Below are 57,671 nucleotides of genomic sequence, written 5' to 3'. Positions count from 1 at the left end.
CCGCCTCGGAGCGGCAGGGTCTGCCGGTTGGCAGGGGTGGACAGTCCGGTGCCGCGCTGGTCCAGAAGCAGCACCCGGAACTCCTTCACCGCCCGTCCCAGCCACGCCTCCGCACCGGTGAAGCGCCGGGCGCCGAAGCCGGGGCCGCCCTCCAGGTACACCAGCCACGGCAGCTCCTCACCGGCCCTGGAGCCGGCAACCACCTCACGGCCGAAGACCTCGATCTGCTCACCGCCCGGGTCGGTGTGATCGAGAGGTACCGAGAAGTAACGGTCGGTGAGGACGAGGCCGGGCAGGCGATAGCTGTTCAAGGGGGCTCCTGGATCGATGGTTCACGGACAGTTCAGCACATGGCCGTGCCCCGGACGGTCCCGGCCCATGTGCGACGGACATGTCCGGCTCCTACCGTGCAGTCATGATCCGGTTCGAGCAGGTCGGCAAGGTCTACCCGGACGGGACGATCGCCGTCGACGAGCTGTCCTTCGAGGTCACCGAGGGGGAACTGGTCACGCTGGTCGGCCCCTCGGGCTGCGGCAAGACCACCACGATGATGATGGTGAACCGGCTGATCGAACCGACCTCGGGCCGGATCCTGGTCGACGGCGAGGACATCTCGAAGACCGACCCGGTGAGACTGCGCCGCCGCATCGGCTACGTCATCCAGCAGGTGGGGCTCTTCCCGCATCGGACCGTCCTCGACAACACGGCGACGGTCCCGGCCCTGATCGGCTGGAAGCGGTCCAGGGCCCGGGAACGCGCGGCCGAGCTCCTCGATCTGGTGGGCCTGGACCCCGGGACGTACGGCTCGCGGTATCCCGCCCAGCTCTCCGGCGGCCAGCGCCAACGGGTCGGGGTGGCCCGGGCCCTGGCGGCGGACCCGCCGGTGCTGCTGATGGATGAACCGTTCGGTGCGGTGGACCCGGTGGTGCGGGAACACCTGCAGAACGAGTTCCTGAGCTTGCAGGCCACGGTCAGGAAGACGGTCCTGATGGTCACCCATGACATCGAGGAGGCGGTGCGGATGGGTGACCGGATCGCGGTGTACGGGGAGGGGCGGATCGAGCAGTTCGACAGCCCGGGTGCGGTACTCGGCTCGCCGGCGACTCCGTACGTGGCACGGTTCGTCGGCGCCGACCGCGGGTTGAAGCGGCTGTCGGTCACCACGATCGAACCGCACGACCTGGAGGAGCCGCCGGTCGCCCGGCTGGACGAGCGGGCTTCGGTGGCGGCGGCCCGGCTCGGCGCATCGGGCTCGCGGTGGGCGGTGGTGCTGAACGGAGCCGGTGAGCTGCACGGCTGGGTGTCGGCGGACGCGCTGCGGGGCGCCGGGGGAAACGGGCAGCACGGGACGGTGGCCGAACTGGCTCGTCGGATGGACGCGTGGGTGCCGGTGGGCGCCCCGCTCAAGCAGGCGTTCAGCGAGATGCTCCAGCACGATGCCGGGTGGGTGGCGGTACTGGACGGGGCGCGCTTCCTCGGCGTGCTGACTCCGGCCAAACTCCATGAGGCCCTGCGGCGTTCGGTGGACGCGGACGCACGGGGCGTGGGACGCGACGAGGTGCAGTTCGACTCGGTGGCGGATGCCTGACGGGGGCTCCCGGGCGTACGGGATTCACCCGGCTGGCGACGTGACACCGGAAGTCCCGCATGGTCAGGTGCACTTCGACTCCGAGACGGATGCCTCACGCGGACTCCTGGGCGTACGGGATTCACCCGCCGGCAGCGTGACGCCAGAAGTCCCGCATGGTCAGGGGATGTCGGGGGCCGGCCATCTCGACCTGACTGAGCATGATCGCGACCGTTCCGGTGGCCGGGACGATGTGCGCCGTGGTGCCGGTGCCGCCGACCCAGCCGTAGCGGCCCGGTACGTTCCAGGTGTCGGTCCTCTCGACGTCCACCGAGCCTCCGAACCCCCAGCCCTGCCCTTCGGTGAACAGTCCGCTCGCCTTGCGCTGTGCGGGTGTCAGGTGGTCGGTCGTCATCTGCCGCACCGATTCGGACGTCAGCAGAGGGCGGTCGCCCACGGTGCCGCCGGCGAGCAGCATCCGGCCGAAGGCGTGCCAGTCGCCGGCGGTCGACACCAGGCCGCCGGCCGCGGACGGGAAGTCCGGCATGCTGCTCCACTGTCCGTCGGGGGCGTCGACGAGTTCGAGGGCCCCTGCCTCACCGGCCCGGTAGTAGCTGGTGAACCGGTCCAGCTTCTGCGCGGGAACCTCGAACCCGGTGTCGGTCATACCGAGCGGTTCGAACAGTCGCTCGGCCAGGAAGTCCGGCAACGACTGCCCCGAGACCCGGGCGATCAGGACGCCCAGGATGTCCGAGCAGGTGTTGTACAGCCACGCCTCCCCAGGCTGGTGCAGCAGCGGGATCCGCGACAGTGCCGCCATCCAGGCGTCCGGTGCGGCGACGGCCTGCGGCTGCGGCGGGCCCTGCTTCAGCTCGCTGAACAAGGGCGCGACGGCGGGCAGCGAGAAGTCGGACGGGAATCCGAATCCGGCCCGGAAGGTCAGCAGGTCCAGCACGGTGATGGACCGGGCGGCCGGGACCACGTCGTCGACCGGACTCTCGGGGGTACGCACGGCCACGGGTGAGGCCAGTTCGGGGAGCCACGGCGCGACCGGGGCGTCCAGCTCGATCCGGCCGTCCTCGATCAGCATCATGGCCGCCGCCGCGGTGATCGGTTTGGTGAGAGAGGCGATCCGGAAGATGGAGTCAGGGGCCATCGGCCTGCCATCGCCGGTGCCGGCCCCGCCGACCGACCGCACTTCCTCCCGGTCTCCACGGGCCACAAGGCCCACGGCTCCCGGCACCGATCCGTCACGTACGTGCGTCTCGAGTACTTCGCGCAGGGTGCTCATCGCTCTCCGCCTTCTCGCATGGGGGTCACCATGCTGACTCCCGCACCGGTGCGAACTCATCGCACCGCGCCGGGCGGTCCGCCGCCCCATCCCGGCGATGCGGGCGGCGGACCGTCGTCCGGGTCAGGAGGACGGGAGGAGAAGGCGGACGGCGAGCACCGTGATGAGGGTGCTGGAGGCGAGCGCGGTGACGAGTCTCCCCCGGCTCCCGGTCAGTGCCCGGCCCAGTAGCGCCCCGCCGCCCGCGACGAGCAGCTGCCAGCTGGCGGACGCGACGAAGGCCGCGAGGACGAAGACGGCCCGGTGCGCGGGGGCCGCGGCAGCGACCGCCCCGCTGCCCAGGACCAGGGCCGCGAAGTAGACGACCGTCATCGGGTTCATGAGGGTGATCGCCAGCAGTGCCACGTAGGCCCGTGCGGGGGTGAGGGGGGCGCGGTCGGCGGGGCTGGCCGCGGCGCCGCTGCGATATGCGCCGAGCGCGCCGGCGCCACCGCGGACGGCGAGAGCGACAAGGACAGCGGCAGACGCCCAGCGGAAGGGAAGCATGACGGGTTCGATGAACGGGGTGAGCGCCGATCCCCCGACGACGGCGATCAGCGCGTAGAGCCCGTCCGCGGTCGCCACACCGAGCGCGGCGAAGGCACCGGTCTTCAGCGAGGTACGTGTGGTGAGGGCGGCGAGGTAGGTCGCGACGGCCCCGACCGGCATGGCGATGCCGTATCCGGCGAGCAGTCCGGCGACCAGGACGGCCGTCATCCGCGTCGGCGTGGCGGATTCCTCGGGTGGCCCGGCTGCTGTCGGCCGCTCGTCACCGGTCGGTCGGTGGGAGCCGGCAGCATGAGGGCGAAGTCCGTGGTCATGGGCAGATGCTGCAACCCGCGCAGGCAGCCGGGCAACTCCTTTTCGCCTGCGCCGGCGAACAGCGGTCCAGGAGCTGTCTCTCTTGACCCACACCCTGCACAAAGCCTAGGTTTCCGCTCGGAGAAAGCGCTTGCTATCCGGTGGGCGCCTCCTCACCGTGGAGGTGTTTGTCACGCCCAGCCAGGCTTCCCCCAGCAGGCCGATCCGGGTCGCGATCGTCGGCACCGGCGCGATCGCGCGCGTCAGCCATCTACCGGCCCTGCGTGCGCTGGCCGTCGAACAGCCCCTGGAGATCGTCGCGGCGGTCGACGTCGACGCCGCGTCCGCGGAGGCGTTCTGCGCCGAAGCGGGCGCCGGGCGTCCGTACACGGACCTCGACCGGATGCTCGCCGAGGAGCGTCCCGATCTGGTCACCCTGGGGACCCCGCCCCGCTTCCATCGCGATCAGACCATCTCCGCGCTGCGGTCCGGGGCCTGGGTCTGGTGCGAGAAGCCTCCGTGCCCGTCGCTGGAGGACTTCGACGCCATCGAGGCGGCAGAGGGCCCGGACAGGGGCGGTCCGTACGCCGCGATCGTGTTCCAGCACCGGTTCGGTTCCGGCTCGGACCACGTCCGGGCGCTGCTGGCCGAACAGGCGATGGGGCGGCCCCTGGTCGCCCACTGCCAGACCACCTGGTACCGGGACGAGGCGTACTACTCCGTGCCCTGGCGCGGGCGTTGGGACATGGAGGGCGGAGGCCCCGCCATGGGCCACGGCATCCATCAGATGGATCTGCTGCTCGATCTGCTGGGTCCGTGGTCGGAGATCCGCGCGATGGCCGGACGGCTGGTGCACGACGTGGAGACGGAGGACGTCTCCACCGCGCTCGTCCGCTTCGAGAACGGCACCATGGCCACGATCGTCAACAGCGTCCTCAGCCCGGACGAGGTCAGCCGGATCCGGATCGACTGCGAGCGGGCCACGGTCGAACTCACGCATCTGTACGGCCATCGCAACGCCGACTGGCGGATCACCCCCGCCCCCGGGGTGCCCGCCGAACAGGTGGCCGGCTGGCGGGACTTCGGCGCCGATGTGCCGAGCTCCCACGAGGCACAACTGCGCGGTCTGCTCCGCGATCTGCGGGCCGGCCGCCGTCCGCGCAGCAGTGGCGCCGACGGCCGTACCAGCCTGGAACTGGTCGCCGCCCTGTACAAGGCGGCCTTCACCGGGAACACCGTCCGGGCCGGCGAGATCGGCCCCGGAGATCCGTACTACAGCGCCCTGCACGGCAATGCCCCCGGCTGGGCGCCGGAGCCGACGGAGGCGAGCACGTGACCGGCCGGCTGAACCTGGTGCACCGCCACGGCGACCACATCACCGTCTCGGTGGCGGACAGCGGGGTGGAACTGCTGCGTTACGTGTACCGGCCCGAGGCGCCCTGGGAGGCGCCGAAGCCGTACATCCATCCGCTGCGCACACTCCTCGACCGGGTGGTGACGGACTACCGGCCCAACGACCACCGCTGGCACAAGGGGCTGCAGTTGACCGCCTCGCATCTGTCGGGGCAGAACCTGTGGGGCGGTAACACCTATGTGCCGGGCGAGGGCTATCAGCCGTTGCCCGAGCGGGTGGGTTCCATGGCGCACCGCGGGTTCGACGAGGTGTCTGTGCGGGAGGACGGGGCCACGGTCGGCGAGCGGCTGAGCTGGCATCCGTACAGCGGCGAACTGTGGGCCGACGAGGTGCGCAGGGTCGAGGTGCACGACGTCGATCCGGTGTCCGGCAGCTGGGTGCTGACATGGTCGTCCGCCGTCACCAACCGCCGGGAGGAACCGCTGCGGTTCGGCAGTCCCACCACCCACGGGCGGGACGGCGCGGGCTACACGGGGCTGTTCTGGCGCGGCCCTCGCGCCTTCCGTGACGGCCAGATCCTCACCCCCGACGGCGAGGGGCCCGAGGTGATGGGGCGGCAGGCGCCCTGGCTGGCGTACAGCGGCGAGCACGACGGGGTGGACGGACATGCGACGCTCGTCTTCGCCCACGCTCCGGAGAACGACCACACGGGGGCGGGCGGTGAGCATCCCGCGCACTGGTTCGTCCGCAACGACCCCTTCGCCGCGGTCGCCCCGTCCTTCGCCTTCCATGAGGAGCTCGTGCTGGAGCCCGGGGCCACGTTGACCCGGCGCTACCGGGTGGTGGTCGCGGACGGGGCATGGGACCGCGAGCGGATCGAGGCCAGGCTCGCAGAGCTGGCCTGGTGATCCGGTACGGCCGGCGACCGCCCGAACCGGCCTCACCCACCCGCGCCTTGCCGTCTCCGTCGGCGTGCGGACCGGGGGTTGCGGTGGACGGAATCGCAGAAGTGCCTTCCTGAACGGGAACGAGAGGCTGTTGCTCGGCGTCTCCGGGGAAGGGTGGCGTCGAGCCGGCCGGGAAGGCCGGGTCCGCCGGCCGGGAAGGCCGGGTCCGAATCGTTCCGGCACACGGCCGTGCCATGCCGGCGGCGCCGTCATTTCACGCGCTGTCCGGCGAGGTCGAGCCACTGTTCCACGTCGGCCGGGGTGAAGTGTCGGATGGCCCAGTCGACCATGCGAAGGCTCATGTGAGCCCAAATCGGCCGCAGCACGTCCTCGGGGAGCGAGTCGAGGACAGCGTCGAGGCGCTGCGTCACGCTCGGGTCGGTATTCATGGCGTGTATCCCGAAGCGCAGGGTGATCAGGTCGAATCGCCGGTCACCGCGGGCGGCACCGTCCCAGTCGACGACGCCGGTGACCGAGCCGCCGGTCGCCAGGATGTTGCCGGGGTGGAAGTCCATGTGCACAGCGTCCTGCCCGGCCAGGTGCGCGGGGTACTCCGCACCGACATCGGCGATCCAGTGTTCCAGCGCGGCACTGCGACGGTCGTGCCGGCGCAAGGGCTCGTGCAGGCAGTATCCGGGCCCGTCCTCGCGCAGGAAGAGCTTCACTGCCGGGATATCGGGGTGGTCGGCAAGCCGGTCGGCCTGCGACCGGTTGAGTGCGAGCGCCTGGTCCAGGCCGCGGTGGTCGAGGCGCTCGATCTTCGTGCCCGGCAGGAGCTCTTGGACGAGGACCACCGCGTGGCCGACCTGGGCGGTCAACTCAGTGGCCGGCGCCGGATATCCGCCCAGTCGTAGCACTTCGGTGACGGCGAGCGGGCCGGCCTCCATGTCCGCCACGCGGCTGTGTGGCCGCCACTTGAGGACGGAGCGGTGATGGTCGGGCCAGCGCACATAGGCGGCACCGACCTGTCCGCCCGGGCACGGGCCGTCCAGGGTCAGGCGGACACCGGTCCGGGCGTGAAGGGCGTCGACCGTCCGGGCGGCGTCGAGCCGCTCAGCACGCGCCCAGCGCTGTGGCAGGGAGGTCACCGGGCCGATTATCGCCGGACCTGCCGCGCAATCGGCAATCCCGGCATGCACGTCGCGCGCCTTCGATGTGCCATCAACCGCTCCTCCCGCCAGGAGGTATGACGGAAAATGCGGTCATGGACCTTCCCCGCATCTTCACCATCCGCGAGAGCGGCCACCGGATCCACAACCCGCTGACCGCGGCCAAGTTCGCCGCCCTGGGCGAAGCACTCCGCCTCGCCCCCGGGACACGGGTGCTCGACCTGGCCAGCGGCTCGGGCGAGATGCTGTGCACCTGGGCACGTGACCACGGGGTCACGGGCACCGGCGTGGACATCAGCACGGCCTTCACCGAGCACGCCCGAGCCCGCGCCGTCGAACTCGGCGTCGCCGACCGGGTCGAGTTCGTCCACGGTGACGCCTCCGGCCATGTCGCGGACCAGCCGGTCGATCTGGCCGCCTGTGTCGGCGCCACGTGGATCGGGAACGGTGTCGCCGGAACGACCGAGCTGCTCGGCCGCAGTCTCCGGCCCGGAGGTCTGATGCTGGTCGGTGAGCCGTACTGGCTGCGGACACCTCCGGACGAGGAGACCGCCATGGCCTGCCACGCCACGGGCATCGCCGATTTCCTGCGACTCCCGGACCTGATCGGGCAGTTCCAGGATCTCGGGTACGACGTCGTGGAGATGATGCTGGCCGACCAGGACAGCTGGGACCGGTACGTCGCGGCCCAGTGGCTCAGCATGCGCCGCTGGCTCGACCGGAACCCGGACGACGAACTGGCCCCCGACGTACGGGAGGAACTCACCACCGAGCCCGCCCGCTACGCGCGCTCCACGCGTGAGTACCTCGGCTGGGGAGTCTTCGCCCTCATGAAGCGCTGACGCTCCCGTTCCGTGCGGGACCGGACGTCACACCGTCCGGGCCCCGCACGGGACATGTCGTCACCGCGCGATGGTTTCGGCGGCCCGGGCGAGCGACGGGCCCGAGCGTCCTCGGCCGGATCCCGTACCCCGGCTTCCTCCACCGCTCGGGGCACGCGAAGTCCGAGCTCGCCCCTCCCGACGAACCGTTCACAACACCTTGCGCCGAGAAGCTCGGTCGCACTGTTCCTCACGTGTGCACGAAGTCCCGGTGCTCTTCATCCGAAGGATCCGCTTGCCGGGCAAGGGTCATCCGCCGAGCGGCTCAGGGCCGGGAACGGACGGCAGGTGGCGTACGGCCACGGCAACGGCCTCGTCCGCTGTGCCGAATTGGCCGAGGTCCTGGCTGATGATGCCCCTGCCCACTCCGTATGTGCTGTCGCTGTTCGCGCTCAGGCACGGCCCGACGACAGTCAGGTGCGGTCGGGTGGTGGTCGAGAAACGTACCGCCCAGTGGCTCGTGAACGGATAGAGGGTACGCAGCGTCGGCTCGGCGTGCGCCGCCTCGACGAGGTTCTGGTACGTCGCCTGCCAGGCGTACTCCAGTTCGGTCGCCTCCTGGCGCATGCTCTGCCACTCGGAGTCGGTCAAACGCACGGGATCGTTGTCGGGCACCTCGAACCGGCCGGTCAGGTGGACGAAAGGAGCCGCGCGGCGTATGCCGTCCAGGGGCGTCCCGTCGTGCCACGCCCTGGCCGCCTCGGCCACCTCTGCCAGGTCGTCGGTCGTGCCGTCGATGAGGGGCAGGGTCTGGAACGGCTCCGTTCCCCGGATCGACCATCGTCGTTCGTGTGACCATGCGCTGATCTCCAGCGGTTCGCGGTGCGGCTGGGTGCTTGCGACGGTCGCACGGCGCAGGGGGTCGGAGGCCGAGGCGGTGACGGGGGTGTCGCCGAGGCGGCTGTCCTGCTCGGCCCGGAGGGCTGTGGCCAGGCTGCCGAGGCCGGCGACGTCGGGGTACAGGGCTGCGGGATCAGGAGGGGTGGACACGGCTCCCGATTCTGCCCTGTCCTCAGCCTTCTGTGCAGGCCCTGATCAGCCGGACACGGCCCCGGCCCCGTTGCACGTCAGCGGGCGGCCGCAGGTGCGACGGGTGCGGCCGCCGGCGCCAGGGCGCTCACTCGCCGGGAACGAGGTCGTGGGACCGCAAATAGGTGCGGGCCACGTCCTCGGGAAGCCTGCGCCGGCTGTCCACCTGCTCGTTCATCCGGGCCAGGTCCTCGGTCGTCAGTACGGTGTTCAGTCTGTCCAGCGCCGAGCGGACGCCTTCGCTGCCCGCCCGTGACCGGTTGACGACGGGTACCAGGTGGTCGGCATTCTGGAGGTGCTTGTCGTCCGACAACAGGACGAGGCCGAATTCGTCGAGGGTGGCATCGGTGGTGGTGGTCAGCACCATCTGGTCGCGGCCGCTCCGGACCGCCTGCTTGGCCGGGGTGGTGCCGACCCCCTTGGGATCCACGCCGGTGATGTCGATGCCGTACGTCTTCTTCAGCCCGGGGGCGCAGTAGGGACGCCGGACGCATTCGTCGCCTGCCGCCAGACGGACCGGCAGGCCCGACCTCCCCAGGTCGCTCAGGGACTTCAGGTGGTGCTTCGCCGCGTAGGCGCCGGTGACCGCGAAGGCGTTCTGGTCGACGGCTCGGCCGGGGTCGAGGACGGTGAGGCCACGGGGTGCGGCCAGGGCGCGCAGGGCCTTCATGGTGGTGCCGAGGTCGGGTGAGCCGACGGGAGCGGCGTCGGCGCCGTTCTTCTTGGCGTTCAGCCAGTCGGCGAAGGTGGCGGCGTACTCCGGGACGACGTCGATCTGCCCGCTTTCCAGAGCCGGTTCGTAGATCTCCCGGTTGGTGACGGAGATGATCTTCGTCGAGTATCCGGCCCGGTCGAGCAGCAGGGCGTACATCCGGGCGAGCAGATCGCTCTCGGTGAATCCCGCCGAGCCCATGGTGAGGTGTCTGCTGTCGCCGGGCGGGGCGGTGACGTCGCCCTGGTTCTCCAGCGCGGGTCCGCTGGTGCACGCGGAAACCGGCGCAAGAAACAGAAGCAACGCGATCACGTGCCGGGCGCTCATCCGGTGTTCCCGCCACGGGCGCGGTCGGGAGCGATTCGCTGCGCGAGCTCGAAGAGCCCTTCCACGACCAGGGCGAACACGGCGACCAGCACGGCCCCGGCGACGACCTGGGCGGTGGAGGCGAGATTGAAGCCGGCGGTGATGATGCGGCCCAGTCCCCCGCCGCCCGCCAGTGCGGCGATGGTGGCGGTGGCGACGAGCTGGACCGCGGCGATACGTACACCGGTCAGAATGAGCGGCAGGGCGAGGGGCACCTCCACCTGGGTCAGCATCTGCCGGCCCGTCATGCCCATGCCCCGGGCCGCCCGTACGACGTCCTGGTCGACCTCGCGCATGCCGACGTAGGCGTTGGTGAGCAGCGGCGGTACGGCGAACAGGACGAGCGCGACGACGGTCGGTCCCTCCCCGAACCTGCCGATCGGAGTGAGCAGCAGGAGGACGAGGACGGCGAAGGTGGGGACCGCCCGGCCGATGTTGGAGATGTTGACGGCGAGGGCACCGCCCTTGCCGAGATGCCCGAGGACCAGGGCCACGGGCAGAGCGATGAGGCAGCTGATCAGCAGGCAGACGACGGTGAGGACGAGGTGCTGGGCGAGCCGGGTCCAGATGCCGTCCTCGCCGTACCAGTGCGCCGAGGTCGTGAGCCAGGTCCAGGCGTCGGAGAGGGTGTTCACGACTGCCTCCGTGTCCAGGGGGTGAGCAGGCGCTGCGCAAGGAGGAGCAACAGGTCGGCGACGACGGCGATGACGACGCACAGGACGGAGGCGGTGAGCACCTGGGCCTTGAAGTAGGTGTTCATGCCGGAGTAGATGAGGTTGCCCAGTCCGCCGTACCCGACGATCGCGCCGATGGTGACCAGGGAGACGGCGGAGACGGTGGCGATGCGCAGGCCCGCCATCGCGGCCGGCAGGGCGAGCGGGAGTTCCACGGCGACGAGCAGCCGTACCGGGCCGTACCCCATGCCGCGCGCCGCCTGCCGGGTCTCCTCGGGCACGGCGCGCAGCCCTGCCAGGATGTTCCGCACGAGCAGGGTGAGCGAGTACAGGACGAGGCCGGCCACGACGAGCGAGGCGGAGAGTCCGTACACGGGGAGCAGCAGCGAGAACATGGCGAGCGACGGGACGGTGTAGAGGACTGTCGTGAGTCCCAGCACCGGACCTGGGGCCCAGCGCCAGCGGCGGGCCGCGAGGGCGAGCGGCAGGGCGATCACCAGTGCGACGAGTACGGCGACCGCGGTCAGCTGAAGATGCTGCACCACGGCGTCCCAGAGAATGTGCCGACGGCTGCTCAGATAGGCCCCGCAGATCCACTCGTTGCGCGCGAGGCAGTCGTCCGGGGGCGCGGTCACCTGTTCATTGCAGCCCTGGGCGGGGCGGGAGCGCGCGTCCTGTTCGACTGTTCGAGGGGCACGTGGGGTGGCGCTCCCGCGGGCGGAGTGGATCGTCGCGGAGGTTTCCTCCGCCTCCGGTACGGAGACCCAGTCGCGCCCGTCCCGCCAGCGGGGTGTGCGTCACACTGGCGCACACCGACGATCAGGGAGTGCCGATGTCCACGCCTGCCAGGCACCCGGCCGCCGGGTCGCCCGCCTTCGATGAGCAGCTGCGCACGCTGGGCTGGAGCTGGCCGGCGACATCCCTGCCGACCTCGTCCAGTACCGCGCCGCTGCGGCCGGCACCACCAGCCTCCCCGAGCAGCGCTACCTCACCGCTCGGGCCGCCCGTCTGCACCAGAGGGGGAAAGCCTGATCCCCGGCGGGCCGACGGCCGGTCCTGGTGCCGCCACACCGTTCAGATTCCCGACGAGCTCGTCCGGCCTGGAGAACATCGGCCGGTGCCCCGTGTCCATCGTCACCGGCTCCCACGTCTCACCGGTCAGCAACGCGGCCACGCCATCGGCCGGTTCGGCGCCGTCGAGAAGGCACTTGAGGTACGTCGCCAGAAAATCGCCGAGCGAGCCGTTCAGCACCGCGGGATCGCTCAGGGAGGCACCGGGGTGCGGAGTGGATCCGCTCACGATGTGAGCGGTCTGCGCGCCGGTGAGGCCCTGACCCTCGAAGTGGGCGTCAGGCACCAACGCCTCTCATGGCTCAGCCCTGTCGTCCGCTGGACGGAGCCTCGTGGCGAGCGGGGTGCGCATCCGCACGGGACGCCAGGATCTCCAGGACCCTCTCCCCCCAGCGCACGTTCTCCTCCTCGAAGGACCGTCCGCGCATCAGTGTCAGATACGGGCCGATGCGCTCCGTCTCACGTACGAACGTGTCCTCGTCGCGGCCGTCCAGCATGCGGTTCCGCAGCCGTTCGTAGCGGGCGAGTTTGGCGCGCGCCCACTCCATGCGCTCCTCGACCGAGGCGCGCACGGCGTCCCGGTCGCCGTCGTCCACGGCCTGGGTCATGACCAGGAGTTCGTCGCGGATGGCCGTGGGGCGGGGCGCGTCGGCGGTGAATCCGGCGAGCGCGCCGCGCCCGGTCTCCGTGAGGGTGAACACCCGCTTGTTAGGCCTGCGCTGCTGTTCGACCACTCGGGCCTCGATCAGGCCGCTCTCCACCAACCGGTCCAGCTCGCGGTAGAGCTGCTGCGGAGTGGCGGACCAGAAGTTCGCCACCGAGACGTCGAAGACCTTGGCCAGGTCGTAACCGGAGGCCTCGCCTTCGAGCAGCGCCGCCAGGACCGCGTACTTGAGAGACATCTGGACAGGCTAACACCTATGCGATTATTCTCATTCGCACCTATTCAACAAATTGACTATGGAGTGTGGAATGCATCCCTTCCGTAAAGCCGTCGAGGCCCACGACCTCGGCGCGGTCGAGGCGATGCTGGCCGAGGACGTCGTCTTCACCAGCCCGGTGGCATTCAAGCCCTACCCCGGGAGGCCCCTCACCGCCGCGATCCTGCGTGCGGTCACCGAGGTCTTCACGGACTTCCGATACGTGCGGGAGATGGCGAGCGACGACGGCCGCGATCACGCACTCGTGTTCGTGGCGAAGGTGGGCGACCGGGAGATCAACGGCTGCGACTTCCTGCACATGAACGAGGCGGGCGAGATCGACGACCTGATGGTCATGGTCCGGCCCCTTTCGGCCGCGCAGGCACTGGCCGCGGCCATGGGTGCCCGGTTCGAGCAGATCAGCCGTGAGGCCTCGGCAGGCTGATCACGCGCTCCACAACCCCCCTGGACGGACAGGCCGGTTGACACGGTTCGCGTACCTTCCACAGGGAACGCCGTTGATAGGGTCAGCGTCCTATGGACACCAGCACCGAGATCGAGTTGGTCGACGTTCCGCCGGGCCGGGTGACTCTGTCCGACCGTCGCACGCAGCACAGCTGGGCGGTCGATCTCGCGCCGTACCGGCTCGCGGCGTTCCCCGTCACCCAGGCCCAGTACACACAGGTCACCGGCGAGCGGCCGAGTACCGCGCAGGGCGGACTGCTGCCCGTCGAGGGGGTTTCCTGGCTGGACGCCGTCCGTTTCTGCAACGCCCTGTCCCGGCGCGAGGGTCTGGCGCCCGCCTACCGTCTGCACACCGATGCCGCGCAGGTCGAGTGGGACACGGCCGCCGGCGGGTACCGGCTGCCGGCCGAGGCCGAGTGGGAGCACGCGTGCCGGGCCGGCACGACGGCGGCACGCTACGGGCGGCTCGACGACATCGCCTGGCACCGCGGCAACTCGCAGGAGCGGCCGCACGAGGTGGGCAGCCGGCAGCCCAACGCCTGGGGCCTGTACGACACGTTGGGCAATGTGTGGGAGTGGTGCTGGGACGTCTACGACGCCGAGGTGTACGGCACCTACCGGGTGCTGCGCGGTGGCGGCTGGTTCGACGAGCGCTGGAGCTGCCGGGCCTCCGTGCGACGCCGCAGCCACCCGACGTTCCGGATCGACGACACGGGCTTCCGCGTCGCCCGCTCGGGTCCGAGCTGAGCCGCTCCCGGCTGCGCGGGCCGGCCGGCGGGTGCTCGATCCGGACCCGGAGCCGGAGCTGCGGCCGACCCGGCCGACCACCGGGGCGGAACGGTACACAGGACGGCGGCCGCCGAGCGCGGGCCGCCCGTGTACAGGCTTGAGCAGGCCGATCCGGACGGCGGTGTCCTGGACGGCGTCGTCCAGGACCGAGGCCGCTGTTACGCCCGGGCCAGTCGCGAGAAGGGCAGCATGCGCGTACGGATCACCGCCGTGCGTCGACCCGGTTCGGTTCACGGCGGCTCGGCGGCTCCCGGCGGTTGCGGGCCGGCGGGGCACGGTGTTGATTCGAAGTAGGTGTCCGGGCGGCCGCCCGATTCTCCGATCCGGGGGTGAACCCCTGTGCTGTTCGCCGACCGCGCCGACGCGGGACAACGGCTGGCCGAGGCCCTTCACCCGCTGGCGGCAAGCGATCCCGTCGTGCTGGGGCTGCCGCGTGGCGGCGTACCGGTGGCTTTCCGGGTCGCCGGGGAACTCGGCGCCTCACTCGATGTGATCGTGGTGCGCAAGCTCGGCGTCCCGTACCACCCGGAGCTGGGCTTCGGCGCCATCGGCGAGGGCGGGGTACGGGTCATCAGTGAGGACATCGTGCGGCGCGGCCGGGTGTCGGAGGCGGATATCGCCGCCGTCGAACGCGCCGAGGAGGCCGAACTGGTGCGGCGGGCAAGGACGTTCCGGGGCGACCGGCCCCGCATCCCACTGGCGGGACGCACGGTGATCGTCGTCGACGACGGGATCGCGACCGGCGCGACCGCCCTGGCCGCATGCACGGTGGCCCGTGCCCAGGGAGCGGCGCGCGTGGTGCTGGCCGTTCCCGTGGCGTCGCCGGACGCCGCCGAACGGTTGCGCGGCCAGGTCGACGAGCTGGTGTGCCTGTCGACACCGTACGGATTCTCCGCCGTGGGTGAGTGGTACCGGGACTTCGGTCAGACCCCGGACGAGGAGGTCGTCTCACTGCTGGCCGGGGCAGCGTCCGCGGAAGCCCCTCGGACACCCGTCGAGGTGGCGGTGGAGGCGGGTGACGTGATCCTGCCCGGCGAGCTCACCGAGGCCGGGGACGCCGGGGCGGTCGTCGTGTTCGCGCACGGTTCCGGCAGCAGCCGGCACAGCCCACGCAACCGCTCGGTGGCGGCCGCCCTGAACCGGGCGGGCCTCGGCACCCTGCTCTTCGATCTCCTCACCCCCGCCGAGGAGGCCGACCGCGCCAACGTCTTCGACATCACCACTCTGGCCGGACGGCTGGCCGATGTCACCGACTGGGTGCAGCGCCGTACCCCCGTCCCCGTCGGCGTGTTCGGGGCCAGCACCGGCGCCGCGGCGGCGCTGCGGGCCGCCGCGGCCGTCGGCACGCAGCGCGGCGAGGGGATCGGCGCCGTCGTCTCCCGTGGCGGCCGTCCCGACCTCGCCGGCGACTGCCTCGGCGACGTACGGGCCCCGACCCTGCTCATCGTGGGCGGCGACGACACCCGCGTGCTGGAGCTGAACCGGCAGGCACAGGCCCAACTGCACTGCGAGAACCGGCTCGACGTCGTCGCCGGTGCCACGCACCTCTTCGAGGAGCCGGGCGCGCTGGACGAGGTCGCAGAACTGGCCCGGGAATGGTTCACCGGACATCTGATCGCCCGATCCAGCTGATCACCCGATCCGGCTGACGCCGGACCGATCCGCGGCCCGTCCGCCCGCACGTCCGCACGTCCGCACGTCCGCACGTCACAGCGGGAGCGTGGGCGGTCGGAATCACTTCCGCAGGGTTTCTCCGGTCACGAAGCAACCCACCGCGCACATCCGCCATCTTGATCCACAACAAGGCGGCATGCCGCACAGGACCGACTTCCTCCCACTCCCCACGAGCGCAGGGGTCCGAGCACCGCGCACCTATACGCATGATGTATACATGGAGCGTATAGAGGTTGCCGGGCCGTCCCGTTCGCGCACGAAAGGCTCCCATGCACAGCAAAGCACTGGCGCCCGAGTACCAGGGCCCCCTCACCAAGATGTCCGTGAACGCATCCCTCACGGACGTGCTGGCCGAGGGCAAACGCCACTTGAGGGAGGCCGAACTCGCCGGCTCCCCGCAGGAAGTGGCCCGCGCCGGGCTCGCGGTGGCCGAGGCGCACCGCAGGCTGGGCCACGTGCAGGAGGCCGACCGGGCCTGGAAGGCCAGCTACCGGGCCGCCCGGTCGGCCGGTGACACGGGAGCCATGGCCTGGGCGCTGTGGAGCGGCGGGACACTCGCCCGGCAGCGCGGCGGACTACGGCTCGCCTTCCGCCTGTTGAGGCTGGCCGCGGACCTGGGGAAGGCGGGCGGGGATGTGGTCGCACGCGGCTACTCGCTCGCCGGCCTCGCCGAGACCGGACGCATCCAGGGCGACTACCGGACCGTCGCCGCCCTGCACGAGCAGCTCCTGGCCGAGGCACGAGCCCGCGGCGAGGCACGCCACACCGTCTGGGCCCTGGAGGGCATCGCCCAGATCCACCGCAACACCGGGTCCTTCGACACCGCCCTGGAGATGTTCGAGGAGGCGGCCCAGCTCGCCGGGGAAGCGGACGACCGGCGTGGGCGGGCCTGGGCGCTGCGCGGGATGGCCGACATCATCTCCGTACGGGACAACGACCCGGAGCGGGCGCTCGGCCTGCTCGCCGAGGCCGAACTGACCTGCCGCGCGATGAAGTTGTCGAGCGCCCTCGCCTACAACCACAAGATGCGCGCCAACGTGCTCTACCGCGCCCGGCGGTACGAGGAGGCCAGGGTGGTCTACGAGGAGGCGCTGGCGGAGTTCCGCGCGATGACGGAGCCCCGGGGCGAGGCGCTGGCCCGGCTCGGGCTGGTCAAGTCGCTGGCCCGGCTCGGCCGCGACCGTGGCGAGACCGCGGCGGAACTGGACGTACTGTGTGCCACGCTCGACCGGATCGGACTGCTCAACGCCCGTGCCATGGTCGACAAGGCGTACGCGGAGCTGGGCGTGACACCGGCCGAAGACGTGGCACCGGCCGACGGTGCGACGGCCCCGGCGGGCGGCCGCCGATGACACCGCCCCTGGCCCAGCGGACCGACGCGCCCCGGATACTGGCCCGATGCCGCGATCTCGTCCGTCCGGCGCTCGGCCGGGCGGTCCGGCAACTTCATCCGTGGCATGCCGAGATCACCGCGTTCTCCCTCGGCTGGGACGGGGCCGACGGCCGTGCCGCCCCCGGTGCGCAGGGCAAGGGTGTCCGGCAGACCTTGGCCGTCCTCGGTGCGGAGGCCGTCGGCGCGAAGGCGGAGAGCGCGGTGCCCGGAGCGGTTGCCGTCGAACTGATCCATACGTTCTCCCTGCTCCACGACGACATCATGGACGGCGACGAGACCCGCAGGCAGCGGGCCACCGCCTGGAAGGCCTTCGGGACCGGGCCCGCGGTCCTCGCCGGGGACGCGCTCTTCGCGCTGGCCGTTCAGACGCTGGCCGAGGCTCCCGGCGGCACGTGCGTCCCAGCGGTCCGGCTGCTGGCCGGGGCGCTCAACGACCTGGTGCGGGGACAGGCCGACGACCTGCTCTTCGAGTCGCGGCCCTGGACCGGGCCCGATGCCGTGGAACCGCACGAGTACCGGCGGATGTGCGAGCAGAAGACGGGCGCACTGCTGGGCTGCGCCGCCGGCCTGGGCGCCGTCCTCGGCGGCGCCGGGCGCTCGGAGACCGATGCGCTCACTACGGCGGGGCGCCATCTCGGTGTGGCGTTCCAGGCCGTGGACGACGTGCTCGGCATCTGGGGCGACCCGGCGGTCACCGGCAAGCCGGTGCACAGCGACCTGCGCCGCCGGAAGAAGACGTACCCCGTCCTCGCCGCCCTCGCCTCCGGTGGCCCGGCCTCTCTGCGACTGGGCGCGCTGCTGCGCACCGGGGAAACGTTGGACGACCGCACGGTCCAGCGGGCGGCCGAGCTGATCGAGGAGGCCGGCGGCCGGGCGGCGGCCCTGGCCGAGGCGGACCGGCATCTGGAGAGTGCCCGCGCCTGCGTGGAGAGCGCGGACCTGGCCCCGGATCCCCTGGCGGACCTTCTCTCCCTGCTGCCGTACTTCGTCGACCGCACCGTGTGACACACTCCGCGCGGCCGGCCGGGGCGGCGGGTCTCCGCCCGCCGGCCGCCGCGGGTGTTCCGCTCACGCCCGCGGATGCCGTTGCTCAGGGGTGCATGGACGCACCCTTGAGGATCTTGTCCACGGCGTTGCGGGGTCCGTGCACGGCCAGCCCGACCATGTCCATCCCGTCCCGCCGCACTGCGCGGACGGCGGCCCGGTTGTCCCGGTCGTTGCCCGTCGCGAAGAGGTCCGAGGTGAACACCGACAGGGGGACGCCCCGGCCGACCGCCCGGGTGTGGGCCGTCGTCAGCAGTTCCTTCGGGCCCTCGAAGACCATGACCGGCTGCCGGAACATCGGCAGGTACGGAGTGTCGTCGGCGTCGGTGTACGGCTCGCCGACCACCTCGGGCACGGCCGTGCCGAGCCCACTGACCAGGAATGCCGTCACGTTCAGCCGCTGCCAGGTCTCCAGGTCGTTCCTGAGCAGTACGGCGATCTTGGTGTCGAAGCGGACGGGAGCGAGTTCATCTGTCATGGGACCGAGCCTGCCGGGCCGTCCACCGCCCCGTCTTGTACGAACTTTGCACGGCCACCTCCCGGGCGCCCTGCCGGGTCGGCGACGCGGCCGCCGGGCGTACGATCGGATCATGGCTGCACGTCCGGACATCACCGCGTGGCGTCCGTCCGTGGCGGGAATCGAAGAGGTCTTCCACGCCCACTTCACGGACCACACCTACCCGATGCACACGCACGACGCCTGGACGCTGCTCATCGTCGACGAGGGCATGGTCCGCTACGACCTCGACCACCACGAGCACGGTGTCCTCACCGACGTGGTCACGCTGTTGCCCCCGCACGTTCCGCACAACGGCGGCGCCGCCACCGCCGCGGGGTTCCGCAAACGCGTCCTTTACCTCGACGTCGCGCAGGTCGACGAATCGCTCGTCGGCATGGCCGTGGACCGGCCCGTCCTGCACGATCCGGCCCTGCGGCGCCGGATCGACCGCCTCCACACGACGCTCGCCGGCCCGGGTGACGAACTGGAGGCGGCGAGCCGTCTCGCTCTCGTCGCGGAACGCCTCGACCAGCATCTGCGCAGCCGTCCGGAGCCCGTGCGGTACGTCCACGACCGGAGGATCGCGCACCGGCTGCGGGACCTGCTCGACGAACGGTTCGTGGAGGGCATCGCGCTCCAGGAGGCGGCGCTGCGGCTGCACGCCCATCACGCACATCTGGTGCGGGCCTTCAGCCGGGAGTTCGGCATGGCACCGCACCAGTACGTGACGGGGCGCCGCGTCGATCTCGCCCGTCGGCTGCTGCTCCAGGGGCTGCCGGCGTCGGAGGTGGCGAGCGTCGTGGGCTTCTACGACCAGTCCCACCTGACGCGCCACTTCAAGCGGGTCGTGGGGACCGGTCCGGGGCACTACGCCCGTACGCGGGGCGCGGGCTGACGCCCGGACCGGTACTCACGAACGCCACTCGTGCTCTCGTGAGCACGTGCCCCAGATTGGTCCCGGATGCAATCGCGCGGCACTGCGCAAGCTTCGGCAGTTGGACGGATGCCGAGTGGAGGGGGTGGAGACTGTTGACCGCTGCTGAAAGGGTCGCGCCGATCCGCCTCGGTGGGGTTCCCGTGGGGGGCTTCGTCGAGGAACTCGGGATCGCGCACGACAGTCCCGTGGTGGGGACTGGGGCCTCGTGACCGGGATCGGGCAGGAGAGGAATCGGATCTCGGACGGTCTCGCGATCATGCACGCGCTCGAGCGCGTGCTCGGCCACAGGCATTCCGAGAGAACACCGCAGTGGGCGGATCTCGGCTTCCCCGTGATCGACCGGGGCAAGTATGCGATCTTCCCGCTCGCGGTGGCCCGTGCGCGGGAGGACGGCGATTCCGGAGAGGCCGAGCGCCTGTCGGAGATGAGGCGCAGCCTGCAGCGCAGCTGCGTCCACTTCTTCGGAGGGGACGATTTCCATGCGGAGATGGATCTCGATGCCGAGGACGGGTACGGCCAAAAGCTCGCTGACGCCGGAGCCGTCGTCACCGGACCGCCCTGGGAGTGCTTGTGGTGTGTCCAGCGTTTTGCCGTGGTGCTCGCCCACTCGGTCGATCGGCAAGGCGCGTGGGAGACCCTGGCCCTCCACATCGTCCCGATGGACTGGGTCCGGTACCGCCCGCTCAACTCGGGGACAAAACGCGAAGCGTCACGCCACCGACGGATCATCAGGGAACGGGACGCCGCCGATGTGGTCTGGTCGTGGCCGCTTCCGGTTCCGGACGTACGAGACACGTGAGACGCATGAGACGCATGAGACGCATGCGAAGTCAGGAATGCGGTCGGCCCTTCGCACAATGCAGCCGGCGCCCGGGCCGGGGCTCGGGCGACACCCGACCGGGCCGCATGGAGTACGACCGCCACAATCGGATCCGCGGCCGTGCTGACGTACCGGCGCTCCGCCGTGATGGTGAACGCCGCACATGCGACGACGTTCAGGAAGGAATCCCCAGCGCCACGTCGAGGAGGACGATGCGGCCACTGCCCTTCAGCGAGCCGACGCGTCACCGGCCCGGCCTGCGGTGACGTGGACGGCCGGTGGCCGTGCCCGGCCGTCGCCCGGCAGACGGGCCTTCGTGCTCCAGCCGCCGCTGGGGAGGCCATCGGAATCCTCATCTGCGCCTCGCTCCGGCCCGCCCGCTGCACAGCGGGAGGGCCGCCCGGGGCCCGTGCCGCTCGCGGGAAGCGCGCGCGGCACGGTGTCGGCACTGACCCCGTCCGTTCGAGGATCAGCGGGAGGCAGGGACCTCGATCGGTTCGAAGGCGACGTCCTCCGCGGCGGACGATGCGCCGTTCCGCCCTGTCCGCAGGCCCGCGGCACTGATGGCAGCGGCGACGATCGCCGCCACGAACGGGACGAGCAGACCCGCCCGGTATCCGTCCAGCAGTGCTGCAGGCGTCCCCGAGCGCGTCGCGGCCACGCTGACGGCCGTGACCGCGGAGAGCCCGAGGGCGGCACCGAACTGGAAGGCGGTGTACAGAAGACCGCCCGCGAGCCCCTGCTCCTCCTCCGCGATCCCTTCCGTGGCCACGATGGTGAGCGGCCCGTACGCCAGGGAGAACGCGAGGCCGAGCACGAGCAGGCCCGGGAACATCGCCGCGTAGCTCCAGTCCGCACCCAGTGGGAGGAACAGCCCGTAGGAAAGCACCGCGAGCAGAAGCCCCCCGAAGATCACCTCGGCGGTGCCGAAGCGGTTGACCAGCCGTGGGGTGAGGGTCGGCGAGAGAATCGCGTCGATCCCGATGACCAGCATCGCGAGGCTCGTCTGCAGCGCCGACCAGTCACGGAGTTCCTGGAGATACAGCACGACCAGGAACTGGAAGCCGAAGAACCCGCCGGCGAACAGCATCGCCGAGAGGTTCGCCCGCACCAGGGAGCCGTTACGGAAGATGCCCATGCGTACCAGGGGCTCGGCGGAGCGTCGTTCGATCACGAGGAAGGCCGACAGGAACGCCAGCCCGGCCAGCAACGTTCCGGCGCTGGCGGCGAACCCGGCGTGGGCCGCACGCTCGACGCCCAGCACGATCAGGACGAGGGCAGCGGTGACGGTGAGCGCACCGGCGGCGTCGACGCGCTTTCCGGATCTGTCGGGACGTGACGACTTGGGGACGAACGCGAGGGCCGCGGCGAGGATGAGGAAGGAGAGCACGACCGGGGCGAAGAAGACCCACCGCCAGCCGACGGCGGTGAGCAGTCCACCGGCGACCAGACCGATCGTGAAGCCTCCCGCGGCCGTGCCCGAGTAGATGAGCAGGGCCTTGTTCCGCTCCGGTCCCTCGGCGAAGCCCGTCGTGATGATGGACAGCCCCGCCGGGGTCATGAAGGCCGCGGCGACGCCCGTGACGAACCGCGCCACGATCAGCATCCACCCCTCGGTGGCGAATCCGCCGAGCCCGGAGAACAGCAGGAAGACGGTGAGCCAGAGGACGAACATCTGACGGCGCCCGAACAGGTCCGCCGCCCGTCCGCCGAGGAGCATGAAGCCGCCGTAACCGAGGACGTAGGCGCTCATGACCCACTGCAGTTCACCGGTGGAGAGTCCGAGGTCGGCGCGGATCGACGGCAGCGCCACATTGAGCATGGCGACATCGATGCCTTCGAGGAAGATCGCTCCGCACAGTACGAGCAGGATGCCCCACTTGTGCGCGCTCAGTCCGCTCGAAGTACTCAAGGCACTCATGACGATGAACTCCTTCCGGAGTGGTGAGTGTTGGTGGTGCCTCAAGCCTTCGCCACGCCCCGGAAGGGAACAACAGCGATGATCGCAACGTTCGGACAGCCAGGCTTACCGATACGTGTCCCACGCGATCCCGGAGATGTACGTGGACCAGAACGAACTCGAATGCTTTCTCGTGCTCGCCGAAGAACTGCACTTCGGCCGTACCGCCGCCCGCCTGCATCTCTCCCGCGCCCGGGTGAGTCAGCTCATCCAGAAGCTGGAGCGCCACGTGGGAGCGCCTCTGTTCACACGCACGAGCCGGCGTGTGGCCCTCACCCGCCTGGGCAGCCGCTTCCGCGAGGACCTCGAACCTCACTACCGCGGGATCGAGAACGCCTCGCGCGTGCCGTCGGCTCGGCACGCGGGATCGAAGGAGTCCTGCACGTCGGCTTCTCCACGTCGTTGGCCGGAGAGATGGTGATGAAGACCATCGCGAAGCTGCGCACCAGTAATCCTGAACTCGCCGTAGAGGTATGCGAGGTGCCGCTCTCCGACCCGTACGGGATGCTGAGGGACGGCGACTTCGACCTGCAGCTGGCGGACTTCCCCGTGCGCGAGGACGACTTGACCCATGGCCCCACGCTCCTCGTCGAGGACAGGGTGCTGGCGGTCGCGGCCGGGCATCCGCTCGCCGGACGGAGCACGGTGACACTTGAGGACCTGGCCGGTGTGCCGCTGCTGACGATTGCGGGACACATCCCGGAGTACTGGCTGGAGCATCAACTGCCGACGCGCACACCCAGCGGCAGGCCGATCGGGCAGGGGCCGTCCGTCACCAACTTCCAGGAGGCCCTGACACTCGTCGCCGGCGGCAAGGGTGCCCTGCTGTCAGGAGCCCACATCGCTCTCTACCACGGCCGCCCCGGCATCTCCTACATTCCGGTGGAGGGAGACAGCCCTCTCGGATACAGCCTGATGTGGCGGTCCGACAGCGGCAACCGGGCGATCGAGCTCTTCGGTCGCCTGGCACACGAGATCGCACGGGACATGGCTCCGGAAGGCCCCGGGAAGGCGGTACCCGCCTGATCGGCCACGCCGCGGCGTCGGGCCTCGGGGGCCGCGACCCCCGGCCGGGCCGTGGCTCCCCGTCGTCGGTTCGGCCGGCGGACGTGCTCGCTCCGGCGCCGGAGCCCCGCGCTCATCGGCAGTCAGGATCTGCTGTCCCATCAGGGATCACGGGACAGCCCTCAGCGGCGCTCCAGACAGCCGCGCACGAAGGCAGCCTGCCCGGCGTGCTGGAGGTCGTCCGACAGGACGCTGATCAGCCGGACTCCCAGGGTGACGGGTGGCGACCAGGCCTCGTCGACGATCCGGTCGAGCGCCTTGCCGTCGAGTCCCCTGATGAAGTCCGCCGACCGTTCGTGCACGGCGTCGTAGTACCCGAGGAGCAGTTCCACCGAGCCCACCCGGACGGCGCCGACCTGCTTGTCGCTGTGTCCGTAACCGGTGGAGGCCTTGGCGAGGGGCAGATCGAATCGTGCCGCCCAGTCCTCGGTGAACCAGACCTGTTCGGTGCCCGCCGCGTCGGCGATGTGGTCGTCCTGGACGCGGGTCAGGTGCCAGACCAGCCAGGCGATCGAGTTCGCCCCCTCGTCCAGGCGGGTGTGGAGGTCGTCGGGTTCGAGGCCCTCGACGGCCGCGTGCACGGTCTCCCGGATGCGGGTGTATCCATCGGTCAGCATGTCTGCGACGTTCATGCCCTCACCTTGACCGCTCCCCCGCCCGTGTCCCGCCATCGACACGCCCCGCGGCCGGCGGCGCCGGTGAGGGGGCCGTCGCCCCACCCCTCACCGGCGCCGTCCCCCGGTCAGGCGTAGATGCCGAACTCCCAGAGCGAGTAGCCCCAACCGGTGCCCCGCTGAGTGAGGTTGAGCTTCACGTAGCGGGCGGTCTGCACGAGGTCGAGGTCGTCGGCGTCGCCGTTTCCGCTGGTGGTGGAGTAGACGGACCGCCAGTTGCTGCCGTCGTCCGAGACCAGTACCTCGTACGCCTTGGCGTAGGCCGGGTCCCACACCAGCTGGAGGTGGCGGAAGGACTTCCGCTCCCCGAGGTCGACCTGGATCGACTGGGGGTCGCTCCAGTCGCTGGCCCAGCGGGTGTCCATCCGGCCGTCGATCGCCATCGCCGCGGTGCAGGGGCAGCCGCTGCTGCCGGTCTGCGCGGAGGTGGCGGTGGCCGGCCGCCCCAGGGCCAGGTTGGTGCCCGCGACCGGGGGCACCACGACCTTCACCGACTTGGTCTCGATGCCGGCGTTGCCGTGTCCGTCCTCGGCCTGGATGTAGACCTTCCACACCCCGAGCCGTTCCGGCGCCTTCACCGCGAAGGTGCCGTTGCCCGTGGACCGCCAGGCGGCCTCGACCAGGGCCTTGTCGCCGGTGGCGTAGTTCCCGCTCAGATAGATCTTGTACGTCAGCGGGTCGCTGTCCGGGTCGCGGACGTCGGCACGGACGGTGAACTCCTGTCCGGCGGGTGCGCCGTTGGCGTTCTGCACGGTCATGTTGCCGATGACCGGCGGAGTGTTGTCGCCGGCGGTCGAGCCCGTGTACGCCTTCTTCAGCGCGTAGTAGGAGAGCCGCTTCTTGCCGTCGGGCACCACGTTGAACCAGACGCCGCCGAAGTCGTGCTCCGTTCCGTAGTGGAAGAGCGTGGCGCCCAGGGCGACGCCCTGGTGGGCGGTGATGCAGTTCCAGGCCTTGGTGTAGCCCTCGGCCTTCTGTACGTCGGTGGGCTCGTCCGGGACGCCGTTGGCGTCGTCGGGTACCTCCCACTCACCGGCCGGGCCGCCCTCGGTGATGATGTAGGGCTTGGTGTAGCCGCCTGCCTCCCAGGCGCCGCGGACCCCGCAGATGTCCCCGTAGGAGTTGACCGAGTACAGGTCGAGGTCGGGGGTGTTGCGCTTGTAGTAGGGCCAGGCGCCCGTCCAGGCGTCGGTCGAGGTCACCGGGTGGTTCGGGTCGATGGTGTGGATCTTCTTCGCCACGTCGTTGATGAATGCGGTGTAGGCGTTGCGCTGCCTTTCCAGTTCGTCACCGCTGTAGCAGTTCTGGAGACCGAGCACCGACTCGTTGCCGACGTTCCACATGAGGACGCCCGGGTGGTTTCTGTATGTGTCGACCCACTTGGCGAACTCGGTGAGCGACGACGACTTGTACGCGTCGTCGGTCAGGTAGTTGACGCAGCCGCCGCTGCCCGGACCGCCGCCCGGCTGGAGCCAGAAGCCGCTCACCACCCGGATGCCGTTGGCCGCGGCGGCGTCCAGCAGCGGCTTGGAGGAACCGTCGGTCCCCCAGGTGCGGATGGTGTTGACGCCCATCGACCTCAGGTCGGGCAGGTATCGTGCCGCGTCGGCGACGGACGGGCCCCAGGTCAGGCCCTTGACCTGGTACGGCTTGCCGTCGACGGCCAGTTGCCAGTTGCCCTGCGAACCGGTGACCCGGACGGCGCCGCCGGTGGCCGGGGGCGGGCCGGTGGTGCCGTAGACCTGGAACTCCCACAGGGAGTAGCCGTACCCGCCGGCGCGGGCGGTGCCGTACATCCGGACGTACCGTCCGGAGCCCGAGACGGTCAGCTCGTCCGTGCCGCCGTCGCCGTCGGAGACGGTCTTGAGGGTGCGCCAGTCGGTCCCGTTGTCGGAGGCCTGGATCTCGTAGGCCTTGGCGTAGGCGGACTCCCAGGTCAGCACGACCCTGCTGAGGCCGGCGGTGGCTCCCAGGTCCACCTGGATCCACTGCGGGTCGCGCCATTCGCTGGCCCAGCGGGTGCCGGTCAGGTTTCCGTCCACGGCGGCCGAAGCGGCGTAGGCGTCACCCTCGTGGGATGAGGCGGTGGCGCTCCTGCCCTGCGAAAGAAGGGACTCGGCGGCTCGGGCGGGGGGCGCGGTCAGCATCACGAGCGACGACGCCAAAAGGGCGAGAAGAGTGATCAGCAGCGTGCCCGGACGTGGTCTCGCGGGCAGGGCTGCGCAAGCTCTGTGCACATTCTCTCCTGGCAGAAGAGTGAGGGATCGGTGTCCCGTAACCGAATGGGAGAGCGCTCTCCCAGGAGAGTGACGTGTACCCGCTCAGCTGTCAACGAGCGTGACGGGTCCGGTTCCACCGAACACCGCGGGCGCCCGGAATCCGGACGCCGCTCCCCCACCCGCGGTACGGACCGCCCTACGGCGCGAGGCTCCTGGCCTCCACCCGCCGCTCCGCGCGGTCGCCTGCTCCGGCTCCTCCGGCTGCTCGCGCGGCGGCGTGCAGCGAGCGCAGGGCCAGCAGCAGGAAGCCGATGTCGTCGAGGTAGACGGGATCCGGCAGCAGGTCGACGGGCGACACCGTGTAGATCACCGCGGCCCAGAACAGTGCCTTGTCGCGCAGCGGGATCCCCGCGTCGGCCAGCAGCTTCCTGGCACGCAGGACCCGCAGCAGGAGAACGCCGGCGACGCCCACGGTGAGCAGCACGAGAGCCGCGCCGATGACGATCCAAGCCGTGGTGTCCATACCTCATCGTGTACCCGCCGTGCCGGAAAACACCAGGCGAGGGCGGTGACCCGCGGTGTGACGATGCCCTCGCCGCTATCCGCGGTCCTTGGCCCCCCTGCGCGAGCGCCGCTTCAGAGCGCGTCGCTCGGTCTCGTCCAGACCACCCCACACACCGGCGTCCTGACCGTTCTCCAGGGCCCACCGCAGGCACTCCTCCCGTACGGGGCAGCCTCGGCACACCCCCTTGGCGTCCTCGGTCTGCACCACCGCGGGGCCGGTGCTCCCGATGGGGAAGAACAGGTCGGGGTCCTCGTCGCGGCAGGCCGCTTGTGTGCGCCAGTTCTCCATGGGTCTCACTCTCCTGACGGTCGTATTGGTCCGTTCGGCTCCCTACGCTGCGGGTGACCGCCCTCGGGCTTCCGAAACCCCCTGCGGCACCCGCTCCGCAGTCCTCGAAGCTGCGGGGGTGGTGGCTCAGGGGCGACCATGGGAGACAGCGGGCCTGCGCCCGGGCGCGATGACGGCATGGGGAAGGATCGTCCGTGGGCGGCACTGATGACATGCGGACCGGTTGGGGCGATGCCCGCCGGGAGGGCGTGCACCGCTCCCCCGAGGGGGGTCTGCTGGACGTCCTCGGGGTGGCCGCCATGGTGCTGGACACCGAGGGACGCATCGTGCTGTGGAGCCCCCAGGCGGAGCAGCTGCTCGGGTACGCGCCCGACGAGGCCCTGGGCCGGTTCGCCGCCCGGATACTGGTCGACGAGAAGCACTTCGAGCTGGTGCTGAGGCTGTTCACCGAGGTGATGAGCAGCGGAGAGGTGTGGGCGGGCGTCTTTCCCGTACGGCACAAGAACGGCACCTCCAGGCTGCTGGAGTTCCGCAACATGCGGCTGCAGGACGACCGCGGCGACTTCTACGCGCTGGGGCTGGCCGCGGACGGGGTGACGCTGCGCGAGGTCGAACGCGACCTCGCCCTTTCCGTGCGGCTGGTCGACCAGTCGCCGATCGGTCTGGCGGTCCTGGACGGCGATCTGCGCTATCTGGCCGCCAATCCCGCGCTGGAGCGGATGGACGGGCTGAGTGCCGCCGAGCACCTGGGCCGCCGGGTGGAGGAGGCCTTGCCGTTCCTGGACTCCGAGACCATCGAGGCGGCGATGCGCGAGGTCCTCAGGAGCGGTGTGCCGCAGGTGTCGCACGAGGTGGCGGGCCGCACACCGGCCGAACCGGACACCGACCGTGCCTGGCAGGTGTCGCTGTACCGGCTGGACGACTCCGGCGGCCGGGTACTCGGGATCGCCGTCTCGCTGATCGAGGTGACCGACCGCTACCGGGCGGCCGCCGAGGCGGAGCGCGCCCGGCACCGTCTGGCACTGATCGCCGACGCATCGGTGCGCATCGGCACCACGCTGGATCTGGAGCAGACGGCCCTGGAGCTGGCCGAGGTCACCGTCCCCGAGCTCGCCGACGTGGCCGCGGTCGATGTCCTGGACAATGTCCTGAAGGGCCGCCCCGGCGTGACCGAGGGACCGCTCCTCATCCAGGCCCTGGCTGTCGTCGCCGCGCGGCCGAGCCCCGTCGTGGAGGCGGCGGATCCGCCGGGCCACGCCGCCCGGTACGGCGCCGACCGGCTGATCACCCGCTGTGTCCGGACCGCACGTCCGGTCCGGGAGCCGTACCTCGACGCGGGGATACTCGCGCGCATCGCCCGTGACAGCCGTTCGGCCGCGCTGCTCGCCCAGGCGGGTGCGCACTCCTACCTGGCGGTGCCGCTCATCGCGCGGGGCGAGGTCCTGGGCGCGATCGACCTCATCCGGACGGACAATCCGCTGCCGTTCACGGAGGACGACGAGGTGCTGGCGTGCGAACTCGCAGCCCGTGCGGCCATCGGCATCGACAACGCGCGGCTGTACCGGCAGCAGAGAGAGACCGCGCTCACCCTCCAGCGCAGCATGCTGCCGCGCGACCATCACGATCCGGTGGGTCTGGAGGTCGTGTCCCGCTATCAGCCGGCCGCTTCGCGGTACGAGGTCGGCGGGGACTGGTTCGACGTCATCGGGCTGCGGCACGGGCGGACCGCGCTGGTGGTGGGCGACGTGATGGGCAGCGGCATCAACGCGGCCACCACGATGGGGCGGCTGCGTACTGCCACCCAGACCCTGTCCAGGCTCGGCCTTCTGCCCGCCGAGGTGCTGGGGCACCTCGACGAGATCACCGCAGATCTGGACCCGTCCTTCGCCACCTGTGTGTACGCGGTGTACGACCCGGCCGCCGGCCGGTGCCGGGTGAGTACCGCCGGTCATCTCCCGCCGGTGCTGATCCCGAGGGGCGGTGCGCCGCGACTGCTCGATCTGCCGGCGGGCGCGCCGCTCGGTGTGGGCGGTGTGCCGTTCAGCGACGTCGACTTCCCGCTCGGGCCCGGCGACCGGCTCGTGCTGTACACGGACGGGCTGCTGGAGACCCGGGACGACGACATCGACAGCAGGCTGGAGACCCTGCTCGGGCTGTTGCGCGATCCGGACCCGTCGTTGGAGGAGTCCTGCGACCGCTTGCTGCGCGAGCTGCGCGACCCCCAGGGCCATGACGACGTGGCCCTGCTGGTGGCCCGGGTGCGTGACTGAGCCCGGTGGCCCTGGTGCGTTGCCGGGACCCGTGGCCCGGGTGCGCGACCAAGGCCCAGGGCCCCCGTGCGTTGCCGGGACCCGTGACGCGGGTGCGCGACCAAGGCCCATGGCCCCCGTGCGTTGCCGGGACCCGTGGCCCGGGTGCGTGACCGAGACCCAGGGCCCCAGTGCGTGACGGAGCCCCGTGACGCGGGTGCGTGACCGCGACCGGGTGGGTCAGTGGGCGCACCTGCGGTGCCGGCGGCAACACTTCGCTGCGCTGCCGGCCCGGCGTGTGCCCGCACCGAGGAAACCCAGCCCGATGCCGAACATCCAGGAATCCTTTGCCAGCGGGACGCCGTCCTGGCTCGGGCGCAGGCTGCCGGGCTCACGCATCCCGGGCACCCGCAGATAGAGTCCGAGCAATCCACCGGAGAAGCCGGTGAGAGCGAGTCCGGCAAGCCTGGTCGGCACGAAAGGGACCAGCAGGCTGCTGCCGACCGCGATCTCGGACCAGGCCAGCAGCCGGGTGAACCGGTCGGGCTCGATCTTCTTGAGGAACGGGTAGGCCGTGCAGGCCATGCCGTGCAGGCCCTGCTGGGTCGCTTCGTCCGCCTTGAGCTTGCCCAGGCCGGAGTTGAGAATGAACGCGCCGGTGGCGATGCGCGGCGGCAGGTCGCGAGGTTCGGGCAGCGGCAGCATGGGCGCCTCCACGTTTCAGGTTGTCGGCCCCTGGTCGAGCATAGCCAGCGGGCACCCCGGGCGCGCGCAGAGCACAGCCGCCGACCGGGACCTGTCCCGGACGGATCGCCCGTCCCGCCCCGTCCCGCCCGGTCCTGCACGGGGGCTCTGCGCGTTGTCCGGGCCGCCCGATGCGGCCGCACCACGGGACCGCACCACCGGGACCGGAGCGCGCCAGGTGGCGCATGCTCCGGCCCCGGCTCCGGTCAGGCGCCGCCGCCGGCCTGCTCCGTCCGGACCACGCGGGCCGCCGTGACGAGGTTCTCCAGGGAGGCCCGGGTCTCGGGCCAGGCCCTGGTCTTCAGCCCGCAGTCGGGGTTGGCCCACAGACGCTCCGCGCCCAGGGCGGCGAGGCCGGTGCGCAGCAGGGCCGCCGTCTCGTCGGCACTCGGCACCCGGGGCGAGTGGATGTCATAGACCCCGGGGCCCGCCTCGCGCGGGTAGCCGTGGTCGGCTAGTTCCCGGGCGACCTCCATGTGGGAGCGGGCAGCTTCCAGGCTGATGACGTCGGCGTCGAGGTCGTCGATGGCGTTGATGATGTCGCCGAACTCCGCGTAGCACATATGGGTGTGGATCTGGGTCTGCGGCCGTACGCCGCCGGTCGTCAGGCGGAACGCCTCGGTGGCCCACGCCAGGTATGCGGCGTGCTCGGCGGCCCGCAGCGGCAGGGTCTCGCGGAGGGCGGGTTCGTCGACCTGGATGACCGACGTGCCGCCCGCCTCCAGGTCCCCGACCTCGTCGCGCAGGGCGAGGGCGACCTGGCGGGCGGTCTCGGCGAGTGGCTGGTCGTCGCGGACGAACGACCAGGCGAGCATGGTGACGGGCCCTGTGAGCATGCCCTTCACGGGGCGCGCGGTCAGCGACTGTGCGTACGCGGTCCGGCGGACGGTCATCGGGTCCGGCCTTGAGATGTCGCCGACGAGCACCGGGGGACGGACGTAGCGGCTGCCGTAGGACTGGACCCAGCCGTGCCGGGTGGCGAGGTAGCCGGTGAGCTGTTCGGCGAAGTACTGGACCATGTCGTTGCGTTCGGGCTCACCGTGCACCAGGACGTCCAGCCCGGTCTCCTCCTGGAAGGCGATCACTTCGCGGATCTCCGCCTCGATCCGCTTGTCGTAGCCGGGGCCGTCGAGCCGCCCGGCCCGCAGGTCGGCCCGAGCGGTGCGCAGTTCGTCCGTCTGCGGGAAGGAGCCGATCGTGGTGGTCGGCAGCAGTGGGAGTCCCAGGTGCGCGCGTTGGAGCAAGGTCCGCTCGGCGTACGGCTGAGAGCGACGGCCGTCCGCATCGGTGACGGCCGCGGCGCGGGCCCGCACGGCCGGGTCGCGGGTCAGTGCGGATCCCGCGCGGGATGCCAGTCCTACCCGGTTCTCTGCGAGTTCGGCGGCGATGGCTCCGGTTCCGCGCGCGAGACCGCGGGCGAGGACGACGAGTTCGGTGGTCTTCTGGCGAGCGAAGGCGAGCCATCGGACGATCTGCGGGTCGATGCCGCGCTCGGCTGCGGCGTCCAGCGGTACGTGCAGCAGTGAGCAGGAGGCCGAGACGTCCACCCGGCCGGCGAGACCGAGGAGGGTGCCCAGCGTGGCGAGCGACTTCTCCAGGTCGTTGATCCAGATGTTGCGGCCGTTGACGACGCCCGCGACGAGCCGCTTGCCGGGCAGACCGCCGGCGGCGGCGAGATCGGCGAGGTTGGCGGCGCCGGATTCGGTGAAGTCGAGGGCCAGTCCGTCGACCGGAGTCCGGGCCAGGACGGGCAGTGCGTCGCCGAGCCGCCCGAAGTAGGAGGCGACCAGGAGCTTCGGCCGGTCTTCGAGGCCGCCGAGCCGGTGGTAGGCGCGGTCCGCGGCGTCCAGTTCCTCGGGCGTGCGGTCCTGGACGAGGGCGGGCTCGTCGAGCTGCACCCATGAGGCTCCCGCCGCCCTGAGGTCGGCGAGCACATCGGCGTAGACGGGCAGCAGCCGGTCCAGCAGTGACAGCGGGTCGAAGCCGGCGGGGGCGCCCGGGGCCGCCTTGGCCAGCAGGAGGTAGGTGACGGGACCGACGAGGACCGGACGGCCCGTCAGGCCGAGGGCGGCGGCTTCACGGAACTCGGCGACCTGCCTGGACGAGTCGGCGGCGAACACGGTGTCCGGGCCCAGTTCGGGTACCAGGTAGTGGTAGTTGGTGTCGAACCACTTGGTCATCTCCAGCGGCGCGGTCTCCCGGCTGCCGCGGGCCATCGCGAAGTAGCCGTCCAGCGGCTCGGCCGCCACGGCGGCCCGGTGCCGTTCCGGGATCGCGCCGACCATGACGCTGGTGTCGAGGACGTGGTCGTACAGGGAGAAGTCACCGGTCGGAACTTCTCCGATGCCGGCGGCGGCGAGTTCCTCCCAGTTGGCCCGGCGCAGGGCGGCGGTGGTCTCCCGCAGGGCTTCGGCGGTGACGCGGCCGTTCCAGTAGCCCTCCACCGCCCTCTTCAGTTCGCGGTGGTGGCCCTGGCGGGGGTAGCCGTACACGGTGGCGGTTGCCGTCGCCGAGGCGGATTCGGATGTCACGTAGCTCTCCTTCGCGAGCGTGTCTCCTGCGGATCCCGGATCGGGACGCGGGCGCGAAGGGGTGACGGACCGGGCGGATCACCGCACCGTTTCGGTGCCCGTCCACCCGCTGTCTGCCGCCGACCCGCCCACGAGGTCACCGAGATCTCCGCATCCGAGGGTTCGGGTGCGGGCAACGGGCAGGTCTTCGGACTCGCGGGCACGTCTGCCGGGGCAGACTCCTACTGGCCGTCGCTTCCCGGGCCCTTCGGGTCCAGTGCGTATGACGGCGGTCGTTCCCGCTCACCGCTGCGGGGCAGTCCCGGATTCCCACCGGGTTCCCTCTTGCGACGCGCCTGCCTGGCGGACAGGGCGAACCAGCTGCACATCCCACCCTAGAGGACTGCCGCGCACACCACGCCGTTGTTCACATTCCGGACCTACGGATGAGACGGACGCCGGCTCGGGACGTCGGCCATACTGATCACGGCGGGAACGGAGAGGCGGAACAGTGGTCCAACAACAAACGGAATACGACGTCTTGGTGGTCGGCGGCAGCGGGGTGGACACGATCGTCCGCGTCGACTCCCTGCCGGTCCCGCTCGCCGACTCGGTGATGGTCGGACCGATCGAGGAGTGGCCAGGTCACACCGGGGGCAACGTCGCCCTCGGCGCCCGCGCGCTGGGGCTGGATGTCGCGCTGCTCGACTGCATCGGCGACGACTGGACCGGTGCGCAGGTGCGCGAGCGGCTGGCCAAGGGCGATGTGGAGTTCCACCCGCTGATCTCGGCGGCAGGCACCCGCCGTGCGGTGAACCTGGTGGACGCGACGGGCCGGCGGATGTCGTTCTACGACGCCCGTGACCCGGAGGACCTGCGGATGCCGCAGGACTTCTACCTTCCCCGGCTGCGGCGTGCCCGCCACGTCCATCTGTCCATCATGAACTTCACGCGTTTCCTCTACGACGACATCGAGGCCCTGGGCATCCCGGTCTCCACCGATCTGCACGACTGGGACGGACTGGGCGACCATCAGCGGGAGTTCGCCCTCAGGTCCGATCTCGTCTTCTTCAGCGCGGCGGCGACGGGCGACCGCACGCCCGCGGTGATGCGGGAGATCCTGCGCGAGGGCCGCGCGGGCACGGTGGTCGCCACGGACGGCGCGGCGGGGTCGTACGTCCTCACCCGTGACGGCGGGCAGGACCCGGTCCACGTTCCGGCGACGGTTCCGCCGTCGCCGGTGGTGGACAGCAACGGTGCGGGTGACGCCTTCGTCACCGGCTTCCTCTACGGACGGCTCGACGGCCGGGACGCCCTGGGGTCTGCCCGGCTGGGTGCGGTGGCCGGCGCCCACGCATGCACGGCCCCGGGTTCGACCGCCATGATCGGCCGCGAGGCCCTGCTGGCGGCGGACGGCGGTTCGTAGTCCCGGAGTGTGCGCGTGCCCCGGCGGGCCGGAGTCACCGGCCCGCCGGGGCACGCGCTGTGCGGCTGAAGTGCCGCTGGTTCCGCGCTACTTCAGGTACGGACCCGCTGTGCCGATCTTGCCCGGGCCGTTCAGCACGTAGACCCGCATGTTGCCCTTGCCGGGTGCGGCGACGGTGAGCTTTCCGCCGGTGACGACCTGTGTGTCACCGGTGACGGCGTCCTTGTACGTGCCGTTGGGGATCCCGGTGTACGAGGCCCCACCGGTGACGGTGACGAGGGCGAAGCTGTCCGTCGTGCCACTGGTGTAGCGGCGCTTGTACGCCATCTGCCCGGTGATGCCCTCGGTGGAGTACTGGCCCATCTGCAGGGCGGGCACGGCCCGGCGGATCTCGTTGAGCCGCTGGACGTGCTTGACCAGGGGCTGGGACAGCGTGTTGGCGACCTCACCGGTGGCGGAGTCGACCTTGGCGAACTCCGAGGACGTGACGTCGCCCGCGAGGTGGTCACCGTAGTAGGCGCGTCCGGTGGTGGCCAGCGGGCAGCTGGGCCCGCAGTCGATCTTCTTGCCGGCCTGGAACTCGATCTCCGAACCGTAGTAGAGCGTCGGGATGCCGCGGAAGGTCCACATCAGGGCCATGTTCTCGGCCCAGGCCTCGGTGCCGCCCGCGTAGCGCTCGCTGCTCTTGTTGGGGCCGTAGTCGTGGCTGTCGACGTAGACGACGTTGTACGTGGCGTCGTTCGTCGAGTCGTCGGAGTCCTTGCCGTTGTTGTACGCGTTCGTGGCGTCACCGAAGTTCATGTGCATGCGCATGTCGATGATGTTCATGCCGGAGAACTGGCTGTGGTCGGGGGTGTGGTAGGTGTTGCCGTCCAGGAACGCGTTGGTGGACGTGGGCTGCGACCCGGTACCGAGCTGCTCCTCGTAGTTGTACATCTCCAGTGCGGCCTTGGTGTCGTCGGCGTCGTACTCCTTGCGCTCCTTCCAGGTGAAGAACTGCGCGGAGTGGTTGACCGAGCCGCGGTTCCACTTGTCGTTGACGAACGCGCCGACCTCGCCGAAGACCAGGAAGTTCTTCGCGGCCTCGGCACCGAACTGCTGGGTGACGCGCTCCTGGATCGCGGGCAGGAAGCGGCGGTTCCAGGTGGTGCGTGGGATGTGGACGGCCGTGTCGATGCGGAAGCCGTCGACACCCATGTCGATGTACTTGTTGTACGCGCCGATCAGGTAGTTCTGGACCGGTGCGGATTCGGTGTTGAAGTCGGCCAGGTCCTCGTGCAGCCAGCAGGAGCGGGAGTCCTCGCCCTCCCAGTTGCCCAGCCAGCAGTTGTGGTAGTACTCCTTCGGGAACATCCCCGATGTCGGGTTCGGCCACTGGCAGTTGTAGATCTTGTAGCCCTCGGGAGAGGTGGCTCCGGTCGGCTTGCCCCAGTTGAGACAGGTGTTGCCCGCGGGCTCGGCCGTGGACCACAGGTCACCGTTGTAGTACGACTTACCGGTCTTGGGGTCGACGGTCAGTCCGTCGTACTCGAAGCCCTCGTTCTTCTCGTCGTAGTACCAGCTCCACTGGCTGTCACGGACCCCGTAGACGGTCGGGGTGTACAGGCCCTTGGCTCCCCAGCGCGAGGAGTGGTTGTAGACGACGTCCTGGTAGATCTTGATGCCCTTGGCGTGGGCGGCGTTGATGAGGTCCTGGTACGAGGCTCCGGCGGACTCGAGCCGGGGGTCGACCTTGTAGAAGTCGTAGCCGTGGTAGCCGTGGTAGTCGTAGTCGGACCGGTTCAGGACGACCGGGGTGATCCAGATGGCCGAGAAGCCGAGTCCCTTGATGTAGTCGAGCTTCTTGACCAGGCCCTTGAAGTCGCCGCGGAACATGGGGTCGTTGTTGGCCGCGTTGCCGGACTTCACGTCCTGGCTGCCGCCCCGGTTGTTGCTCGCGTCCCCGTCGTTGAAGCGGGCCGTCAGGACGAAGTAGATGGGGTCCTTGCGCGGGTCGGTGCCCAGCGGCTTGCCCTGGCCGGCGGCCGGCGGCTTGTCTCCCGTGGTGGCCTTCGCGGCCACGGAGGCCGCGGAGGTGTTGCCCGCCGCGTCGGCCGCCTTGACCGTGTAGGTGTAGGCGGTGTTCTCCTCCAGGTTCGACTCGGAGAGCACGGTCGAGCTCACATCGGTGACGACGCTGCCCTTGGTCCCTCCGGTCCGGGCGACCTGGTACTTGGTCACCTTCTTGTTGTCGGTGGAGGGTTCCCAGGTCAGGACCACCCCGACGCCGTCGGCCTTGGCCGTCACGCCCGTGGGCACGGTCGGCGCCTCGGTGTCCGGTGTCTCGGCGACGCACGGGTCCTTGGCGTCCTTGGCGACGGTCCGGTCCTTCACGGTGCTGACCCCGGCGGAGAGCGTGTAGTTGCCGCCGTTGTTGTTGTCCCAGACGCCGTTGCCGTTGTTGAACGCGGCCTGCATCGAGGTGGCGGTGCCGAGGTCGACCGTCTTCTTCACCCAGCCGGTGCAGGCGGACTCCATGCCGACGCCGGGCACCGCGGTCCAGGAACCGCCCGCGGGCTGGTAGTGCAGGTTGGTGGTGGTCCAGCCGACGGTGGCCGTCGAGTAGTAGACCGAGGCGGTGTTCGCCGTAGCGTCGGTCGGGCTCGGACTCGGGTCCGGGTCGGTGCCACCGGCGCACGGGTCGCTGTGCGCCACGACTCCGTCCTTGACGGTGACGTTCCCGCTGCCCAGGTCGTAGTTCTTGCCCGCGTTGTTGTCCCAGACACCGGAACCGTTGTTGAAGGTCGCCTGCAGCCCTTGTGCGGTACCGAGCGGCACGGTCTTCTTGACCCAGTCGGTGCAGGCGGCCTCCATCGCCACGCCGGGCACCGCGGTCCAGGAACCGCCGTCCGGTGCGTAATGGAGGTTGTAGGCCGCCCAGCTCTTCGTCTTGGTGTAGTAGAAGACGGTTGTGGAGGTCTCCGAAGCGGCGACGGGCTTCGCGTCCAGGCCGGACGTGGCGGGCAGCGCGGTGAACAGGCCGAGCACTGCGGCCGCGGCCGTGGCTGCCGCGAGGGGGCGTCTCAGCAGCCGGTGAGGGGTGCGTTTCATCGGTGTCTCCAGGGAAGGGCCACGGCGACGGCGAAGCCGTGGCGTCCAGGACGCAGGAGTCGGGGACCTGCGCCGTCCCGCCGGAAACCCTGACGCGCCTCAAGGTCCTAGCGATGGGGGTGCGTTCCGACTGAAAGATCAGCCGGAATTTTGCTGCAATCTCTTGCAGCTGGGAAGTTACCGGCACATGACAAGGCCGTAAAGGGGTTCGACGCCACCTGACACGCCCTCTTTAAAACGGAGGGGGACATTCCACGCCGGGCGGCCGCCCTCGCTCCGCCCGGCGGACCGCCGCCGTTCAGATCGGCACGGTCAGCTGCGCCTGAAGGTGGGCGCGCAGCACACCCACCATGTCCGTCCTGCAGCCGCTGAGGAGCCACTGCGTCTGGAGTCCGTCCATCAGTGCGATCAGCTGCTGCGCAGCCTCGTCGGGGTCGATCCCGTCCCGCAGGACCCCCGCGTCGCGGGCTTCCGCGTACGAGACCGCGGTGTTCAGGACCAAGTCGCGGTACCGCTCGACGAAATAGGCGTGGGCCGGGTGCTCGGCAGAGGTGGCCTCGGCCGCCAGCACGGAGAACAGTTCGACGATTCCCCGCCGTTCGGCGTTCAGCACGGCAAGGTCGACCAGCCGGCGCAGGCAGTCCACGCCCCTGGGGCCGCCGACGGAGAACAACTCCCCGTCCACCTCGTCGCGGTGTTCGAGGACCGCGAGCAGCAGTGACCCCTTCGTGGGGAAATGGTGCAGCAGACCCGGGTGCGAGATGCCGCAGCGGGTCGCGATCACGCGCAGCGAGGCACCCCGGTAGCCGACCTCTCCGAACATGGCCATCGCCTGGTCGAGGATCTCCACGCGCTTCGCGCGGCCCTTCGCGTAGCCACGACGCGCCTCACCCGTCACTCGCCACTCTCCCGGTCATGTCGGACAGCACCCCTGCGTACCGTCGCACACTCACATACTTACCACCCGGTCGGGATTCAGCGTACGGTGGATCCCTGCGGCTGAGTTGTGCCGTGCCGCGCCATCCCGCCGACGCTGTGAAAGGAACTCCCGTGGGCTCCTCCCTGCCCTACCTCGACCCCGCACTGTCCGTCCCGGAGCGCGTCGCCGACCTCGTCGGCCGGATGACGCTGCCCGAGAAGGTCGGCCAGATGCTCCAGCTGAACGCGAAGGACGGGGTGCGGCCCCTCATCGAGGAGATGCACGCGGGGTCGATCCTGCATGCCTCCCCCGACCGGGTCCTGGAGGCGGCCGCGCTCACCGAGCGGACCCGGCTGCGGATTCCGCTCCTCGTCGCCGAGGACTGCATCCACGGTCACTCGTTCTGGGAGGGTGCCACGATCTACCCCACCCAGCTCGGCATGGCGGCGACCTGGGACCCGGAGCTCGTGCAGCGCATCGCCCGGGCGACGGCCGTCGAGGTGGCCGCGACCGGGGTCCACTGGACGTTCTCGCCGGTCCTGTGCATCACCCGGGACCTGCGCTGGGGCCGCGTGAGCGAGACGTTCGGGGAGGACCCCTTCCTCATCGGCGAGCTCGCGTCGGCGATGGTGCGCGGCTACCAGGGCGACGGGCTGGACGACCCGACGGCGATCCTCGCGTGCGCCAAGCACTTCGCGGGATACTCCGAGACCCAGGGAGGCCGGGACGCCAGCGAGGCCGACATCTCGCGGCGCAAGCTGCGTTCATGGTTCCTCCCGCCGTTCGAGCGGGTCGCCCGCGAGGGCTGCCGGACGTTCATGCTCGGCTACCAGTCCATGGACGGGGTCCCGGTCACGGTCAACAACTGGCTGCTGAACGAAGTGCTGCGCGGTGAGTGGGGCTACACCGGAACGCTGGTGACCGACTGGGACAACGTCGGCCGCATGGTGTGGGAGCAGCATGTGTACGCCGACCACACGCAGGCTGCCGCCGCCGCCGTCCGCGCGGGCAACGACATGGTGATGACGACGCCGGCCTTCTTCGGCGGGGCGCAGGAGGCGGTCGCCGCAGGCACGCTCGACGAGGCGGAGATCGACGCGGCGGTCCGGCGTGTCCTCACGCTCAAGTTCGAGCTGGGCCTGTTCGAGAATCCACGCCACCCCGACCGTGAGCGCCAGGCCGCGGTCATCGGCAGCGCGGGCCACGCCGGGCTGAACCTCGAAGCGGCGCGCCGCTCGCTGGTGCTGCTGGCCAACGACGGCACGCTGCCGCTGGCCGGCGGGTTCGAGGCCGGTACCGACGGCCGCGCGGTCGCCGGGGACGGGTCCGCGCCGCGCACGGTCGCCGTCATCGGGCCCAACGCCGACGACGCGCAGACTCAGCTCGGCGACTGGGCGGGTTCCTCGGGCCAGGCGGACTGGCTGCCGGAAGGGCATCCGCGCGCCATGATCCGTACGGTGCTGGACGGCTTCCGCGAGCAGGTGCCGGACGGCTGGACCGTCACGCACGCGCGGGGGGCCGACATCCTGACCGTGGGCACGGACCCCGAGGGCGCCTTCTTCCCCGACGGGCAGCCGCGGCCCGAGATCGTCGTCCCGGCGGAGCCGTCCGAGGCCATGATCGCCGAGGCCGTCGCCGCGGCGGAGGCCGCCGACTACGTCGTCGCGGTCGTGGGTGACCGCATCGAACTCGTCGGTGAGGGCCGCTCCACCGCGACCCTCGAGCTGATCGGCGGCCAGGTCGCGCTGCTCGACGCGCTCGCGGCGACGGGCAAGCCGCTCGTCGTGGTCGTCATCAGTTCCAAGCCCCTCGTGCTGCCGCCGTCCGCGCACGGCGCCGCGGCGATCGTGCACGCCTTCAACCCTGGCATGTGCGGCGGCCGGGCCGTCGCCGAACTCGCACTCGGTCTCATCGAGCCCTCCGGCCGGCTGCCCATCTCCTTCGCGCGTCATGCGGGGCAGCAGCCGACGTACTACAACCAGGTGCGCGGCCAGCACGGCACCCGGTATGCCGACCTGACACAGCGCCCGGCGTTCGTCTTCGGCGAGGGACTCAGCTACACGACGGTCACGTACACGGATCTGGAGGTGCTCACCGACGTCCTCGGCGCGGGTGACACGCTGCGCGCGCGTGTCGTCGTCCGCAACACCGGTGAGCGTCCCGTGCTGGAGACCGTGCAGGCGTACGTCAGCGACACGGTGACCTCCGTGACCTGGGCGGAGAAGGAGCTCAAGGCCTACCGTCAGGTGCCCCTGTCCCCCGGCGAGTCCCGGGAGGTCGTCATCGAACTGCCGGTCGCCGAGTGCACGCTCGTGGACGCCGAGGGCAGGCGGATCGTCGAGCCGGGCGCGTTCGAGCTCCTCGTCGGTCCGTCGTCCCGCGACGATGCCCTGCTGCGGGCGGGGTTCAGGGTCAAGGACTGAGGTCCCTGGGCGCCGGGCTTCCGGCGGCGGGTGACTCGCCGTCAGGCGGTCACCCGCCGGGATAGCCCAACCGGGGCCCGGCAGTGGCCCGGCGGCATGTCGTGGGAGCTCCTCACGGCAGGCCGCCTACTGTCACCGGCACGGAACCTGGGAACGGGTGACGTTGCGGTATCGGCGCTGCGGGCCGCTCCGGCGCCCCCTTCCCCCTCGATGACGACGTCACTCATGACGAAGTACGGGGAGTGGCATGCCGGACGTACAGCAGCGCCGACGGCCGGGGGTGGCCGCCCTGGTCTGTGGCCGTCGCACCAAATGGCTGGTCGTGGCCCTGTGGCTGATCGTCTTCGTCGTCGCGGCACCACTCGCCCAGAAGCTCACCGATGCCCAGGACAACGACGCCACCTCCTGGCTGCCGAGCAGCGCGGAGTCCACCCAGGTCCTGGAGAGCTCGAAGAACTTCAGGCCCGAGATCATCACCGCCGTCGTCGTGTACGCCCGTGCCGGTGGGCTGACCGGGCCGGACCGTGAGCGGATCGTCGAGGACACACAGCAGTTGCGCACACTGGACGCGCACGGCGTGCGGGGTGCCCAGACCCGTGGGCCCGTCTACGACGAGAAGACCGCGCCGTCGGCCGCGCAGGTCTTCGTCCCCATCACGATGGGTGAGGAGGGCTGGGAACAGATCGGCCCCGCGGTCGACGACATCCGGGAAGTCGTGGGCAGCAGCGGCGGCGGTCTCTCCGTGCACGTCACCGGCCCGGGCGGGGTGACGGCCGACTCCGCGGAGGCCTTCTCGGGCATCGACTCGACGCTGTTGTTCGCCGCGCTGGCCGTGGTGATCGTGATGCTGCTGATCACCTATCGCAGCCCCACCCTGCTCCTGCTGCCCGTGATCGCGGTCGTGGCCGCGCTGTTCAGCGCGCAGGCGGTGATCTATCTGCTCGCCGCCCATGCGGGGCTGACCGTGAACGGGCAGAGCGCGGGCATCCTCACGGTGCTGGTGTTCGGTGCGGGCACGGACTACGCCCTGCTGCTCGTGGCCCGTTACCGGGAGGAGCTGCGCCGGCACGAGGACCGCCACGAGGCGATGGCGCGGGCGCTGCACCGGGCCGGACCCGCGGTGCTGGCCAGCAGCGGCACGGTGGTGCTCGGCATGCTGGTGCTGCTGGTCGCGGAGATGAACTCGACCCGGGGGCTCGGGCCGGTGGCCGCGATCGGTGTGGCCGTCGCCCTGGTCGCCATGCTCACGCTCCTCCCCGCCCTGCTGGTGATCTTCGGCCGGTGGGTCTTCTGGCCGGTGATCCCGCACTTCGGCTCGCCCGAGCCGACCGAGCGCGGCTTCTGGGCGCGGATGGGCGAGCGGCAGGCGCGCCGCCCCCGCACGATCTGGATCATCACCGCCCTGGTGCTGGCCGCCCTGTCCCTGGGGCTGACCCAATTGCGCGCCTCCGGCCTCAGCAACGCCGACTCGTTCACCGGCAAGCCGGACTCGATCACCGGCCAGGAGGTCCAGGACCGGTACTTCCCCGGGGGCAGCGGCGATCCCCTGGTGATCGTCGCCGCGGCCGACCGCGCGACCGCGGTGCGGGCCACGGTCGCGACGACTCCGGGTGTGGTGCCCGGTTCGGTCGGCACGCCGCCCGGTGCCCGGCCGGAGGCGAACGGGCAGGTCATCCTCGAGGCGACGATGACCGATCCGGCGGACAGCGACGAGGCCAAGGACACGGTGGAACGCGTCCGCGACGCGGTGCACGCGGTACCGGGCGCCGATGCCCAGGTGGGCGGCAGCACCGCGGCGCTGCTCGACATGGACGCAGCGACCAGGCACGACAACCTGCTGATCATTCCGCTGGTGCTTCTGGTGGTGCTGATCATTCTCGGGCTGCTGCTGCGTGCGGTGGTGGCACCGGTGCTGTTGGTCGCGACCGTGGTGCTCTCGTTCGCCGCCGCGCTCGGCATCAGCGCGCTGGCCTTCCGTCATGTCTTCGACTACGCGGGCGAATCCACGGACTTCCCGCTGTTCGTCTTCGTGTTCCTCGTGGCGCTCGGCATCGACTACAACATCTTCCTGTCGACGAGGATCCGCGAGGAGGCGATCCTCCAGGGGACCCGGGCGGGTGTGGTGGCGGGTCTCGCCGCCACCGGAGCGGTGATCACGTCGGCCGGCCTGGTCCTCGCCGGTACCTTCGCGGCGCTCGGCACCCTGCCGGTCGTGGTCTTCGCGGAGATCGGGTTCGCGGTGGCCCTCGGTGTGCTGCTGGACACGTTCGTCGTACGGTCGGTGCTGGTCACCTCGTTGTTCCTCGACATCGGCCCGCGGGTGTGGTGGCCGAGCCGGCTGGCCCGCGAGGACGGCACGGCCGCGCGGGCGGCCGGGGCGCCGTCGCCGAAGGCGTAGCCGGACCGCCGGCGTCATGCCGGCGCGGGCCCGGGTGGTCAGCGCTCCGGACGGGGGTCGTCGCGGGTACCCCCGCCCGGAGGCCGCGCGGCCGGATCCGGTGCACCGGCGCCGGTCGTCTCCTCCGTCGGCCCGGCATCCGCGGCCCCCTCCCCCGCACCCGGCATCGCACCGTTTCCGCGCAGGCGTTCCAGGTCCGAGGGGCGCACCTGGATGACGAGCAGGGCGATCAGCGCGGCGACAACAGCGAAGATCGCCGCGGCGACGAAGGCGTTGGAGACGCCGGACGCGAGGACCTGGTCGCCCCACTGTCCGGGTAGCTGTCCGGTCCTGCGGAACTCTGCCAGCTGGGCCGGCGTCGCGTCCGCCAGGAACTTGGGCACCTGGTCGGTGGCCTCGTTGCGGCTTGCCGTACCGAAGACCGTGACGAGGATGGACAGGCCCAGCGATCCGCCCACCTGCTGTGTGGTGTTGAGGATGCCGGAGGCCGCACCTGCCTCCTTCGGCTCCACTCCCGAGACGGCCATCAGGGTCAGCGAAACGAACTGCAGTCCCATGCCCAGGCCGAACACCAGCACCGGGCCCAGCAGGCTGCCCAGGTACGAACTGTGGACGTCCGTCTGCGTCAGCCATCCCAGCCCGACGGCCGCGAGGACCGCACCGGTCACCATGAACGGCTTGGGTCCCCATTTGGGCAGCAGCTGGGAGGCGATGCCCGCGCCGACCGCGATGATGGCGCTGACCGGCAGGAAGGCGAGACCCGCCTTCAGCGGACTGAAGTTCAGGATGTTCTGCACGAACAGGGTCAGGAAGAAGAACATGCCGAACATCGCCGCGGCAAGGCTCAGCATCATTCCGTACGTGCCTGCGCGGTTGCGGTCGCGGAACATCCACAGCGGCGTGATGGGCTGCCGGGACCGGCCCTCGATCGCGATGAACGTGCCGAGCAGCAGCACGGCCGCGGCGAAGGCCCCCAGGGTGAGGGTGTCGCTCCAGCCGTCCTCGGAGGCGCGGATGAATCCGTAGACGAGGGCCACCATGCCCAGCGTCGCCGTGAGCGCACCCAGGAGGTCGAAGTGTCCGGGATGGCGTTCGGACTCCCGGATGTAGCGCGGCGTGGCGAGCACGATCAGCAGCCCGATGGGGATGTTGACGAAGAAGATCCACCGCCAGTCGAGCCATTCCACCAGCACCCCGCCCGCCAGCAGTCCGATGGCGCTGCCGCCCGCCGATACGGCCGCGAACACGCCGAACGCCCTGTTGCGCTCCGGCCCTTCGCGGAAGGTCGTCGTGATGAGCGACAGGGCGGTCGGCGAGGCGATCGCACCGCCGACGCCCTGCAGGGAACGCGCGGCGAGCAGTTGCCACGATTCCTGGGAGAGGCCACCGAGCAGGGAGGCGAAGACGAAGAGCGCGACGCCGAACATGAAGACTCTGCGTCGGCCGAGGATGTCGCCGAGGCGCCCGCCCAGCAGGAGCAGCCCGCCGAAGGTCAGGGTGTAGGCGTTGATGACCCAGGAGAGGTTCTCGGTCGAGAAGCCCAGCGAGGTCTGGATGTGCGGAAGAGCGATGTTCACGATGGTGATGTCGAGGACCACCATCAACTGGCAGGAGCAGATGACGAGAAGGGCGATCCCGCTGCGTCGTCCCTTCCTCGGGGATTCGGCAGCCCGTCGGGGTGTCGCGTGGGAGCCCGTCATGGGTTTGCTTGCCACTCAAGCCGTCAGTGAACGCAGTCGTTCACTCCCCCGACGGTAGCCCTGCCCGCGGGCCGCCGCCAATCGGGTCACAGGAGTCCGCCGGCACCGCTCGCCGTTCCCGCCCCGCCTCACCCGTCGCCGCTTCCGTCCGTGGGCGCGGCCTCACCCTTCATCGCCTGACAACGATGTCATACATGAGGGCCGGATCGCCGACGGCGGCCCGGGCAGCCGATGCCGCCCCGGCCGCCGTGTCCTCATTCGAACGCCGCCGCCGCTTCCTGGAGCGCTGCCGCCACCGCCTGCGGGGAGTCGGGCCCCGGCTCCCCCGGGCGATAGGTCACCGAGCGCAGCCGGCCCTGGAAACGGAAGGAGCGGTGGCGTTCGAACAGCGGCCACGAGACGGGTGACTTGCGGTCGATGCCGACGCTTATGCCCTGGAACGGGGCCATGCCGATCAGCTGGTGCACGCTCGGCGAAGTGGCCCGTACCTCTCCGTCGACGTCCACATTGAAACTCCAGCGCAGTCCCCGCTCCGCCGTGGCCGCGAGACGGATCACGTGCTCGCCGGGCGTCAGATGGCCTGCGTCGGTCTCGTGGAGCACGCCGTACTCGTTGTACGCGAGGCGGAGCCGGCCGTCCTCGACGTACAGGTTGTAGCCGCCGCCCTGGTCACCGTGCGAGACCAGGACGCCCTCCCCCGTCTCGTCGATCACGACGGCGATCTCGAAGGAGCGCAGCGCGACCAGCCGGGAGGAGCGGTAGCGCTCCAGTTCCGGGGTGCCGGGCAGCAGGGTCAGCGGACGGGCCAGCCGCTGTTCGGCAGGGTTGCGGCGGGCGAGCGCCCCGCTGCCGTCGGGCAGCGGGAATACGCCGTTGCGCCAGGCGGCTGCCTCCCAGGCGGCGGCCAGTTCCTTGACGAGGCCTGGCCGGTCGGCGGCCAGGTCGTGGATCTCGGTCGGGTCGGTACGGATGTCGTACAGGGCCCATTCGGAGTCGTCGTAGGGCGTGCCGGGCCGGTGCAGGGTGACGAGCTTGGTGCCGTCCCGGTAGTAGCTGCGGTTTCCGGTCATCTCGCAGTACTGCTCGGGATGGGTGGAGCCTTGTTCCGCGTCGGCGAGCACCGGGGCGAAACTGACGCCGTCCGGCTCCTGGAGCGTGACTCCCCGCCGGGTGGCGGGGCGCTCCAGCCCGGCCAGGCGCAGGAGGGTGGGGGCGATGTCGGTGACGTACTGGTACTGCGTCCGCAGACCGGGAGCGAGCCTGCCCTCGCGGGCACCCTTCGGCCACGACAGCACGAACGGGACGCGGACCCCGCCGGCGTAGGTGTGCCCCTTGTACAGGCGGAAGGGCGTGTTGGAGGCCATGCCCCAGCCGCGCGGGTAGTGCACCAGGCTGCGCGGGCCGCCGATCAGTTCCGGGTCGCGGTCGACGTCCGGGGTCCAGTCGCCCGGGAGGGCGGGGTGGTGGACGAAGCGGCTGAAGTAGGAGCGGGTGCCCTCGGCGCCGCCTTCGCCGGTTCCGCCGTTGTCGGAGGTGAAGACGATGACGGTGTTGTCGAGCTCGCCGAGTGCGTCGAGGGTCTCGGTGAGGCGGCCCAGATTCTGGTCGATGTTGTCGACGAGCGCCGCGTACACCTCCATGTAGCGCGCGTAGAGCTTCTGCTGCTCCTCGGTCAGGCTCGCCCAGGCGGGCACGTCGAGCCCGGCCTCGCTGTTGCGGTCGGGCAGTTCCGTGCCGGGCGGGAGGAGCCCGTCGGCGAGCTGGGCGGCGAAGCGGCGCTCGCGCAGTACGTCCCAGCCCTCGTCGTAGCGGCCCCGGTGGCGGGCGATGTCCTCCGCCTTCGCCTGGAGCGGGCCGTGGACGGCATTGTGCGCCAGGTAGAGGAAGAACGGCTTGTCGGGGTCGTGGGCGCGCAGCGACTTCACCATGGAGATCGCCTGGTCGGTGATGTCGTCGGTGTAGTAGTAGTCGTCGGGGAACTCGTCGATGTCCAGCGGGCTGTTGTCCCGGACGAGCTGGTGCGGATGGAAGAGACTGGTGAGTCCTTCCAGGACGCCGTAGTACTGGTCGAAGCCCTTGCGCAGCGGCCAGTTGTCCCGGTCGTCGGCGGCGTTGGACGCAGAGTCGCGGACCAGATGCCATTTGCCGACGGCGTAGGTGGCGTATCCGGAGTCATGGAGCAGTTCGGCGAGGGTGGGGATGTCGTCGGCGATCTCCATGCCGTAGCCGGGGAAGCCGGGGTCGGAGTTGGCGACCATGGCGTAGCCCACGCGATGCGGGTTGAGGCCGGTGAGGAGAGCGGCGCGGGCCGGTGAGCACAGCGGCATGGTGTGGTAGTTGCTGAGGCGTACGCCGTCCTCGGCCAGTGCGGTGAGGGTGGGGGTGGCGATCTCGGAGCCGAACGGGGCGATGTCGCTGTAGCCCATGTCGTCGACGAGCACGACGACGATGTTGGGGGCCTTGTCCCCCGGGGTGCGGGACGGGGGCCAGGACGGTTCGGACTCGGCGAAGGTGCGGCCGATGCGGCCGGGGAAGCCTTCGTAGGGGTCGCGTCGGGTGCGGGGCGTCATCGGCGTGCGTCTCCGTGGTCGTGCGTCGGGGCGGGCGGGAAGAGCCGGGCCAGTTCGTCGGCGAGGGTGGTGAGCTGTGCCCGGCCGGGGTGTCCGGCGAAGGCCGCGATCTGGAGAAGGGTGCCGGCGCCTCGCACCGTCAGCAGTTCGGTGTCGAGCAGGCCCGGCACGATGCGCCGGATCGCCTCGGTGGCCGCCGGCTCGGCCAGCAGCTGCGCCGGCGGTGTAAAGAGGTTGAGTGCCCCCTCGTTGAACTCGTCGGATCGTGCGGCGGGTTCGAGGGCCGCCTCCGCACGTTCGCACTGGGCGGCGACCAGGAGATGGGCCTCAGCCACCTCGCCGGGGTCGCGCGGAATTCGAGGCCGCGTCGAAGGTGAGCGTCTGCGGCTGTTTCGCCTCGGTGTCCAGGTGCGGGCGGTTCACCCAGTCCTGGCGCCACAGGTCGTTGCGGGTGGTCCGCAGGTCCTCGGGGATCTCGGGCTCCGCGACCTGCCCCTTCCAGGGGTCGCCCTCCTGGCCGCGGAAGAACTCCCAGGAGTTGTAGCGGCCGTGGTAGGTGGCGCCCCCGTCCTCCCAGTAGTGCTGGTGGTCACTGACGAGGTGGGTGCAGACGCCGTGCCGCTTGAGGATCTCGGGCATCGAGTCGTCGAACGGCTCCAGCGGCCCCCAGCCCCGGTGCAGGAAGTCGTGGCGTCCGGTGTGGAGTTCGCGCCGGGCCGGCCTGCACGGAATGGAGCCCGCGTAGCAGGTGTCGTAGGTGACCGTACGCTCGGCGAGGCGGCGGAAGTTCGGGGCGTGGATCCAGTCGTCGCCGTAGGGCGGCAGCAGATGCCGGTTGAGGCTGTCGAACATCACCATGACCGCTTTCACTGCCTGGTCCGTCCTTCCGGGAGGTCGCGCGCACAGCGGAAGCCGCCGTGGCCGGTCGAGGAGTCGGGGGTGTTGTGGGAGCGGGCGGCGACGCGGTAGCGGTTGCAGTACGAGGCGTGGCACAGGTAGGAGCCGCCGCGGATGACGCGTTCACCCGGTCCGGCAGCGTCTGCGCACCACTCCCAGACGTTGCCGGAGGTGTTGTGGAGGCCGTATCCGTTGGGTTCGTACGCGGTGACGGGGACCGTGCCCGTGCGGCCGCCCGGCCGGTCGGAGCGGTGCGGGAACGAGCCGCGCCAGATGTTGCACATCTCGCGTCCTCCGGGGGCGAGTTCGTCGCCCCACGGATAGCGGGCACCGTCGAGGCCGCCGCGGGCCGCGTACTCCCATTCGGCTTCGGCGGGCAGCCGCAGCCCGGCCCATCCGGCGTAGGCCAGGGCGTCGTCATGGGAGATGTGGACGACGGGGTGGTCGGCCCGGTCCGTGATGCCGGAGCCCGGGCCCTCGGGCGCCTCCCAGGACGCCCCCTCGACGCCGAGCCACCAGGGCGCGCCCGGCACCCGGCCGATCACGTGGCGCCCGGCGGCGGGGGCGAGGAGGAGGTGGAACACGTAGGAGCTGCCGTAGCGTTCGGCGTCCGTGCGGTAGCCGGTGGCCTCCGCGAAGACGGCCCAGTCGGCGTTGCTGACCGCGGTGGTGTCGATGGCGAACGGCGCCACGGTCACCTCGCGCACCGGCCCCTCCAGGTCGGCGGGGTAGCCCTCCCCGAAGGCGTCGCCCATCCGGAAGACCCCGCCTGGCAGTTCGGCCATGGCCCGGTGCGCGACGGAAGGTGGCGGGGCCGTGCGGCGCGCCGAAGGCAGCGGGAGGACGCCCGTACAGGGACGGCCGGGAGTGCAGCACGCGCTCACGCGAGCGCTCCGGTCTTCTGCGCCGCCACGGCACGGGCGGCCGGGGGCACGGGTTCGGGCGCCGCCGCCAGCAGGGCACGGGTGTACGGGTCGCGGGGGTGTTCGCAGACCTCGTCGGCACTGCCGGTCTCCACGATCCGGCCCTGGTGCATGACCGCGATGCGGTGGCTGACCTGCCGGACGACCGCCAGGTCGTGCGCGATGAAGACCAGAGCCAGGCCGAGGTCGCGCTGAAGGTCGGTGAGCAGGGCGACGATCTGCGCCTGGACGGAGACGTCGAGCGCCGAGACGGGTTCGTCGCAGATGAGGACGGAGGGTTCGGGGGCGAGAGCGCGGGCGATGCCGATGCGCTGACGCTGGCCGCCGGAGAAGGAGCGCGGACGGCGGTCGGCGACCGCCGGGTCCAGACCGGCCCGGCGCAGCAGTTCGGCCACCCGCTCCTCCCGTTCGTCCCGGTCGCCGAGGCCGAACGCGATCAGGGGTTCGGCGACGATCTCGCCCACCGTCATCCGCGGGTTGAGCGAGGCGTACGGGTCCTGGAACACCATCTGGACCTGGCGGCGCACCGCGTGCAGGGCGCGCCGTGAGGGCCGGGTGATGTCCTCCCCGCGCAGCCGGATGCTGCCGGCGTCGGCGGAGTGGGCGTGCGCCAGCACCCGGGCCAGGGTGGACTTCCCGGAGCCCGACTCCCCGACGATCCCGAGGGTCTCTCCTGCCGCCAGGGTCAGGGACACGCCGTCGAGTGCGGGGACCGGGTGCCGTCGGACACCGCGCGACTTGTACGTCTTGTGCAGTCCCTCCGCCTCCAGGACGACGGCGCCCGGGGCCGGCCGGTCGATGCGGGTGGGCGGGGCGGCGGCGGGCAGGGGCTCGGTGCGCCCGGCTGCCGGCAGGCAGGCGACGTGCACCCCGTCCGCCGTAAGGGTGAGCGGGGGTGTCGCGGTGCGGCAGCGGTCCTCGACGAGAGTGCAGCGGTCGGCGAAGGCGCAGCCGTCCCCGAGCAGTGTGAGGTCGGGCGGGCTGCCGGGGATGCCGGTGAGCCGGGTGCCGGACGGGCTGGAGAGGCGGGGTACGGCGGCGAGGAGTCCGGCGGTGTACGGGTGCCGGGGGCGGGTGAGTACCTCGGCGGTGGGCCCGTCCTCGACGACCGTGCCGCCGTACATGACCAGGACGCGTTCGCAGGCGCGCGCGACGACACCCATGTTGTGCGTGATGAGGACCAGGGCGGTACCGGTCTCCCGGTTGAGGTCGGCGAGCAGCGTGAGGATCTGGTCCTGGACGGTGGCGTCGAGGGCGGTCGTCGGTTCGTCGGCGAGCAGGATGTCGGGTTCGCCGGCCAGGGCCATGGCGATGAGGATGCGCTGGCGCTGGCCGCCGGAGAACTGGTGCGGGTGGTCGTCGGCGCGCCGGTGCGGTTCCGGGATGCCGACCCGGTCCAGAAGTTCGACGGCGCGGGCCCGGCGGGCGGCCCTGTCCCGGTTGCCGTGGGCGCGGAGCACCTCCTCGATGTGCCGGCCGGCCGTGAGGACGGGGTTCAGTGCCGTCATCGGGTCCTGGAAGATCATGCCGATGCGGGCGCCGCGCACCGCGCGCAGTTCCTGCTCGGTGGCGGCGGCCAGGTCCCGGCCGTCCAGGCGCACCGTCCCGGTGGTGATGCGGCCGGTGCCGGGCAGCATGCGGGTGAGTGCGAGCGCGGTGGTGGACTTGCCGGAGCCGGACTCACCGACGACGGCCAGGGTCTCGCCCCGGTTGAGGGTGAACGAGACGCCGCGGACGGCGCGCAGCGCCGAGCCGTCGGGGGCGGTGAACTCGACGCCGAGGTCGCGGACCTGCAGCAGCTCCTGGGCGGTCATCGGCGTATCTCCCGGTTGAGCGCCTCGGCGATGAGCGAGAGTCCGAGGACGAGCGCGGTCACGGTGATCAGGGGGCCCGCTGCGAAGTTCGGGGCCTGGGCGAGATAGGGCATGGACTGGCTGAGTACGGCTCCGAGGGTGGGTTCCGGTGGCCGGACGCCGACACCGAGGAAGCTCATCGCGCCCTCGATGAAGACGGCGACGGTCAGGGAGACGGCGATCTGGACGACGAGCGGGTCGGCGGCGTTGGGCAGGATGTGCCGGACCAGCACCCGGCGGCCCGAACTGCCGCCGACCCGGGCGGCGGTGACGTACTCCCGCTCCCGCTGGACAAGGATCCCGCCGCGCAGCAGCCGTCCGAACGCCGGGATCTCGGCGAGTGCGATGACGATGACCACGGGGAGGCGGCCGGGCCCGAGGATCGCGGTGACGGCGAGCGCCAGGATCAGGCCGGGGAAGGCGAGAAGGAGGTCGAAGATCCGCTGGACGACGGTGTCGGCCACCGGGTGCGCGGCCGCGACGAGGGCGAACAGGCAGCCGAGTGCGGCGCCGAGGGGTACGGCGACGGCGATGATGCCGAGGTCGGCCCGGATGCCGTGGAGGACCCGGCTGAGAAGGTCGCGGCCCAGGTCGTCGGTGCCGAGCGGATGTCCGGGGGTGCCCAGGGCTGCGAGGCTCTGGCCGCTCTGGTCGGTGGGCCCGTGTCCGGCGAGGAGCGGCGCGAGCAGTCCGGCGAGGACCACCGCGCCGACGAGGACGAGACCCGTGCGGGCGCGCGCCGTGGAGAGCGCGCTGCGGTAGGGGTGGCGGTTGCGGGCCCGGCCGCGCGCCTTGCGGGCGGCCGGGGGCGGGCCTGCGGTGAGCAGGTCGGTCGTCGAGGTCATCAGGGTCACTCCCACCTGATCCGGGGGTCGAGCCAGGCGTACACGAGGTCCGTGAGCAGTTGGACGAGGACGAAGACGGCGACCAGGAGCAGCAGGAGGTCCTGGACGACCGGGTAGTCCCGGCGCTGGAGGCCCTGTTCGGCGAGCTGGCCGAGGCCCGGCCAGGCGAAGATCGCCTCGACGAGCACGGCTCCGCCGAGCAGGTGCCCCACCTGCATGCCGAGCAGGGTGACGACGGGCGGGAGGGCGTTCGGCAGGGCGTGGCGCCACAGCAGCCGGCGCGGTGCGACTCCGGCGGCGGTGGCGGTGCGGATGTAGTCCTCGGCGAGCCCTCGCTCGATGCCGTCCTTGAGGTAGCGGCCGAGTACGGCGGCGCTGGGCAGGGCCAGGCAGAGCGCGGGCAGCAGCAGGTACTGCGCGGCGAGGTCGGGCGCTGCCAGGAAGGCGACCCGGCCGCCCGGGGGCAGCACGCCGAGGATCACGGCGAACAGCAGCACGAGCAGGACCCCGCTGACGAAGGGCGGCACGGCCAGTGCGGCGGTCGTGGTCACCCGGACCGCGGTGCGGATCCACCGGCTGCGGGAGGTGGCCCCGAGGACGCCGAAGGCCGTACCGAGCACCACCACGAACAGGAGCGCTGCCAGGGAGAGTTCGGTCGTGGCGCCGAGCCCGTCCCCGATCAGGTCGGCGGTCTGGCCGCCGATCGCGTACGAGGGTCCGAGGTCGCCCGTCAGCAGTGAGCCGATCCAGTGGACGTACTGGGAGAGCAGGGGTGCGTCGAGGCCGAGCCGGTCCCGGATCGCGGCGACGGTCGCCGCGTCCGCGTCGGGGCCGGCCAGGGTGGTGGCCGGGTCGCCGGGGACGAGCCGCAGGATGGTGAAGATCAGGAAGGAGGCGGTGATCAGGACGATCAGGGCCGACGGCAGCCGACGGATCAGATAGCTGCGCATGTCATACCAGGTAGGCGTCGTCGAGATTGAGATACGAGAACTTGTTCAGAGTGACGCCGTGCAGCCCGTCGGCGGCGACCTGGACCTGTCCGCGGACGACGAGGTCGATGAGGAACGCCTCGTCGAGCAGGATGGAGGAGATCTTCTCGTGCTGGGCGTTGGCCTCGGCGGTGCTCGACTCGGGCTTGGTCCAGGCCTCCTGCACCACCTTGGTGTACGCGGCGGAGCGGTACTTGGAGGTGTTCTTCGCCTCGTTGAACGGATAGGCGCTCACCGCGAGGGTGGAGGGCTGCACCTGGGCGAAGCCGTGCCCCATGGTCCACAGGGCCGGCATGTCCTGGGAGATCAGCTTCTTCTGCCCGGTGGCCGGGTCGGTGGGCTGGAGCGTGACGTGGACGCCGACCTGCTTGAGGTCGTACTGGAGGGATTCGGCGATCGCCGTCTCGCTGGGCAACGCGAGGTGGAGCAAAGGCAGTTCCAGCTTGCTGTGCCCTGCGGACTTCAGCAGCGCCCGGGCCTTGGCGGGGTTGTGGGAGTAGTGGGTGCGGTGCGCCTCGGTGAACGCGGGCGAGGACTTGGGCCAGGGGGCGGCGGAGGCGAGGCCGTAGCCGCCGAGGGTCTGCGCGAGCAGCCGGTCGCGGTCGACGGCCCAGGCGAGGGCCTGGCGGACGGTCCGGTCGTTCAGTGGGGCGATGGTGGTGTTGACCCCTAGGTAGACGGCGCCGCCGCCTGTGTCGTAGTCGCTGATGGTGAGGTTCGGATCGCCCTTGACGACGCCGAGGCTCTTGCCCGGCACGTTGAAGGAGAGCTGGGACTGGCCGGAGCGAAGCGACGAGACCAGGGCGTCGGCCTGGGGTATGACGCGCAGTTCGACACCGTCGAGGTAGGGCCGGCCGGCCTGCCAGTACGTGTCGTTCCTGGCCAGGCTCAGACCGGAGCCGGGGCTCCACTTCTTCAGCTTGAAGGGACCGGTGCCGATGAGCTACTTGCCGGTGACGGCGTCCTCGACCGTCTCCGAATCGGCGATGATCATGAACTCGAACAGATCGAACAGGTTGTTCACCGGGTGTGCCAGCCTGAGCACCAGTTCGTGGTCGCCGCGCTTCTCGAATCCGGTGACCGTGGCGGCTGTGGCGCGCAACTGAGCTGCGCGTACCGGGTTCTGAAGGTTCTTCACGGCAAAGATGACGTCGTCCGCGGTGAACTTGCGGCCGCTGTGGAACGTCACGTCGTCACGCAGCCGCAGCGTGATGCTGCGCCCGTCCTTGGCGTACGTCCAGGAGCGGGCGAGCTCCGGCTTCGGGCTGAGCCGGTCGTCGTAGCGCGTCAGGGTGTTGTAGATGAGCCGGTGCTGGAGGGACTGCCCGCTCTGGGAGAACAGCAGCGCAGGCGTGAAGTCGCTGTTGACCGCGACGTCGAGAACACCGCCGCGCCTGGGTGCGGCACTCGCGCCCTTCGGAGCGGACGAGGCGTCCGACACTGCCGAGCGGCAGCCCGCCAGGCCCAGTCCGAGAAGCAGGGAGCCGCCTCCTGCGGCGCGCAGTGTCGAGCGCCGGGAGGGTCCGGGGGGCGTGAGGGAGTACAGCTCGGTCATCGAAGCCTGCCTGTGACGGTGAGGGACGGTGAAGGGAAGGTGCAGCGCGACGCACTCATGCATTCGTTCCGCTGCGGGAGGAATTGAAGGTCGAGGTGGGGCAACCCGAAGGAAGCACGGTTCCGGGGCACTTCCAGAGCACTTCGAGGGCGCTTCGAGGGCGCTTCGAGGGCGTGCGGGATCAGTGCGGGCAGCGCGTGGAGATGCCTGTCGGAGCAGGAAGGGGTGAGCTGTTGGGGTGCGTCAGGGCGTAACGCGGTGCCGGACCTCGGGGAACCGGCTCCGGCCAGGAGCGTCGTTCCGTCGGTGAGGTATCAGCGAGGCGTTGCGAACACCCCGGACGGGTCCGTGGAAGAGACGGTCCGGGTCAGTTGTGGACGGCACAGACCGCGCTGGCCTGTCGACAGAGGTCGACGTGCCTGCGGGAGACGAGGCGCATGTCCGGGTTCACGGGAGCAATATGACAGTGGCTTCGCCGGACGGTCAACCCGGTCTGTCCGGATCCTGGTACGAAGCCCCCTCCCTCCCCTTACGGGCGACTACCGCTGGGACGCGGTCAGCGGGCTCCTGAACAGCGGGTTCAGCAATATGGTGCCCGCCGCGACGGGTATGACGGCCGTCCCGGCATGCGGACTGACGATCCGTTCGGGGTCCCGGCAGACGTGGGAGTGGTCCACCGCCGCGCCCCGGATCTCCTCCAGGTAATCCGGATTGACCAGGCTGGAGTGCTCGGTGACCACGACCAGATCGGGGTTGAGGACGTCCAGGAGCAGGGCCGTCGCGCGGCCGACCGCGCGGGCCCTCTCGCGCAGCAGCCGGTCCGCGCGCCGGTCGCCGGACGCCGCGGCGTCCACCACCAGGAACGCGTCCGGTTCGGGCACGATCCCGCGACGCACGGCTGTCCGGGCGACGGCCGTGTTGGATGCGGTCGCCTCCAGGCAGCCGGACCGCCCGCAGGGGCAGACGGCAGTGGAGTCCGGAACGGGCAGATGCGCCACGTCACCGGCTCCGGACCCCGGTCCCTGGTGGACCACACCGGCGATGCCGAGGGCCGCGTCGACCACGTTCCCGATGAAGAGGTGGACCAGGCTGCGGCGCGCCGCGGGCCGGCCGAAGAGGATCTCGGACTGGGCGATGGCCCGGGCGTGATTGTCGACGCGCACCTCGAGTCCGCCCAGGCCGCGGGCGAGTTCGGCGGCGAGGGGCCGCTGGTGCCAGCCGAGTGCGTCATGCCGCACGGCCGTCCCCGAAGCCGGGTCCACCCAGCCTCCCAGAGCGGCGCCGACCCCCAGCAGGCGCCGTCCGCGGCCCACGTCGCCGAGAAACGCGCGCAGCCCCTGGACGATCCGGAGCGACAGCTCCCCCGGCGCCATGCCGTCGTGCGGCAGGGCGCGACGGGCCAGCAGCCGGCCGCGCAGGTCGAGCAGGCCGAACGTCGAACCGGGCACGCCGATGTGGACTCCGGCCGCGACCGGCCCGCTGCCCCCGCCGGTGTGCAGATCGACCGGGATCTGGGGTCTGCCGACTCCGCTGCTCGCCACCAGCTCGGGCAACTCCCGCACCAGGCCGAGGCCCACGAGGTCGGTGCACTGGCGGGACACGGCGGCCGGGCTCAGCCCGGAGAGATCGGCGATCGTCCGGCGCGCGACCGGCCCGTGGTCGAGCACGGTGCGCAACACCGTGGCCGCGTTGGCCTCGCGCCGGCCGTCACCGGTCGCCCGGAAGACATGGGGGGCAGTTGTCATGAGGCCTTCCTCGGGCGTCATGAGGCTTTCCTCAGGTGTCATGGGGGCCATCCTCGGGTGTCGTCGGGAGCCGTCCTCAGGTCCTGCGACACAGGGACGGTCGCAACGTTACGGCGGCATGAATTCGCCTCCGGGCTCGTTCCCGGCGCCGGGGCGGGGTCCGCAGACCCTCCGGAACGACGCGAGAACCTGCAGCTCAGAGGCGCTTCAACGAGGCCTGCCAGGAGGTGGTGCGGGCCCCGCGCAAGGGCTGATTGAACCACTGCCCGGCGCCCCGCGGGGCGGGGACGGGCGCTTGACGTACGCCACGGGGCGCTGCGAGTCTCCGGAACATGTTCGCGACGGCCGATACCGATGCGCGGCCCGCCCGCGCCGGCCGCACCGCAATGCCGCCCGTGTGTCCGGGCCGCTGTACCGCCGTCTGACCAGGCTGCCCCCGCACAGCGCTTCGGACAGCTCTCCACCCGTACCTCCGCTCCCGGACAGCACCCGTCCGCCGGCGGCCGCCCCACAGCCTCATTTCTTCCGCTCCCGAATTAATCAACTCGCCGTCGACCGGACTCCCGGATCGGCCGACGCACGAGCTTGTCCTTCGAAGGGAATCTGCCATGACCTCCACAACCACCGCCCCTGCACCCGCCGTTACCGTCCAGAAGCTCGGCGGCCGCATCGGCGCCGTCATCTCCGGGGTCCGCCTCGGCGGAGATCTCGCCCCCGAGACCGTCGCGGCCGTCCGGGCCGCACTGCTGGCCAACAAGGTCGTCTTCTTCCGCGGCCAGGACCATCTGGACGAGGACAGCCACGAGGCGTTCGGCAGGCTGCTCGGCACCCCGGTCGCCCACCCGACCGTCCCGTCCGCCGACGGACGCTACTCGCTCGGCATCGACTCCGACCACGGCGGCCGGGCCAACCAGTGGCACACCGACGTCACGTTCGTCCCCGCCTATCCGGCGTTCTCCATCCTGCGCGCCGTCGTCATCCCGCCGTACGGCGGCAACACCCTGTGGTCCAACACCGCTGCCGCGTACGCCGAGCTGCCGGAGCAACTGCGCACCCTGGCCGACAGTCTGCGGGCCGTCCACTCCAACGACTACGACTACGTCGCCCTGCGTCCGACCGCCCGGCCGGAGGCGCTGGCCAAGTACCGGGAGGTGTTCACCTCGACGAAGTTCCTCACCGAGCACCCGGTGGTCCGCGTCCACCCGGAGACCGGCGAACGCGTGCTGCTTCTCGGCAACTTCGTCCAGCGGATCAGCGGGCTGACCGGGAGCGACTCCCGCGCCCTCGTCGACCTGTTCCAGTCCCACATCGAGCGCCCGGAGAACACCGTGCGCTGGGACTGGCAGGTGGGCGACGTCGCCATCTGGGACAACCGCGCCACCCAGCACTACGGCGTCGACGACTCCGACACCCACGAGCGCAAGCTGCGGCGCGTCACCATCGACGGCGACGTCCCGGTCGGCACCGACGGCCGCTCCTCCACCCTCATCAGCCCCGAGGCGGTGCCCGACCCGTCCTTCGGGATCGCTTCCGGCGCCTCGACGGCCCAGGCCGCCCAGACGGCGGGCGCATGAGCGGGACCACCCCGCACGGTGAGGCACCGGTCCCGGCGGGCGGCGCCGCGGCGGCGCCCGCCGGGGCGCCCCCGCAGGTGTTCGAGATCCTCACCCACCAGCAGCGCT

General features: G+C 71.0%; 48 protein-coding genes, 1 pseudogene and 1 riboswitch (1 of these 50 running past the window's edge). Of the genes and pseudogenes, 18 read left to right on the top strand and 31 right to left on the bottom strand.

Features of this window, described 5'->3' with window-relative positions; genetic code table 11:
- Positions 1–311 carry the start of an alpha/beta fold hydrolase gene (locus tag ABT025_RS25520; protein ID WP_350998867.1) on the bottom strand. 985 nt of this gene lie to the left of the window's left edge, so only the first 311 of its 1,296 coding nucleotides appear in the window; its start codon is at positions 309–311; its stop codon lies beyond the left edge, outside the window.
- Positions 312–415: 104 nt separating this feature from the next.
- On the opposite strand from ABT025_RS25520, the gene ABT025_RS25515 reads away from it, so the two are divergent.
- A complete protein-coding gene (locus tag ABT025_RS25515) occupies positions 416–1,588 on the top strand; it encodes an ABC transporter ATP-binding protein (RefSeq protein WP_350998864.1) in 1,173 nt (390 codons plus the stop codon).
- A gap of 121 nt (positions 1,589–1,709) precedes the next feature.
- On the opposite strand, the gene ABT025_RS25510 is transcribed toward ABT025_RS25515, so the two are convergent.
- A complete protein-coding gene (locus tag ABT025_RS25510; protein WP_350998862.1) occupies positions 1,710–2,858 on the bottom strand; it encodes a serine hydrolase domain-containing protein in 1,149 nt (382 codons plus the stop codon).
- 123 nt (positions 2,859–2,981) lie between these two features.
- Entirely contained in the window at positions 2,982–3,614 is a 633-nt protein-coding gene (locus ABT025_RS25505) for a LysE family transporter (protein WP_350998859.1), read from the bottom strand.
- Positions 3,615–3,882: 268 nt separating this feature from the next.
- On the opposite strand from ABT025_RS25505, the gene ABT025_RS25500 reads away from it, so the two are divergent.
- Entirely contained in the window at positions 3,883–5,034 is a 1,152-nt protein-coding gene (locus ABT025_RS25500) for a Gfo/Idh/MocA family protein (RefSeq protein WP_350998875.1), read from the top strand.
- Positions 5,031–5,960 (top strand): DUF6807 domain-containing protein, encoded by a 930-nt coding sequence (locus ABT025_RS25495; protein WP_350998857.1) that lies wholly within the window; start codon positions 5,031–5,033, stop codon positions 5,958–5,960. The genes ABT025_RS25500 and ABT025_RS25495 overlap by 4 nt, the downstream gene beginning before the upstream one ends.
- 248 nt (positions 5,961–6,208) lie before the next feature.
- Here ABT025_RS25495 and ABT025_RS25490 read toward each other — a convergent pair whose 3' ends face one another.
- Positions 6,209–7,087, bottom strand: a complete 879-nt coding sequence (locus ABT025_RS25490; protein WP_350998851.1) for a phosphotransferase — start codon at positions 7,085–7,087, stop codon at positions 6,209–6,211.
- A gap of 116 nt (positions 7,088–7,203) precedes the next feature.
- Between ABT025_RS25490 and ABT025_RS25485 the strand changes: the two genes are divergently transcribed.
- Positions 7,204–7,950: an SAM-dependent methyltransferase gene (locus tag ABT025_RS25485; RefSeq protein WP_350998849.1), complete on the top strand. Its 747-nt coding sequence runs from the start codon at positions 7,204–7,206 to the stop codon at positions 7,948–7,950.
- A gap of 288 nt (positions 7,951–8,238) precedes the next feature.
- Here the strand turns inward: ABT025_RS25485 and ABT025_RS25480 are convergent, their stop codons facing one another.
- The 6 genes from ABT025_RS25480 to ABT025_RS25455 form a co-directional block, all read right to left on the bottom strand.
- The gene (locus ABT025_RS25480; protein ID WP_350998847.1) at positions 8,239–8,979 is read right to left on the bottom strand and encodes a DUF6193 family natural product biosynthesis protein; all 741 of its coding nucleotides are present in this window, start codon (positions 8,977–8,979) and stop codon (positions 8,239–8,241) included.
- A gap of 127 nt (positions 8,980–9,106) precedes the next feature.
- Positions 9,107–10,057, bottom strand: a complete 951-nt coding sequence (locus ABT025_RS25475) for an ABC transporter substrate-binding protein (protein WP_350998844.1) — start codon at positions 10,055–10,057, stop codon at positions 9,107–9,109.
- A complete protein-coding gene (locus ABT025_RS25470) occupies positions 10,054–10,731 on the bottom strand; it encodes an ABC transporter permease (protein WP_350998841.1) in 678 nt (225 codons plus the stop codon). The genes ABT025_RS25475 and ABT025_RS25470 overlap by 4 nt, the downstream gene beginning before the upstream one ends.
- Entirely contained in the window at positions 10,728–11,405 is a 678-nt protein-coding gene (locus ABT025_RS25465; RefSeq protein WP_350998838.1) for an ABC transporter permease, read from the bottom strand. The genes ABT025_RS25470 and ABT025_RS25465 overlap by 4 nt, the downstream gene beginning before the upstream one ends.
- Positions 11,406–11,758: 353 nt before the next feature.
- Positions 11,759–12,127: a hypothetical protein gene (locus ABT025_RS25460; protein ID WP_502972025.1), complete on the bottom strand. Its 369-nt coding sequence runs from the start codon at positions 12,125–12,127 to the stop codon at positions 11,759–11,761.
- A 16-nt stretch (positions 12,128–12,143) separates the two neighbouring features.
- Positions 12,144–12,743 carry a PadR family transcriptional regulator gene (locus ABT025_RS25455; protein WP_350998835.1) on the bottom strand — a complete coding sequence of 200 codons (600 nt, stop codon included), beginning with the start codon at positions 12,741–12,743 and terminating at the stop codon, positions 12,144–12,146.
- A gap of 70 nt (positions 12,744–12,813) precedes the next feature.
- Between ABT025_RS25455 and ABT025_RS25450 the strand changes: the two genes are divergently transcribed.
- From ABT025_RS25450 to ABT025_RS25430, 5 genes are all read left to right on the top strand, one after another.
- The gene (locus ABT025_RS25450; protein WP_350998832.1) at positions 12,814–13,206 is read left to right on the top strand and encodes a nuclear transport factor 2 family protein; all 393 of its coding nucleotides are present in this window, start codon (positions 12,814–12,816) and stop codon (positions 13,204–13,206) included.
- 92 nt (positions 13,207–13,298) lie between these two features.
- On the top strand, positions 13,299–13,973 hold the full coding sequence (locus ABT025_RS25445) for a formylglycine-generating enzyme family protein (RefSeq protein WP_350998829.1): 675 nt from the start codon (positions 13,299–13,301) through the stop codon (positions 13,971–13,973).
- Positions 13,974–14,354: 381 nt separating this feature from the next.
- Entirely contained in the window at positions 14,355–15,647 is a 1,293-nt protein-coding gene (locus ABT025_RS25440) for a phosphoribosyltransferase family protein (RefSeq protein WP_350998827.1), read from the top strand.
- Positions 15,648–15,958: 311 nt separating this feature from the next.
- A complete protein-coding gene (locus tag ABT025_RS25435; protein WP_350998824.1) occupies positions 15,959–17,041 on the top strand; it encodes a tetratricopeptide repeat protein in 1,083 nt (360 codons plus the stop codon).
- Positions 17,038–18,087 (top strand): polyprenyl synthetase family protein, encoded by a 1,050-nt coding sequence (locus ABT025_RS25430; protein ID WP_350998822.1) that lies wholly within the window; start codon positions 17,038–17,040, stop codon positions 18,085–18,087. The genes ABT025_RS25435 and ABT025_RS25430 overlap by 4 nt, the downstream gene beginning before the upstream one ends.
- Before the next feature lie 85 nt (positions 18,088–18,172).
- Here the strand turns inward: ABT025_RS25430 and ABT025_RS25425 are convergent, their stop codons facing one another.
- The gene (locus tag ABT025_RS25425) at positions 18,173–18,604 is read right to left on the bottom strand and encodes a DUF2000 family protein (RefSeq protein ID WP_350998819.1); all 432 of its coding nucleotides are present in this window, start codon (positions 18,602–18,604) and stop codon (positions 18,173–18,175) included.
- Positions 18,605–18,716: 112 nt separating this feature from the next.
- On the opposite strand from ABT025_RS25425, the gene ABT025_RS25420 reads away from it, so the two are divergent.
- Together ABT025_RS25420 and ABT025_RS25415 are read left to right on the top strand one after the other, a co-directional pair.
- Complete coding sequence (locus tag ABT025_RS25420) at positions 18,717–19,520, top strand: helix-turn-helix transcriptional regulator (RefSeq protein WP_350998816.1); 804 nt, start codon at positions 18,717–18,719, stop codon at positions 19,518–19,520.
- 247 nt (positions 19,521–19,767) lie between these two features.
- A complete protein-coding gene (locus ABT025_RS25415; RefSeq protein WP_350998813.1) occupies positions 19,768–20,361 on the top strand; it encodes a hypothetical protein in 594 nt (197 codons plus the stop codon).
- A 490-nt stretch (positions 20,362–20,851) separates the two neighbouring features.
- Here the strand turns inward: ABT025_RS25415 and ABT025_RS25410 are convergent, their stop codons facing one another.
- The gene (locus tag ABT025_RS25410) at positions 20,852–22,303 is read right to left on the bottom strand and encodes an MFS transporter (protein WP_350998811.1); all 1,452 of its coding nucleotides are present in this window, start codon (positions 22,301–22,303) and stop codon (positions 20,852–20,854) included.
- Between the two features lie 115 nt (positions 22,304–22,418).
- Between ABT025_RS25410 and ABT025_RS25405 the strand changes: the two genes are divergently transcribed.
- Both ABT025_RS25405 and ABT025_RS25400 read left to right on the top strand, forming a co-directional pair.
- Positions 22,419–22,763 (top strand): LysR family transcriptional regulator, encoded by a 345-nt coding sequence (locus tag ABT025_RS25405; protein ID WP_350998808.1) that lies wholly within the window; start codon positions 22,419–22,421, stop codon positions 22,761–22,763.
- Positions 22,763–23,368, top strand: coding sequence for a substrate-binding domain-containing protein (locus ABT025_RS25400; protein ID WP_350998806.1), 606 nt, complete (start codon positions 22,763–22,765; stop codon positions 23,366–23,368). The genes ABT025_RS25405 and ABT025_RS25400 overlap by 1 nt, the downstream gene beginning before the upstream one ends.
- Positions 23,369–23,529: 161 nt before the next feature.
- On the opposite strand, the gene ABT025_RS25395 is transcribed toward ABT025_RS25400, so the two are convergent.
- From ABT025_RS25395 to ABT025_RS25380, 4 genes are all read right to left on the bottom strand, one after another.
- A complete protein-coding gene (locus tag ABT025_RS25395; protein ID WP_350998803.1) occupies positions 23,530–24,039 on the bottom strand; it encodes a mycothiol transferase in 510 nt (169 codons plus the stop codon).
- A gap of 110 nt (positions 24,040–24,149) precedes the next feature.
- Entirely contained in the window at positions 24,150–26,318 is a 2,169-nt protein-coding gene (locus ABT025_RS25390; RefSeq protein WP_350998797.1) for a discoidin domain-containing protein, read from the bottom strand.
- A 178-nt stretch (positions 26,319–26,496) separates the two neighbouring features.
- Entirely contained in the window at positions 26,497–26,823 is a 327-nt protein-coding gene (locus ABT025_RS25385) for a YkvA family protein (RefSeq protein WP_350998794.1), read from the bottom strand.
- A 75-nt stretch (positions 26,824–26,898) separates the two neighbouring features.
- Positions 26,899–27,153 carry a WhiB family transcriptional regulator gene (locus tag ABT025_RS25380; RefSeq protein WP_350998792.1) on the bottom strand — a complete coding sequence of 85 codons (255 nt, stop codon included), beginning with the start codon at positions 27,151–27,153 and terminating at the stop codon, positions 26,899–26,901.
- Between the two features lie 212 nt (positions 27,154–27,365).
- On the opposite strand from ABT025_RS25380, the gene ABT025_RS25375 reads away from it, so the two are divergent.
- Entirely contained in the window at positions 27,366–29,423 is a 2,058-nt protein-coding gene (locus ABT025_RS25375) for a SpoIIE family protein phosphatase (protein ID WP_350998872.1), read from the top strand.
- 219 nt (positions 29,424–29,642) lie between these two features.
- Here ABT025_RS25375 and ABT025_RS25370 read toward each other — a convergent pair whose 3' ends face one another.
- Together ABT025_RS25370 and metE are read right to left on the bottom strand one after the other, a co-directional pair.
- The gene (locus tag ABT025_RS25370; protein WP_350998789.1) at positions 29,643–30,107 is read right to left on the bottom strand and encodes a hypothetical protein; all 465 of its coding nucleotides are present in this window, start codon (positions 30,105–30,107) and stop codon (positions 29,643–29,645) included.
- Positions 30,108–30,352: 245 nt separating this feature from the next.
- On the bottom strand, positions 30,353–32,677 hold the full coding sequence (gene metE, locus ABT025_RS25365; protein ID WP_350998786.1) for a 5-methyltetrahydropteroyltriglutamate--homocysteine S-methyltransferase: 2,325 nt from the start codon (positions 32,675–32,677) through the stop codon (positions 30,353–30,355).
- 161 nt (positions 32,678–32,838) lie between these two features.
- Positions 32,839–33,053, bottom strand: a riboswitch (cobalamin riboswitch).
- A 144-nt stretch (positions 33,054–33,197) separates the two neighbouring features.
- Here metE and ABT025_RS25360 point away from each other — a divergent pair.
- Positions 33,198–34,082, top strand: a complete 885-nt coding sequence (locus ABT025_RS25360; RefSeq protein WP_350998783.1) for a carbohydrate kinase family protein — start codon at positions 33,198–33,200, stop codon at positions 34,080–34,082.
- 87 nt (positions 34,083–34,169) lie between these two features.
- Here the strand turns inward: ABT025_RS25360 and ABT025_RS25355 are convergent, their stop codons facing one another.
- Together ABT025_RS25355 and ABT025_RS25350 are read right to left on the bottom strand one after the other, a co-directional pair.
- The gene (locus ABT025_RS25355; protein WP_350998780.1) at positions 34,170–37,172 is read right to left on the bottom strand and encodes a carbohydrate binding domain-containing protein; all 3,003 of its coding nucleotides are present in this window, start codon (positions 37,170–37,172) and stop codon (positions 34,170–34,172) included.
- A 298-nt stretch (positions 37,173–37,470) separates the two neighbouring features.
- Positions 37,471–38,070, bottom strand: a complete 600-nt coding sequence (locus ABT025_RS25350; protein ID WP_350998777.1) for a TetR/AcrR family transcriptional regulator — start codon at positions 38,068–38,070, stop codon at positions 37,471–37,473.
- A gap of 152 nt (positions 38,071–38,222) precedes the next feature.
- Between ABT025_RS25350 and ABT025_RS25345 the strand changes: the two genes are divergently transcribed.
- Both ABT025_RS25345 and ABT025_RS25340 read left to right on the top strand, forming a co-directional pair.
- On the top strand, positions 38,223–40,514 hold the full coding sequence (locus tag ABT025_RS25345; RefSeq protein WP_350998774.1) for an exo-beta-d-1,3/1,6-glucosidase: 2,292 nt from the start codon (positions 38,223–38,225) through the stop codon (positions 40,512–40,514).
- Between the two features lie 247 nt (positions 40,515–40,761).
- Positions 40,762–42,912, top strand: a complete 2,151-nt coding sequence (locus ABT025_RS25340; protein WP_350998772.1) for an MMPL family transporter — start codon at positions 40,762–40,764, stop codon at positions 42,910–42,912.
- Between the two features lie 38 nt (positions 42,913–42,950).
- Here the strand turns inward: ABT025_RS25340 and ABT025_RS25335 are convergent, their stop codons facing one another.
- The 11 genes and pseudogenes from ABT025_RS25335 to ABT025_RS25285 all read right to left on the bottom strand — a co-directional run bounded on the left by ABT025_RS25335 (position 42,951) and on the right by ABT025_RS25285 (position 55,989).
- Entirely contained in the window at positions 42,951–44,612 is a 1,662-nt protein-coding gene (locus ABT025_RS25335; RefSeq protein ID WP_350998769.1) for an MFS transporter, read from the bottom strand.
- A gap of 254 nt (positions 44,613–44,866) precedes the next feature.
- Positions 44,867–47,182: an arylsulfatase gene (locus ABT025_RS25330; protein ID WP_350998767.1), complete on the bottom strand. Its 2,316-nt coding sequence runs from the start codon at positions 47,180–47,182 to the stop codon at positions 44,867–44,869.
- Complete coding sequence (locus ABT025_RS25325; RefSeq protein ID WP_350998764.1) at positions 47,179–47,517, bottom strand: hypothetical protein; 339 nt, start codon at positions 47,515–47,517, stop codon at positions 47,179–47,181. Before ABT025_RS25325 ends, ABT025_RS25330 begins: the two co-directional genes overlap by 4 nt.
- The gene (locus ABT025_RS25320; RefSeq protein ID WP_350998761.1) at positions 47,510–48,052 is read right to left on the bottom strand and encodes a sulfatase-like hydrolase/transferase; all 543 of its coding nucleotides are present in this window, start codon (positions 48,050–48,052) and stop codon (positions 47,510–47,512) included. The genes ABT025_RS25325 and ABT025_RS25320 overlap by 8 nt, the downstream gene beginning before the upstream one ends.
- Positions 48,049–48,864, bottom strand: a complete 816-nt coding sequence (locus ABT025_RS25315; protein ID WP_350998758.1) for a formylglycine-generating enzyme family protein — start codon at positions 48,862–48,864, stop codon at positions 48,049–48,051. Before ABT025_RS25315 ends, ABT025_RS25320 begins: the two co-directional genes overlap by 4 nt.
- A 95-nt stretch (positions 48,865–48,959) precedes the next feature.
- Entirely contained in the window at positions 48,960–50,816 is a 1,857-nt protein-coding gene (locus tag ABT025_RS25310) for an ABC transporter ATP-binding protein (RefSeq protein ID WP_350998755.1), read from the bottom strand.
- Positions 50,813–51,700, bottom strand: coding sequence for an ABC transporter permease (locus ABT025_RS25305; RefSeq protein WP_350998752.1), 888 nt, complete (start codon positions 51,698–51,700; stop codon positions 50,813–50,815). The genes ABT025_RS25310 and ABT025_RS25305 overlap by 4 nt, the downstream gene beginning before the upstream one ends.
- 5 nt (positions 51,701–51,705) lie before the next feature.
- Positions 51,706–52,650: an ABC transporter permease gene (locus ABT025_RS25300; RefSeq protein ID WP_350998749.1), complete on the bottom strand. Its 945-nt coding sequence runs from the start codon at positions 52,648–52,650 to the stop codon at positions 51,706–51,708.
- Position 52,651: 1 nt separating this feature from the next.
- Positions 52,652–54,244, bottom strand: a pseudogene (locus ABT025_RS25295) (ABC transporter substrate-binding protein).
- 367 nt (positions 54,245–54,611) lie between these two features.
- Positions 54,612–54,683 (bottom strand): putative leader peptide, encoded by a 72-nt coding sequence (locus ABT025_RS25290; RefSeq protein ID WP_350998870.1) that lies wholly within the window; start codon positions 54,681–54,683, stop codon positions 54,612–54,614.
- A gap of 100 nt (positions 54,684–54,783) precedes the next feature.
- Complete coding sequence (locus ABT025_RS25285) at positions 54,784–55,989, bottom strand: ROK family transcriptional regulator (RefSeq protein WP_350998746.1); 1,206 nt, start codon at positions 55,987–55,989, stop codon at positions 54,784–54,786.
- Positions 55,990–56,597: 608 nt separating this feature from the next.
- Between ABT025_RS25285 and ABT025_RS25280 the strand changes: the two genes are divergently transcribed.
- Positions 56,598–57,563, top strand: a complete 966-nt coding sequence (locus ABT025_RS25280) for a TauD/TfdA dioxygenase family protein (RefSeq protein WP_350998743.1) — start codon at positions 56,598–56,600, stop codon at positions 57,561–57,563.
- Positions 57,564–57,671: the final 108 nt, after the last annotated feature.

Source organism: Streptomyces sp. NPDC002809, from assembly GCF_040295435.1.
Classification (GTDB): domain Bacteria; phylum Actinomycetota; class Actinomycetes; order Streptomycetales; family Streptomycetaceae; genus Streptomyces.
The sequence above is the reverse complement of the archived record's forward strand: the minus strand, read 5'-3'. Positions and strand labels throughout refer to the sequence as shown.

Coding starts and splice junctions, on each gene's coding strand:
- ABT025_RS25515 (WP_350998864.1), top strand. CDS start 416: ATGATCCGGTTCGAGCAGGTCGGCAAGGTCTACCCGGACGGGACGATC.
- ABT025_RS25510 (WP_350998862.1), bottom strand. CDS start 2,858: ATGAGCACCCTGCGCGAAGTACTCGAGACGCACGTACGTGACGGATCG.
- ABT025_RS25505 (WP_350998859.1), bottom strand. CDS start 3,614: ATGACGGCCGTCCTGGTCGCCGGACTGCTCGCCGGATACGGCATCGCC.
- ABT025_RS25485 (WP_350998849.1), top strand. CDS start 7,204: ATGGACCTTCCCCGCATCTTCACCATCCGCGAGAGCGGCCACCGGATC.
- ABT025_RS25475 (WP_350998844.1), bottom strand. CDS start 10,057: ATGAGCGCCCGGCACGTGATCGCGTTGCTTCTGTTTCTTGCGCCGGTT.
- ABT025_RS25455 (WP_350998835.1), bottom strand. CDS start 12,743: ATGTCTCTCAAGTACGCGGTCCTGGCGGCGCTGCTCGAAGGCGAGGCC.
- ABT025_RS25450 (WP_350998832.1), top strand. CDS start 12,814: ATGCATCCCTTCCGTAAAGCCGTCGAGGCCCACGACCTCGGCGCGGTC.
- ABT025_RS25445 (WP_350998829.1), top strand. CDS start 13,299: ATGGACACCAGCACCGAGATCGAGTTGGTCGACGTTCCGCCGGGCCGG.
- ABT025_RS25435 (WP_350998824.1), top strand. CDS start 15,959: ATGCACAGCAAAGCACTGGCGCCCGAGTACCAGGGCCCCCTCACCAAG.
- ABT025_RS25430 (WP_350998822.1), top strand. CDS start 17,038: ATGACACCGCCCCTGGCCCAGCGGACCGACGCGCCCCGGATACTGGCC.
- ABT025_RS25425 (WP_350998819.1), bottom strand. CDS start 18,604: ATGACAGATGAACTCGCTCCCGTCCGCTTCGACACCAAGATCGCCGTA.
- ABT025_RS25420 (WP_350998816.1), top strand. CDS start 18,717: ATGGCTGCACGTCCGGACATCACCGCGTGGCGTCCGTCCGTGGCGGGA.
- ABT025_RS25410 (WP_350998811.1), bottom strand. CDS start 22,303: ATGAGTGCCTTGAGTACTTCGAGCGGACTGAGCGCGCACAAGTGGGGC.
- ABT025_RS25400 (WP_350998806.1), top strand. CDS start 22,763: ATGAAGACCATCGCGAAGCTGCGCACCAGTAATCCTGAACTCGCCGTA.
- ABT025_RS25395 (WP_350998803.1), bottom strand. CDS start 24,039: ATGAACGTCGCAGACATGCTGACCGATGGATACACCCGCATCCGGGAG.
- ABT025_RS25385 (WP_350998794.1), bottom strand. CDS start 26,823: ATGGACACCACGGCTTGGATCGTCATCGGCGCGGCTCTCGTGCTGCTC.
- ABT025_RS25380 (WP_350998792.1), bottom strand. CDS start 27,153: ATGGAGAACTGGCGCACACAAGCGGCCTGCCGCGACGAGGACCCCGAC.
- ABT025_RS25375 (WP_350998872.1), top strand. CDS start 27,366: ATGCGGACCGGTTGGGGCGATGCCCGCCGGGAGGGCGTGCACCGCTCC.
- ABT025_RS25370 (WP_350998789.1), bottom strand. CDS start 30,107: ATGCTGCCGCTGCCCGAACCTCGCGACCTGCCGCCGCGCATCGCCACC.
- ABT025_RS25355 (WP_350998780.1), bottom strand. CDS start 37,172: ATGAAACGCACCCCTCACCGGCTGCTGAGACGCCCCCTCGCGGCAGCC.
- ABT025_RS25340 (WP_350998772.1), top strand. CDS start 40,762: ATGCCGGACGTACAGCAGCGCCGACGGCCGGGGGTGGCCGCCCTGGTC.
- ABT025_RS25335 (WP_350998769.1), bottom strand. CDS start 44,612: ATGACGGGCTCCCACGCGACACCCCGACGGGCTGCCGAATCCCCGAGG.
- ABT025_RS25330 (WP_350998767.1), bottom strand. CDS start 47,182: ATGACGCCCCGCACCCGACGCGACCCCTACGAAGGCTTCCCCGGCCGC.
- ABT025_RS25315 (WP_350998758.1), bottom strand. CDS start 48,864: ATGGCCGAACTGCCAGGCGGGGTCTTCCGGATGGGCGACGCCTTCGGG.
- ABT025_RS25310 (WP_350998755.1), bottom strand. CDS start 50,816: ATGACCGCCCAGGAGCTGCTGCAGGTCCGCGACCTCGGCGTCGAGTTC.
- ABT025_RS25305 (WP_350998752.1), bottom strand. CDS start 51,700: ATGACCTCGACGACCGACCTGCTCACCGCAGGCCCGCCCCCGGCCGCC.
- ABT025_RS25300 (WP_350998749.1), bottom strand. CDS start 52,650: ATGCGCAGCTATCTGATCCGTCGGCTGCCGTCGGCCCTGATCGTCCTG.
- ABT025_RS25285 (WP_350998746.1), bottom strand. CDS start 55,989: ATGACAACTGCCCCCCATGTCTTCCGGGCGACCGGTGACGGCCGGCGC.
- ABT025_RS25280 (WP_350998743.1), top strand. CDS start 56,598: ATGACCTCCACAACCACCGCCCCTGCACCCGCCGTTACCGTCCAGAAG.